Annotated in this window: 52 protein-coding genes and 9 pseudogenes (1 of these 61 only partly in view); 24 read left to right on the top strand and 37 right to left on the bottom strand. The window is 60.9% G+C overall.

Features of this window, described 5'->3' with window-relative positions:
- Positions 1–23: the 3' end of a type II toxin-antitoxin system RelE/ParE family toxin gene (locus tag BN2503_RS13795; protein ID WP_054257236.1), read on the top strand. 367 nt of this gene lie to the left of the window's left edge; the window shows 23 of its 390 coding nt (coding positions 368–390); its start codon lies beyond the left edge, outside the window; the stop codon is at positions 21–23.
- Positions 4–360, top strand: a complete 357-nt coding sequence (locus BN2503_RS13790; protein WP_082366607.1) for a helix-turn-helix domain-containing protein — start codon at positions 4–6, stop codon at positions 358–360. Before BN2503_RS13795 ends, BN2503_RS13790 begins: the two co-directional genes overlap by 20 nt.
- Positions 361–595: 235 nt before the next feature.
- On the opposite strand, the pseudogene BN2503_RS21005 reads toward BN2503_RS13790, so the two are convergent.
- A pseudogene (locus BN2503_RS21005) lies at positions 596–916 on the bottom strand (hypothetical protein); the annotation flags it as partial.
- Between the two features lie 20 nt (positions 917–936).
- Between BN2503_RS21005 and BN2503_RS19495 the strand changes: the two are divergent.
- Positions 937–1,428 carry a DUF6088 family protein gene (locus BN2503_RS19495; RefSeq protein WP_199445258.1) on the top strand — a complete coding sequence of 164 codons (492 nt, stop codon included), beginning with the start codon at positions 937–939 and terminating at the stop codon, positions 1,426–1,428.
- Between the two features lie 41 nt (positions 1,429–1,469).
- Here the strand turns inward: BN2503_RS19495 and BN2503_RS13785 are convergent, their stop codons facing one another.
- Both BN2503_RS13785 and BN2503_RS13780 read right to left on the bottom strand, forming a co-directional pair.
- The gene (locus BN2503_RS13785; RefSeq protein ID WP_054257234.1) at positions 1,470–1,841 is read right to left on the bottom strand and encodes a helix-turn-helix domain-containing protein; all 372 of its coding nucleotides are present in this window, start codon (positions 1,839–1,841) and stop codon (positions 1,470–1,472) included.
- An 18-nt stretch (positions 1,842–1,859) separates the two neighbouring features.
- Positions 1,860–2,162 (bottom strand): type II toxin-antitoxin system HigB family toxin, encoded by a 303-nt coding sequence (locus tag BN2503_RS13780; RefSeq protein ID WP_054257233.1) that lies wholly within the window; start codon positions 2,160–2,162, stop codon positions 1,860–1,862.
- Positions 2,163–2,520: 358 nt separating this feature from the next.
- Here BN2503_RS13780 and BN2503_RS13775 point away from each other — a divergent pair, with 358 nt between their 5' ends.
- The 8 genes from BN2503_RS13775 (at position 2,521) to BN2503_RS13740 (ending at position 8,093) form a co-directional block, all read left to right on the top strand.
- Entirely contained in the window at positions 2,521–2,892 is a 372-nt protein-coding gene (locus tag BN2503_RS13775) for a type II toxin-antitoxin system RelE/ParE family toxin (RefSeq protein WP_054257232.1), read from the top strand.
- Complete coding sequence (locus BN2503_RS13770; RefSeq protein ID WP_054257231.1) at positions 2,889–3,206, top strand: helix-turn-helix domain-containing protein; 318 nt, start codon at positions 2,889–2,891, stop codon at positions 3,204–3,206. The genes BN2503_RS13775 and BN2503_RS13770 overlap by 4 nt, the downstream gene beginning before the upstream one ends.
- Positions 3,207–3,611: 405 nt before the next feature.
- Positions 3,612–3,971, top strand: a complete 360-nt coding sequence (locus BN2503_RS13765; RefSeq protein ID WP_139235442.1) for a hypothetical protein — start codon at positions 3,612–3,614, stop codon at positions 3,969–3,971.
- Between the two features lie 4 nt (positions 3,972–3,975).
- Positions 3,976–4,521 (top strand): hypothetical protein, encoded by a 546-nt coding sequence (locus tag BN2503_RS13760; protein ID WP_054257229.1) that lies wholly within the window; start codon positions 3,976–3,978, stop codon positions 4,519–4,521.
- Positions 4,514–6,877, top strand: a complete 2,364-nt coding sequence (locus tag BN2503_RS13755; RefSeq protein WP_054257228.1) for a TOTE conflict system archaeo-eukaryotic primase domain-containing protein — start codon at positions 4,514–4,516, stop codon at positions 6,875–6,877. The genes BN2503_RS13760 and BN2503_RS13755 overlap by 8 nt, the downstream gene beginning before the upstream one ends.
- A 94-nt stretch (positions 6,878–6,971) precedes the next feature.
- Positions 6,972–7,247, top strand: coding sequence for a type II toxin-antitoxin system Phd/YefM family antitoxin (locus tag BN2503_RS13750; RefSeq protein ID WP_054257227.1), 276 nt, complete (start codon positions 6,972–6,974; stop codon positions 7,245–7,247).
- Positions 7,247–7,588 (top strand): type II toxin-antitoxin system RelE/ParE family toxin, encoded by a 342-nt coding sequence (locus tag BN2503_RS13745; RefSeq protein WP_054257226.1) that lies wholly within the window; start codon positions 7,247–7,249, stop codon positions 7,586–7,588. The genes BN2503_RS13750 and BN2503_RS13745 overlap by 1 nt, the downstream gene beginning before the upstream one ends.
- A gap of 55 nt (positions 7,589–7,643) precedes the next feature.
- Entirely contained in the window at positions 7,644–8,093 is a 450-nt protein-coding gene (locus tag BN2503_RS13740; protein ID WP_054257225.1) for an ATP-binding protein, read from the top strand.
- 3 nt (positions 8,094–8,096) lie between these two features.
- On the opposite strand, the pseudogene tnpC (BN2503_RS13730) reads toward BN2503_RS13740, so the two are convergent.
- Positions 8,097–9,087 (bottom strand): annotated as a pseudogene (gene tnpC / locus BN2503_RS13730) (IS66 family transposase); the annotation flags it as partial.
- 136 nt (positions 9,088–9,223) lie between these two features.
- On the opposite strand from tnpC (BN2503_RS13730), the pseudogene istA (BN2503_RS21450) reads away from it, so the two are divergent.
- The 6 genes and pseudogenes from istA (BN2503_RS21450) to BN2503_RS20540 form a co-directional block, all read left to right on the top strand.
- Positions 9,224–9,925, top strand: a pseudogene (gene istA / locus BN2503_RS21450) (IS21 family transposase); the annotation flags it as partial.
- A 446-nt stretch (positions 9,926–10,371) separates the two neighbouring features.
- Positions 10,372–10,632, top strand: coding sequence for a helix-turn-helix transcriptional regulator (locus BN2503_RS13720; RefSeq protein WP_054257222.1), 261 nt, complete (start codon positions 10,372–10,374; stop codon positions 10,630–10,632).
- A complete protein-coding gene (locus BN2503_RS13715) occupies positions 10,622–11,917 on the top strand; it encodes a type II toxin-antitoxin system HipA family toxin (RefSeq protein WP_054257244.1) in 1,296 nt (431 codons plus the stop codon). Before BN2503_RS13720 ends, BN2503_RS13715 begins: the two co-directional genes overlap by 11 nt.
- Positions 11,918–12,445: 528 nt before the next feature.
- The gene (locus BN2503_RS21000) at positions 12,446–12,664 is read left to right on the top strand and encodes a hypothetical protein (RefSeq protein WP_233495081.1); all 219 of its coding nucleotides are present in this window, start codon (positions 12,446–12,448) and stop codon (positions 12,662–12,664) included.
- 121 nt (positions 12,665–12,785) lie between these two features.
- Positions 12,786–13,106: a helix-turn-helix domain-containing transcriptional regulator gene (locus BN2503_RS13705; protein ID WP_024539477.1), complete on the top strand. Its 321-nt coding sequence runs from the start codon at positions 12,786–12,788 to the stop codon at positions 13,104–13,106.
- Between the two features lie 20 nt (positions 13,107–13,126).
- Complete coding sequence (locus tag BN2503_RS20540; RefSeq protein ID WP_158447364.1) at positions 13,127–13,540, top strand: type II toxin-antitoxin system TacA family antitoxin; 414 nt, start codon at positions 13,127–13,129, stop codon at positions 13,538–13,540.
- A gap of 85 nt (positions 13,541–13,625) precedes the next feature.
- Here the strand turns inward: BN2503_RS20540 and BN2503_RS20125 are convergent, their stop codons facing one another.
- Positions 13,626–13,778, bottom strand: a complete 153-nt coding sequence (locus tag BN2503_RS20125; RefSeq protein ID WP_199445261.1) for a hypothetical protein — start codon at positions 13,776–13,778, stop codon at positions 13,626–13,628.
- Between the two features lie 49 nt (positions 13,779–13,827).
- Between BN2503_RS20125 and BN2503_RS13695 the strand changes: the two genes are divergently transcribed.
- Positions 13,828–14,817, top strand: coding sequence for an IS701 family transposase (locus BN2503_RS13695; protein WP_054257242.1), 990 nt, complete (start codon positions 13,828–13,830; stop codon positions 14,815–14,817).
- A gap of 615 nt (positions 14,818–15,432) precedes the next feature.
- Positions 15,433–15,917: pseudogene (locus tag BN2503_RS13690) on the top strand (transposase); the annotation flags it as partial.
- A gap of 332 nt (positions 15,918–16,249) precedes the next feature.
- On the opposite strand, the gene BN2503_RS13685 reads toward BN2503_RS13690, so the two are convergent.
- From BN2503_RS13685 to BN2503_RS19490, 9 genes and pseudogenes are all read right to left on the bottom strand, one after another.
- Positions 16,250–18,130 (bottom strand): WG repeat-containing protein, encoded by a 1,881-nt coding sequence (locus BN2503_RS13685; protein WP_139235440.1) that lies wholly within the window; start codon positions 18,128–18,130, stop codon positions 16,250–16,252.
- An 11-nt stretch (positions 18,131–18,141) separates the two neighbouring features.
- Positions 18,142–18,450, bottom strand: a complete 309-nt coding sequence (locus BN2503_RS13680) for a hypothetical protein (protein WP_139235439.1) — start codon at positions 18,448–18,450, stop codon at positions 18,142–18,144.
- Between the two features lie 14 nt (positions 18,451–18,464).
- A complete protein-coding gene (locus BN2503_RS13675) occupies positions 18,465–18,941 on the bottom strand; it encodes a hypothetical protein (protein WP_054257219.1) in 477 nt (158 codons plus the stop codon).
- Between the two features lie 69 nt (positions 18,942–19,010).
- Positions 19,011–19,523 carry a YqiA/YcfP family alpha/beta fold hydrolase gene (locus BN2503_RS13670; RefSeq protein WP_054257218.1) on the bottom strand — a complete coding sequence of 171 codons (513 nt, stop codon included), beginning with the start codon at positions 19,521–19,523 and terminating at the stop codon, positions 19,011–19,013.
- A gap of 24 nt (positions 19,524–19,547) precedes the next feature.
- Entirely contained in the window at positions 19,548–20,447 is a 900-nt protein-coding gene (locus BN2503_RS13665) for a hypothetical protein (RefSeq protein WP_158447363.1), read from the bottom strand.
- Between the two features lie 59 nt (positions 20,448–20,506).
- Positions 20,507–20,944, bottom strand: a complete 438-nt coding sequence (locus BN2503_RS13660) for a hypothetical protein (RefSeq protein ID WP_054257216.1) — start codon at positions 20,942–20,944, stop codon at positions 20,507–20,509.
- Positions 20,941–22,485 carry a transglycosylase SLT domain-containing protein gene (locus tag BN2503_RS13655; protein ID WP_074930278.1) on the bottom strand — a complete coding sequence of 515 codons (1,545 nt, stop codon included), beginning with the start codon at positions 22,483–22,485 and terminating at the stop codon, positions 20,941–20,943. Before BN2503_RS13655 ends, BN2503_RS13660 begins: the two co-directional genes overlap by 4 nt.
- A 302-nt stretch (positions 22,486–22,787) precedes the next feature.
- Complete coding sequence (locus BN2503_RS13650; RefSeq protein WP_054257214.1) at positions 22,788–23,579, bottom strand: Lcl C-terminal domain-containing protein; 792 nt, start codon at positions 23,577–23,579, stop codon at positions 22,788–22,790.
- Between the two features lie 829 nt (positions 23,580–24,408).
- Positions 24,409–24,777: pseudogene (locus BN2503_RS19490) on the bottom strand (biotin/lipoyl-containing protein); the annotation flags it as partial.
- A 107-nt stretch (positions 24,778–24,884) separates the two neighbouring features.
- Here BN2503_RS19490 and BN2503_RS20535 point away from each other — a divergent pair.
- On the top strand, positions 24,885–25,052 hold the full coding sequence (locus tag BN2503_RS20535) for a hypothetical protein (RefSeq protein ID WP_158447362.1): 168 nt from the start codon (positions 24,885–24,887) through the stop codon (positions 25,050–25,052).
- Positions 25,053–25,205: 153 nt separating this feature from the next.
- Here BN2503_RS20535 and BN2503_RS19485 read toward each other — a convergent pair whose 3' ends face one another.
- The 17 genes and pseudogenes from BN2503_RS19485 to BN2503_RS21445 all read right to left on the bottom strand — a co-directional run bounded on the left by BN2503_RS19485 (position 25,206) and on the right by BN2503_RS21445 (position 48,023).
- Positions 25,206–26,408: an Lcl C-terminal domain-containing protein gene (locus tag BN2503_RS19485; RefSeq protein WP_158447361.1), complete on the bottom strand. Its 1,203-nt coding sequence runs from the start codon at positions 26,406–26,408 to the stop codon at positions 25,206–25,208.
- Positions 26,401–29,559 (bottom strand): serine-rich family protein, encoded by a 3,159-nt coding sequence (locus tag BN2503_RS13630; protein WP_054257210.1) that lies wholly within the window; start codon positions 29,557–29,559, stop codon positions 26,401–26,403. The genes BN2503_RS19485 and BN2503_RS13630 overlap by 8 nt, the downstream gene beginning before the upstream one ends.
- Positions 29,560–29,649: 90 nt before the next feature.
- Positions 29,650–30,183, bottom strand: coding sequence for a hypothetical protein (locus tag BN2503_RS13625; protein ID WP_054257209.1), 534 nt, complete (start codon positions 30,181–30,183; stop codon positions 29,650–29,652).
- Positions 30,184–30,213: 30 nt separating this feature from the next.
- Complete coding sequence (locus BN2503_RS13620) at positions 30,214–31,038, bottom strand: RNA polymerase sigma factor (protein WP_054257208.1); 825 nt, start codon at positions 31,036–31,038, stop codon at positions 30,214–30,216.
- Positions 31,039–31,161: 123 nt separating this feature from the next.
- Positions 31,162–32,364, bottom strand: a complete 1,203-nt coding sequence (locus BN2503_RS13615; RefSeq protein ID WP_139235437.1) for a hypothetical protein — start codon at positions 32,362–32,364, stop codon at positions 31,162–31,164.
- A gap of 18 nt (positions 32,365–32,382) precedes the next feature.
- Entirely contained in the window at positions 32,383–33,519 is a 1,137-nt protein-coding gene (locus BN2503_RS13610) for a hypothetical protein (RefSeq protein WP_139235436.1), read from the bottom strand.
- 26 nt (positions 33,520–33,545) lie between these two features.
- A complete protein-coding gene (locus BN2503_RS13605) occupies positions 33,546–35,354 on the bottom strand; it encodes an Hsp70 family protein (protein ID WP_054257205.1) in 1,809 nt (602 codons plus the stop codon).
- A gap of 199 nt (positions 35,355–35,553) precedes the next feature.
- Positions 35,554–37,245 (bottom strand): hypothetical protein, encoded by a 1,692-nt coding sequence (locus BN2503_RS19480; RefSeq protein WP_074930277.1) that lies wholly within the window; start codon positions 37,243–37,245, stop codon positions 35,554–35,556.
- A gap of 4 nt (positions 37,246–37,249) precedes the next feature.
- Positions 37,250–39,019, bottom strand: coding sequence for an SUMF1/EgtB/PvdO family nonheme iron enzyme (locus tag BN2503_RS20530; RefSeq protein WP_158447360.1), 1,770 nt, complete (start codon positions 39,017–39,019; stop codon positions 37,250–37,252).
- Between the two features lie 41 nt (positions 39,020–39,060).
- Positions 39,061–39,993: a PP2C family protein-serine/threonine phosphatase gene (locus tag BN2503_RS20120; RefSeq protein WP_074930275.1), complete on the bottom strand. Its 933-nt coding sequence runs from the start codon at positions 39,991–39,993 to the stop codon at positions 39,061–39,063.
- Position 39,994: 1 nt separating this feature from the next.
- The gene (locus BN2503_RS13585; RefSeq protein WP_139235435.1) at positions 39,995–41,224 is read right to left on the bottom strand and encodes an FHA domain-containing protein; all 1,230 of its coding nucleotides are present in this window, start codon (positions 41,222–41,224) and stop codon (positions 39,995–39,997) included.
- A gap of 69 nt (positions 41,225–41,293) precedes the next feature.
- Positions 41,294–41,641, bottom strand: coding sequence for a hypothetical protein (locus tag BN2503_RS13580; protein ID WP_054257200.1), 348 nt, complete (start codon positions 41,639–41,641; stop codon positions 41,294–41,296).
- Positions 41,625–45,533, bottom strand: coding sequence for a putative peptidoglycan glycosyltransferase FtsW/RodA (locus tag BN2503_RS13575; RefSeq protein ID WP_054257199.1), 3,909 nt, complete (start codon positions 45,531–45,533; stop codon positions 41,625–41,627). Before BN2503_RS13575 ends, BN2503_RS13580 begins: the two co-directional genes overlap by 17 nt.
- 172 nt (positions 45,534–45,705) lie before the next feature.
- On the bottom strand, positions 45,706–46,374 hold the full coding sequence (locus BN2503_RS13570; protein WP_233495079.1) for a metallophosphoesterase family protein: 669 nt from the start codon (positions 46,372–46,374) through the stop codon (positions 45,706–45,708).
- Positions 46,269–46,775, bottom strand: coding sequence for a hypothetical protein (locus BN2503_RS20995; RefSeq protein ID WP_233495078.1), 507 nt, complete (start codon positions 46,773–46,775; stop codon positions 46,269–46,271). The genes BN2503_RS13570 and BN2503_RS20995 overlap by 106 nt, the downstream gene beginning before the upstream one ends.
- A 642-nt stretch (positions 46,776–47,417) precedes the next feature.
- Positions 47,418–47,779, bottom strand: a pseudogene (locus BN2503_RS20990) (IS5/IS1182 family transposase); the annotation flags it as partial.
- On the bottom strand, positions 47,772–48,023 hold the full coding sequence (locus tag BN2503_RS21445) for a class I tRNA ligase family protein (RefSeq protein ID WP_054257197.1): 252 nt from the start codon (positions 48,021–48,023) through the stop codon (positions 47,772–47,774). The gene BN2503_RS21445 and the pseudogene BN2503_RS20990, both read right to left, overlap by 8 nt.
- 342 nt (positions 48,024–48,365) lie before the next feature.
- On the opposite strand from BN2503_RS21445, the pseudogene BN2503_RS20980 reads away from it, so the two are divergent.
- Positions 48,366–49,484, top strand: a pseudogene (locus BN2503_RS20980) (ISAs1 family transposase).
- An 89-nt stretch (positions 49,485–49,573) separates the two neighbouring features.
- Here the strand turns inward: BN2503_RS20980 and BN2503_RS20110 are convergent.
- Together BN2503_RS20110 and BN2503_RS19455 are read right to left on the bottom strand one after the other, a co-directional pair.
- Positions 49,574–50,101 (bottom strand): hypothetical protein, encoded by a 528-nt coding sequence (locus tag BN2503_RS20110; RefSeq protein WP_139235433.1) that lies wholly within the window; start codon positions 50,099–50,101, stop codon positions 49,574–49,576.
- Complete coding sequence (locus tag BN2503_RS19455; RefSeq protein WP_074930273.1) at positions 50,050–50,352, bottom strand: FAD-dependent oxidoreductase; 303 nt, start codon at positions 50,350–50,352, stop codon at positions 50,050–50,052. Before BN2503_RS19455 ends, BN2503_RS20110 begins: the two co-directional genes overlap by 52 nt.
- 574 nt (positions 50,353–50,926) lie before the next feature.
- Between BN2503_RS19455 and parA the strand changes: the two genes are divergently transcribed.
- A complete protein-coding gene (gene parA / locus BN2503_RS13540) occupies positions 50,927–51,655 on the top strand; it encodes a ParA family partition ATPase (protein ID WP_233495077.1) in 729 nt (242 codons plus the stop codon).
- Positions 51,656–51,699: 44 nt separating this feature from the next.
- Positions 51,700–52,695, top strand: a complete 996-nt coding sequence (locus BN2503_RS13535; RefSeq protein ID WP_074930284.1) for a ParB/RepB/Spo0J family partition protein — start codon at positions 51,700–51,702, stop codon at positions 52,693–52,695.
- Positions 52,696–52,814: 119 nt separating this feature from the next.
- Here the strand turns inward: BN2503_RS13535 and BN2503_RS13530 are convergent.
- A pseudogene (locus BN2503_RS13530) lies at positions 52,815–52,985 on the bottom strand (IS3 family transposase); the annotation flags it as partial.
- A 118-nt stretch (positions 52,986–53,103) separates the two neighbouring features.
- Between BN2503_RS13530 and BN2503_RS20525 the strand changes: the two are divergent.
- Positions 53,104–53,241, top strand: a complete 138-nt coding sequence (locus tag BN2503_RS20525) for a hypothetical protein (protein ID WP_158447359.1) — start codon at positions 53,104–53,106, stop codon at positions 53,239–53,241.
- A gap of 555 nt (positions 53,242–53,796) precedes the next feature.
- Here BN2503_RS20525 and istA (BN2503_RS19450) read toward each other — a convergent pair.
- From istA (BN2503_RS19450) to tnpC (BN2503_RS13515), 3 genes and pseudogenes are all read right to left on the bottom strand, one after another.
- Positions 53,797–54,462, bottom strand: a pseudogene (gene istA, locus BN2503_RS19450) (IS21 family transposase); the annotation flags it as partial.
- A 57-nt stretch (positions 54,463–54,519) separates the two neighbouring features.
- Positions 54,520–55,041: a hypothetical protein gene (locus BN2503_RS13520; RefSeq protein ID WP_054257191.1), complete on the bottom strand. Its 522-nt coding sequence runs from the start codon at positions 55,039–55,041 to the stop codon at positions 54,520–54,522.
- The coding region (tnpC, locus tag BN2503_RS13515; protein ID WP_148639755.1) for an IS66 family transposase at positions 55,038–55,665 on the bottom strand (628 nt) is incomplete at its 5' end. The genes tnpC (BN2503_RS13515) and BN2503_RS13520, both read right to left, overlap by 4 nt.

Below are 55,665 nucleotides of genomic sequence, written 5' to 3'. Positions count from 1 at the left end.
ATCATGGCAAGAAAACTCGATGACGTCATGGCTGCGCTGCCCAAAGCACGCCAGCAGCGGGTGGAAGCGCGCGCCATGGAACTGGCCACCCTCAAAGATCTGCGCCTGGCAGCTCAGCAAACGCAGGAGCAACTGGCCACCACGCTGGGCGTGGGTCAGGACACCATTTCTCGCCTGGAAAAGCGTAGCGACATGCTGCTGTCTACCCTGCGCCACTACGTGGAAAGCATGGGCGGCAAGCTGGAGCTCGTGGCCCAGTTTCCCAACCGACCGCCAGTGGTGATCGAGCATCTCGGCGTGGATGCAGGCCCAGATCACAAGCCGGCTGGCGCTGGTCGCCGGGCTCGCGCAACGGCTTGAATTTCGGGGCTTGCGGACGGTTTTCGACAAGCGACGGACGGTGATTCATATTCGGAATTGCCTCCGCTATCCAAAAAAAATCAACCGTTCTCGGTTGGTTTTTTTTGCCCGTTCCCCCAGTGTTGGCACGGTTTCCGGCCTTGGTCTCTTGAGCACGCCCTCCCGAAGGGGTATTTCCAGGTGCGCGTTCCGCCGTTTTTCTCTCTCTGTTCTCTGCCGCGCGCATACATACGTACCAGTCGACCATCAATCGGTTGCGCTGGAACCACATCAAGGTCAACCGGCGCGGCTGCCTGCCCGCCATGAATTGCTCGATGATGTCAGGGGTCAATAGGGTTAGGCGCAGCAGTTCGTTGACCACAGAGTGGTGGAGTTTTTCGGCGCGAGCGATGGCGGCGCTGCTTTGCATCGCACCGGTGTCCAGCAGGTGTTGCCAGTAGAAGGCGCGCGCCATGCCTTCCACCAAGGTCGAGTCGTGCGCCTGCCGGTGGTCGGACGCTTTTTTCTCACGAAAGTAATTCGGCTCGGTCTTGCTGCCTTCGCCGGTTTGGCGCACGCCCACCGTCAACCGATGCTGTGATCAAGGCTATTGAGTCAACCAGCAGTGAGGTAATCGTTGCCAACGGTGCCGCCGAGGCCAACGCGCTCGGTTTGACCTCCCAGGTGCCCATTCGTGAAGTGTTTCTGACGTCGGGGCGCTCCCGCGAATTACAGCTCGGCAACCGATCTGTCGAACTCAAGCATGGCCATCGGTGGCAGCTTGTCCTTGGGAAACGTCCGGCCGGAATGGCGATCCGTGCCTTGTACTCGCTGGGCCCTGAGCAGGCAGAGACGGCACTGGAAATATTGAAGACCAAACTGCCGCTGGTGGAATGGGCTGCTATGCGTGCGGCACGAGCCGTTTTACCCGGCTGGATGGCGCGCGCGGTGACGGAGGCCGGTGAATCACTAACCAATGCGGTGGAGACGGCTGCCGCACAGACACCTGCCAGCTGTCATCAGGTCGTGCTTGATGACGTGCAGTCACGGGGTAGTGCATCTTCTTCTCCTCAGCAGATGACCCCATGACAACGCTGTTCACCGTGGAAGCCAAGCACAGTGCTTGATGATCACCCTGCGGCCGTTTCCGCAATCAGCACATCGGCCGGGATGCCCAGGCTCTTGTGCAGTCGTCGGATCATGGCCAGCGTCAGCGGGCGCTTGCGGCTGAGGACTTCGTAGACGCGGTTGCTTTTGCCGATGATCGGCTCAAGATCTTTGACGGACAGACCGCTCTGATCCATCCGGAATTTGATGGCTTCCACCGGATCAGGCGCGGTGATGGGCACGTGCTTGGCCTCGTAGGCTTGCACCAGCGTGGCCAGGATATCCAGGCGATCACCCTCCGGCGTGCCCGGATCAGGGTCGGATTCCATCAAGGCCGAAATCTCTTTGAGCGTGGCCTTGTAGTCTGCTTCGGTGTGGATGGGGCGGATGTCCATGTTTTCCTCCGTGGCCGGTCAGGCCATTTCAACGGTTTCTGCGTCGACGGCCTCGTACTCCTTGTGGGTGCCGACGAACTTCACGTAGACGATCTGCAACTTGTATGCAATCGCCACGATCAGCCGGTAGTCATTGCCTTTGATGTTGAAGACCACGCGACGGTTCTTCAGCACACTGGCGCTGCGGTACTGCGCCTTGATGTCGGCGGGATGGCTCCAACTCGCATTCGTTGCTTCCTCATACCAAGCTTTCAGCGGCTGCTCAGCGTCGGGATGGCGCTCCCAGAAGGCTCGAAGGGTGGACACGGCAATCACTCGCATTGGGTGCAGTTTAGTCCCATTTTGGGACTATGGCAACCCTGCGCCGACCCAACCGTGGGTTTTCACGATGCCAAACGGTCATCTGGTACAGGTGGGCACCCTCAAGAACAATGCTTTGCTAACGGACGTCATATACGGGCGCGGGTTCGGTTCCGTGTTCCGCCACCAAATTGAAGGGCTCGGATAATCTCCGGGCCCTTTTTCTTGCCTGAAATCCCCGCGCCGCGCGGGGTTCCGGCCACCTGTGCTGCGGGTGGCCACGCCGTCTGCAGGAAGTCTCGAAGGGTGATGTCCGCTGGGCAGAGTGCCGGAAGAGGCGGGTAGACATACTATGCCACTAGGTGGCACAATAAACCCAATGACGCGAGTGTTCAAAACCCGCCACTTCCAGCGATGGATGCGCAAGACGGAGCTCACCGATGCCGTCCTGTGCAAGGCCGTTCAGGAGATGGCAGCTGGCCTGATCGACGCTGACCTCGGCGGCAGCGTGGTGAAGAAACGCGTCGGGTTGGCCGGGCGCGGCAAACGTGGCGGCGTGCGCACGCTGGTCGCCACCAACAAGGGCAACTGCTGGTTCTTCGTGTTCGGCTTCGAGAAGAACGAGCGCGCGAACGTCAGCGACGAGGAACTCGAAGGCTTGCAGACCATCGCTGCCGACCTGCTGGCTCGAACAGGCCCGCAACTGGATGAAGCCGTTGCCGACGGCGCTTTGCAGGAGATTTGCAAATGACCACCAAGACCAAGAGCCGCATCCTCGAAGCCGTTCACGAAACGGCCGGCGATCTGCATCGCCTGGGATTCATCGACAAGCGCAAGATGCAGAAATACGACGCGCTGTGCCTGGAGCCGGTGCAGGACTACGACGCCACGAAGGTCAAGGCGCTGCGCGAGCGACTGCATCTGAGTCAGGCCGTGCTGGCCAGCGTGCTGAACACCAGCACGTCCACTGTCCGTAAGTGGGAGGTGGGTGACAAGCGTCCCAGCGGGCCGTCGCAGAAGCTGCTGGACATCCTCGAGCGCAAGGGGCTGGAGGCCGTTCTTTGAGGCAACCCCGCCCATTGCCGCTCACGCCCGCTGTATGGCTATTCAAGTGACAGAGACGGAATTGAACTGGTCAGCCATCCGCCACCCACCATACACAAGGGCTCGGAAAATCTCCGGGCCCTTTTTCTTGCCTGAAATCCCCTCACCACGCGGGGTTCCGGCCACCTGTGCTGCGGGCGGCCTGCTGCCGAAACGCCTGAAATCGGCCACTTTCTCGGCCAGAGCCGTCTCTGTTCTCCGTTGGGCCTGCGGGTAAGCGCAGATGCAGTTTTATATAAATCAACAACTTACGGTCGGCGGTTCATCGTCAACCAAGGCAACCGGTCAAGTATCAAACCCCATCACGACCTCCCACTGGGTGGCCCATTCGGTCGGCTTCGGGCAAGCAGGACCCTTGCAGCGAAAATGTCGACGATGACCAACAGGAAGAAAATCACCGACGATCTGCAGTCTGCGCTGTCTGGACAAAGCCCACTGAGCATCGATCTGTACGTTGAAGTGTTGGCCGACTACGAGGACGAGCTCAAGGCCTCGCTCGACAAGGACGCCGGTGACGCCTTGCTGTGTATGCTGGCCGACGACGGTGACGTGGCGATGATGGTGATCGACTGGGACGGCAGCATCTACCGGAATGAAAACGCGTTGAAGAAGTTGGAGGCGATGTGGCGGCACAGCTTTGACGCCAACGTACAGACCCTCGTGCCCATCCTCAGTGACCACATCAGCCAGAAAAACCTGGGGGTGGCAGGCATCGACGAGGAATAAGCAGATGGCCACGAAGAAATGTGCGCCCACCTGGAGCGACGTTAAAACCAAGCTGGTTGATGTCGATCGCGCCGGTCTGCTGGGTTTGGTGCAAGACCTGTACGCCGCCAGTAAAGACAACCAGGCATTCCTGCACGCCCGCTTCGGACTCGGCGAAGATGTGCTCAAGCCCTACAAGGCCGCCATCGACCGCTGGCTCTGGCCCGACGTGTTCAAGAACCAGGATACCTCGGTAGCCAAGGCGAAAAAGGCTATTTCGGATTACAAGAAAGCTGTCGGGCAACCCGACGGACTTGCGGAACTGATGGTGTTTTACTGTGAGCGTGCAGCCGGGTTCAGCAACGACATTGGCCTGCTGGACGAGGGGTACTTCGACGCACTGGTGCGAATGTTCGAACAGGCCTTGAAGGCGATTGCCGCATTACCCGATGCGGCGCGATCCACGCTCTGGGGACGTCTGTGCGTGGTTCGAAACATCAGCCACAACTTTGGTTACGGCGTAGGCGACGATATGGATGAGTTGCTTTCCGAGTACGGGGTCGATGACTGAGCGGACCGATCTCTCAACTTTGCAGGCCGAAAACGCCCGCCTGATCGCGCTTCTTGAATCCCACGGCATTGAGTGGCGTGCGCCGCAATCAGCTATCGTCGTGGCGAGGGAGCCGGAACCGTCCCGGCGGCTTTCCACTGCCGAAAAGGTGGCGCTGTTCCGCCGTCTGTTTCGAGGCCGCACCGATGTCTATCCAGTTCGATGGGAAGGCAAGACCTCAGGCAAGTCGGGCTACGCACCAGCCTGCGCCAATGAGTGGCGCGCCGGTATCTGCGAAAAGCCGCGCATCAAATGCGGCGATTGCAGCAATCGCCTGCTGATCCCACTGTCCGATGCGGTGATCTACGACCATCTGGCCGGCGAGCACACAGTAGGCGTCTATCCGCTGCTGGAGGATGACACCTGCTATTTTTTGGCTGTCGACTTCGATGAGGCCGACTGGCGCGACGACGCGCTAGCGTTCATGCAGTCCTGCGAAGAGCTGGGTGTTCCGGCTGCGCTGGAAATCTCGCGGTCCGGCAATGGCGCGCATGCATGGGTGTTTTTCGCCAGCCGGGTTTCAGCGCGTGATGCCCGCCGCTTGGGCACGGCGGTCATCAGTCATACCTGTTCGCGCACCAGGCAACTGAAGCTGGAGTCCTACGACAGGCTGTTCCCAAACCAAGACACGATGCCCAAAGGCGGCTTCGGCAACCTGATCGCCTTGCCGCTGCAGAAGTGGCCTCGCGAAAGTGGCTGCAGCGTCTTCGTGGATGCCGATCTGCGACCGTACCCTGATCAATGGGCGTTCCTCGCGTCCATCCAGCCGATGGCCGCGCACGATATCGAGCCGACCCTCCTCCGGGCCACTGGTGGCGTCCATCCGCTGGACGTCACCTTCATCGACGACGAGGACCTGGCCACGCCCTGGAAGCGCGAGAACACATCGGCCAAGAAACTGGCCGGTCCGATGCCGAAGTCACTGACCGTCACGCTGGCCAATTTGATCTATTTCGAGAAGGCCGAGTTGCCGCAGGCTCTGGCCAACCGGCTGATACGGCTGGCGGCGTTCCAGAACCCTGAGTTCTACAAGGCCCAGGCGATGCGGATGTCGGTGTGGGACAAGCCGCGTGTCATTGGATGCGCCGAGAGCTATCCCCAGCACATCGCTCTGCCGCGCGGTTGCCTGGATGCCGCGCTGTCCTTGCTGCGAGAGAACGGCATTGCCTGTGACCTGCGAGACGAACGCTTCGGCGGCCAGCCGCTGGACGTGTCTTTCGTCGGCAGTCTGCGCCTCGATCAGGAAGCCGCTGTTGCAGGACTGCTCACCCACGATGCTGGCGTCCTCTGCGCGCCAACTGCCTTCGGCAAGACGGTCACCGCCGCCGCGATGATCGCCCGGCGGGGCGTCAACACCCTGGTGCTGGTGCATCGCACGGAGTTGCTCAAGCAATGGCAGGAGCGCCTGCAAGCCTTTCTAGGGGTCGCCAAGGGCGTGGTCGGCACCATCGGCGGCGGCAAGGCCAAACCGACTGGAAAGATCGACATCGCCGTGATGCAGTCCCTGTCCCGCCAGGGTGAGGTGAACCCGCTGGTCGAGGGCTATGGGCAGGTGATCGTCGACGAGTGCCACCACGTCGGCGCAGTCTCCTTCGACGCGATCCTCAAGCGGACCAAGGCGAAATACGTGCTGGGCCTGACCGCGACACCGATTCGCCGCGACGGGCAGCAGCCAATCATCTTCATGCAGTGCGGACCGATCCGATACACGGCCGTCAAGCCAGCCGGGGCACCGCGCGATCTGGAAGTGCTGCCTCGTTCACGCTTCGGCCGGATCGACGTGCCGACCGATGCTGGCATTCAGGACGTCTTCCGGTGCCTCGCCAACGATTCGGCCAGAACAGCTGCCATTGCCGCCGAGGTGCGCGATGCCGTCGCGCAGGGACGCAAGGTACTGGTCCTGACAGAACGCACAGAACACCTCGATGCCATCAAGACGGAACTCGACAGCCTGCAACCGGCCCCGTTCGTCTTGCACGGAAGAATGTCCAGGAAGCAACGAGCGACGCTGGTCGCGGACCTGGATGCACTACCGCCCGACGCGCCGCGCGTCCTTTTGTCCACCGGCAAGCTGGTTGGCGAGGGATTCGATCACCCGCCGCTCGACACCCTGGTCCTCGCGATGCCGGTGTCTTGGAAGGGCACGTTGCAGCAGTACGCCGGGCGCCTGCACCGCGAGCACGCCAGCAAGACTGACGTGCGGATCATCGACTTCGTCGACACCGGCCATCCGGCGCTGCTGCGGATGTGGGACAAGCGCCAGCGTGGCTACCGGGCGATGGGGTACAGGGTGGGTTCTGATGTGCCTGAGGAATGAAGACAAATTCTCCCGGGCCTGAGGCCATCTCCACACCTTGCCATCGGACTACAAAAGGACTATATTCAGTCCCATCCAAGTTCGGAGCACCGCCATGCGCTACTCATCACAAGTCAAGCCCATCAGCTATCTCAAAGCCAACGCTGCCGAGGTTTTGACGCACCTCGCGGAGCAGCGTGAACCTATGGTTATCACCCAAAACGGTGAGGCCAAGGCTGTCCTGCAGGACGTCGCCTCGTTCGAGGAGACGCAAGAAACACTGGCCTTGCTAAAAATCCTTGCGCTGGGCAATCAGGATGTGGCCGCTGGTAAGGTCAAACCCGTGGCCGACGTCGTTGCCCGCCTCCGCGCCAAGCGAGCCTCAGTCTGATGACTGGTACGTCTGCCAAGTTCGAAGTCCTGCTCACCGAGGGTGCGGAGCAGGACCTGGAGGCCATCCACGACTACATCTCCGAATTCGACTGTGTGGCCAACGCCAACTATGTGTTGGATAAGTTGATGGACATTGTGGAGAGTCTGTCTAAATTCCCGGAGCGCGGTAGCTATCCGAAGGAACTTGTCGGCCTTGGGATCAGAGAATACCGCCAGACCTTCTTCAAGCCGTATCGCGTGATCTACCGTGTCACAGGCAGCCAAGTCATCATTTACCTGATTGCTGATGGACGCCGTGACATGCAAACCGTGCTCGCTCGCCGCCTGTTGGGCGCTTGACCCGCAGCAACCCGCACAATTGCTCATAAGCTCCTTTGAAGGCCCGCTGGCGCGGATGACGCACGAGACCTTGAGCTACATCCAGCGTAACTACTTACGTGAGACGGTCATCAAGCACCCCGACCGCGCCGAAGCCACGCGGGTTTGGAACTTCCCTTACGCCGCCATCGAGGAGGCCTTGGTCAACGTGGTCTATCACAGGTCCTACGAGGAGCACGAGCCCATCGAGGTACGTATCAGTAACGATGAGCTGGTCATCTTGAGCTTCCCCGGCCCGGATCGGTCGATCCGGTTGGAGGCTTTTCAAGCGGGGCGTGCTGTCAGCCGCCGCTACCGTAACCGGCGTATCGGTGAATTCCTGAAAGAACTTGACCTAACGGAAGGTCGCTCGACGGGTATTCCGAAAATCCTCAAGGTGATGGCCGCCAATGGCTCGCCCGCGCCCCTGTTTGAATCGTATGCGCGCGGCGAACCCATGTTGACAGCTGTCGGCGGCCGTGGCTGACGATCAGATGGCGTCGGGTTGCCAGCGATGCGGCAGCAGTTCCTCGATTTGGTTGGCCTTGTGCGTGGGTAGCCGTGTGAGGACGTCGTTGAGGTAGGCATACGGGTCATGCCCATTCATGCGCGCTGACTGGATCAAGCTCATGACGGCTGCCGCCCTCTGGCCGGCGCGCAGACTGCCGGCAAACAGCCAGTTGTTGCGACCGATGGCAATGGGCCGGATCTGGTTCTCGATCCAGTTGTTGTCGATCGGTAGCTGCCCGTCATCGACGAACCGGGTGAGTGCCACCCAGCGCCGCAGGCTGTAGTCCAGCGCCTTGGCCGTCGTCGATCCCTCGGGCACCTTCTGGCGCTGCAGCAGCATCCAGTGGTGCAGCGCGTCGAGCACCGGCTGGGTGTGCCGCTGGCGCATGGCCTTGCGCTCGTCGGCGCTGAGTGCCTTTGACCTCACGCTCGATGTCGTAGACCTTGGCAAACTGCTGCAGCGCGAACTCGGCGATCTGGCTTTTGTTGGCCGCGTGCAGGTCGAAGAACTTGCGCCGTGCATGCGCCAGGCAGCCGACCTCCGTTACGCCACTGGCGATCAGCGCCTTGTAGCCGCTGAAGTCGTCACAGGTCAGGCTGCCCCGCCAGTCACCCAGGAAGGCCCGCGCATGGTCACCGGCGCGCGACTCGCAGAAGTCGTAGACCACGGCCTTCATGTCCTCAAACGCCCCCGGGGAGTAGGCCCAGAGGTAAGCCCGGTGCGTCTTGCCGTTGCCGGGCTTGAGCATCTGCACCGGCGTCTCGTCGGCGTGCAGCACGCGGTGCTGGAGCAGCTTGGCCTTGAGCGCATCCACCAGCGGCTGCAACCGAACCCCGCAGGTGCCTACCCACTGTGCCAGGGTCGATCTCGGGATGGCCAGACCGGCACGCCCAAAGATCGCTTCCTGGCGGTACAGGGGTTGGTGGCCGGCGTACTTGGCCACCAGCACCCCCCGGCGGCCACCCAAAGTGCCCCACTTATGGCCACCCAAACTGCTCCACCCTGGCCACGGTGATCTGACGCATTGAACACGGTGCGTCGGGCGCCGCGAGGCTCGACAGGCAGGACGTTACTTTCCACCCCCTCTGAGCGAGGGGAGCAACGGAGTGAACGTCTTGAAGCCACATCTGCAAACCACCATCTGGACGCTGCTCAAGGGCGGCGCCACCCAGCGCGAGATCGAACGCATCACCGGCATTTCGCGCCACACCATCCGGGCCTACCAGCAGCGCTTGGCCGCCGATCCGACAAACTGCCCCGGGGTGGCCACCGACCCGCCCAGTCAAACTGCTCCACCCTGGCCACCGACTTCCAGGCCCGCGTCGCTGCCGCTGGTCACCTCCAAGTGCGAACCCCACCACGCCTTCATCGACACCCAGTTGCGCTTGGGCCGCAACGCCACCGCCATCTACCAGGACCTGGTCGACCAGCACGGCTTTGACGGTGCCTACAACTCGGTCAAACGTTTCGTGGCGCGGCTTCGGCATAAGGAGCCCGAACAGTTCGACCGCCTGAGCTTTGCCCCCGGCGAGGAGATGCAGGTCGACTACGGCGAGGGCGCGCCCACCCGGGTGCCCGGCACCGAGCGCTGGCGTAAACCCCGCCTATTCGTGGCCACGCTGCGCTACTCGCGGCGCAGCTTCCGCCGCGTGGTGTGGAAGTCCAGTCAGCAGGTCTGGGCCGAGTTGCACGAGCAGGCCTGGCGCTACTTCGGGGGTTCGTGCCGTTATGTCGTGCTGGACAACCTCAAGGAAGGCGTCCTGAAGCCCGACCTGTACCGCCGCAATCGAAGCGCCGTCCGTTCGGCACTGCGCCAGGACCTGCGCCTTGAGCTCTGGGCTGAGTTTGAAATACTTGGGACCGATTCCTTCATGCCTCCACCGCTCGAAGGTGGCTTGACTGACGCCCCAAAGTTCAGAGAGTTGCTTTTGGTTGAAGTGGGTGAGGTTCACCTTGGATTCCTTCCGTATGAGTTGGCAGGAGTCCATGAAGGCGCTGTTCCGCGCGTGAGCCAAGCGATAGTTGGCGCTGATCCGTTCGCCGCAAAGAAGAGGTCGTGGCGCATTTCTGAAAACCGCGTCACATTCGGTGTAAATGGGTGTCAATTTGGAATCGAGATCGCTACCGTTTCCCGATCGGGAAATAGCAGGCCGAATCACGCCCCAATCACACCTAACATTCCCGATCGGGAAATATCGCTTGCACTTAGTCCGGTTGCGGCTGATAATTTCCCGAACGGGAAACTGAGCAAGCAATGACATCCATTCGATCACCTCAACAACTCGGCGATGCGCTGCGTGCCGCTCGCAAGCAGCTCGGGCTGACGCAGCCCCAGTTGGCGCTGGCGGCTGGGGTGGGTGTGCGCTTCATTGTCGACCTTGAAGCCGGCAAGCCCACGTTGCGGCTGAAAAACGTGCTGCGGGTCATTGATGCCCTAGGCGGTGAGGTTCAGTTGAGTGGATTGCCGTCTGCTGCTTCCGACGATCAACGAGAGGATGACGGCCATGGCGCATGAGCTGGAAGTCTGGCTTTTCGCCGAGCGTGTCGGCACCTTGGCGCTGGTCGATGGCCGACTGAGTTTTTGCTACGCACCCGATTGGCTGTTACATAAAGACGCCGTTTCTTTGTCAGCCTCGCTGCCCCTGCAAGCGGAGCCGTTCGACGATCGTAAAACGCGTCCTTTCTTTGCTGGTCTTCTACCCGAAGGGCAGATGCGCCGCTTGATTGCGCAGCAGTTTCAGGTGTCTGGCCAGAACGACTTTGCGCTGCTGGACCACATCGGCGGCGAATGCGCCGGGGCCGTGACCTTCCTTGAACCCGGGCAGGCTTTGCCTGTGCCGACCCGCAGCGATGACGTTCAATGGCTGAGCGATGAGGAAGTCGTGGCCATCCTGGATGAATTGCCGCGTCGACCTATGCTCGCAGGCAAAGACGGCTTGCGGCTTTCCTTGGCGGGTGCCCAAGACAAGTTGCCAGTGGTTTTCGATGGTGCGCGCATCGGGCTGCCCCTCAACGGCACGCCGAGCTCCCACATCCTGAAACCGGCTATCCACGCCGTCGACGACAGCGTGATCAACGAAGGATTCTGCATGGCACTGGCTGAGGCCATGCAGCTCAAGCCCGCAAAATCGAAAGTACACCAGGTATTGGATCGCTCGTTTCTGCTGGTTGAGCGCTACGACCGACTGATCAATGCACATGGGCATCGACAACGCCTTCATCAAGAGGACTTCTGCCAGGCACTGGGCGTGGTGCCAGAAATGAAGTACCAGAATGAAGGTGGTCCGGATCTGGCGCAGTGTTTTGATCTGGTGCGCAGTGCAACCCGCCCCAGCGCGCCGCAAGTCCTGCGACTACTCGACTACGTGATCTTCAATGCGCTGATCGGCAATCATGATGCGCATGCCAAGAATTTCTCTCTGCTGTACTCGGGCAAGGCCCCCGTTCTGGCTCCGTTTTACGACACGCTCTCGACGGCCGTGTATCCAACACTGACGCAGAAGATGGCGATGAAAATCGGCAGCAAGTACAAGTTCACCGAAGTCCAGGCGCGGCACTGGGAACAGTTCGCCGAAGGCGTCGGCTTTACCAAGGCGCAGGCCAAACGGCGCATTCTGGAGTTGGCAAAGTTACTGCCTGCGACGGCGCGCAAGCTCCAGTCAGACCCCGGCCACAGCTTTGCTGGCAATGCCGTGGTTGAGCAAATCAATACCTTGATTGAGCAACGCTGTGCCCTGACGATTCGGCGGCTTACCGATCCCGCAGCCGATAATGACGCAGCCGCCGAACCCTCGATCTGAACCACCATGCGGACGCGAGTTCGATTCCGGTTTGGGAACTGAACTGGCCTTGGAATGCAGACGAGGTTGAACGCGATTTCCGGTGACCAATCAGGCCGAAAAACCTGCTTGATTGTTCGCAAATTCGCCTGTCAACCCCCGCTTTTCGCACTGGTACGCAGGGCTTCGCAACTTGCCAGAACGCCGGTATCGCGTACTTTCAATAGTCGTTTGGTGCGGGGTGCTGCCCCACCACCATACACAAGGGCTCGGATGATCTCCGGGCCCTTTTTTTCGCCTGCGATCCCCGCGCCACGCGGGGTTCCGGCCAACTGTGCTGCGGGTGACCATCACTCGAAACGCCCGAAATCGGCCACTTTCTCGGCCAGAGCCGTCCCTGTTCTCCGTTTGGCCTGCGGGTAAGCGCAGATGCAGGTTTATCTAAATCAACAACTTACGGTCGGCGGTTCATCGTCAACCAAGGCGACCGGTCAACCGTCAAACCTGCCACACTGGCGCAATGGGAACCTATACGTTACCATTCGGCTCATGAGCTACCAGATCAAAGAACTCCTGCTGGACGATGGCGACAGCCCCTTCGCGGAGTGGTTCGGGTCGCTGGAGGCCGTCGCCGCCGCCAAGGTGCGCGTAGCCGTCAACCGGATGGAACAAGGCAACCTGTCCAACGTCGAGTGGTTCCGTAGCATCGGCGAATACAAGATCGACTGGGCCCGGGGCTGCGAATCTACCTGGCCAAGGACGGACTGAAGATCATCATCCTGATCGGCGGTGGCACCAAGAAGCGTCAACAGCAGGACATCGACCAAGCGGTGGCGCTGTGGGAAGACTACAAGCGCCGTAAGGCATCAACCCAGCAAGGAAAGTGAACATGGCACTGACCCGTGATTTCAAAGAGACCGTGGCCGCGCGCGTGCAGAACGATCCGGCCTTTGCGCAGGCGCTTCTGGACGAGGCCATCACCCTGTTTGTCAATGGTGAACCAGAATCGGCCAAGCTGATCCTGCGCGATCTCGTCAACGCCACTGTGGGCTTCGAGGCGCTGGCCGAGGAAATTCACAAGCCTGCCAAGAGCCTGCACCGGATGCTGTCGCAATCGGGCAACCCGACCATGAGCAACATCTCGGCAGTCTTTGCTGCTATCAAGCGTGCGCTCAAGGTCGAGGTGCACACTCAGATCGTGATGGCCTGAATAAGGGCTAAGGGATTCCGATGCAGGAGAAAAACGAGGCTCGCCGCGACGGCATTCGCATCACGTTGCGGATGACGCCCCAGCAGCGGAACTTGCTGCGCCGCGCGGCAGAGGTTGCAGGGGTGCCTGTGTCGACTTTCGTTCTCCGCAGTGCCTGCCAGGCGGCAGACCTGCTTGTTATCGAACAGCAGTCCGGTGTATCGTTACCGACAGTCGAATCCTTGCCGGTCTTTACCAACCCCGCCCGCCTGCGCTGGGAGTCCATCCCTGCCGACATCCGCCAGCGGCTGCTGTCCAACGTCTGGTGCGGCCAGTGCCGTCACGAAACCACGATCACCAATTTCAGCGGCACCATCAAGGGTGGCGACTTGCTGCTGGTGGGCAAGTGCGCCGAATGCCGCAGTGATGTGGCACGGGTGATCGAGGGCTCGTAACCCGGTCAGGCGTCGAACCCCGCCACTACTTCCCGCTGCGTCAACCAGTCGGTCGGCAGCGGATTCCGCTGGAACCACAGAAGGCTCATACACCGGGGCTGCTGCCCGGCCAGGATGCTCTGGATGATGGTGGGTGCCGCGCGATCACCTGCAGCGGATCGCCCACCTCGTCTCTCTTGTGCTGGCGCGAGGCCTCGGCGAACAGATCGAACTTCAGCGCGCTGCGGGGTGTGATCATGGCAAGGGGCGGGTCAGGCTTCTCGGGTCAGGAAGAGAGCGGATGGGTTTTGAGAAGTTCCCTGTCGTCTCACACCAACTTTACGATGACCCACTTCGCCGATCATTCCCAGGGTTTGAGCCACGATGCAGTCAATCGTTTGCTGCGCCGCGACAAGCTCACAGGGCGCATCCTCTGGGAACATGTGCAGGGCGATATTGTCCTGTCTCCACGCGGCTGCCTGGTGTTCGATGACTCCGTCTTGAACAAGGAGCATTCCCACGCCATCGAGCTGGTTCGCCTGCAATACAGCGGCAACGAGCATGGCTTGGTCAAGGGCATTGGCATGGTCAACTGCCTGTACGTCAATCCCGATACGGGACAGTATTGGATCGTCGATTACCGCATCTTCAACCCTGAGGGCGATGGCAAGACCAAGCTCGATCATGTGCAAGAGATGTTGACGCTCGCCATTGCCGACAAGGCCTTGTCCTTCACACACGTGCTGTTTGACAGCTGGTACGCCACCAAGGACATGATGCTGTTCGTCGAGTCGATGGGCCGGTTCTACTACTGTCCCCTGAAGTCCAACCGCCAGGTCGACGACAGTGCTGGCGTGCTGAGCTATCGCCGTGTGGATGCACTGCGCTGGGACGCAGTTGAACAAGAGCGTGGCAAGACCATCAAGATTCGAGGCTTTCCCAGGGATCACAAGGTGAAATTATTCCGGGTCGTGGTTTCAACCAACCGCACGGATTGGATCGTTACGAACGATCTTGCCCAAGATTGCATGCAGGGTACGCAACAAGCGTGTGCCTTGCGCTGGAAGATTGAGCAGTTTCACCGTGAACTCAAGCAAGTGACGGGCGTTGAGAAATGCCAATGCCGCAAGGCCAGAATACAGAGAAATCATATTGCCTGCGCTGTGCTGGTTTGGGTGAGGCTCACAGCCATTGCCAGAAAAGCAGGAACCACCATCTACGCGATCAAACAAGGCTTGCTATCGGACTACTTGCGCCGGGAACTGCGCAGTCCGTCTGTTTCCATGGCGTTTGCGTAAGTCCTAGTAATATCAATTTGACACAATCAATTGCGCTAATTTATCCTGGGTTTGGCGCGGACTAAGGCCTCAGGCAGCGAAAATAAAGATCGCAATGATGCAAATGTGGAAAATTAAAAAACATGCACTGCCTTTAGATGGTTTGTAAACGCATTAACTCCAGGGGCGAAACGTAAAGCGTGGCACCTGTCGAAGCCTGGCTCGCCAAGTCAACTAATAAAATGCTCGATGCATCTACACAAGCCTGATAGATCGACATCCTTCGATGCGGATGCCAATTGATAAACCCGCCGCATCGAAAATCCAACACTTCTTAAAATATCCTCACACCGGTGGATTCTTGCAAAGGCTGCGATAACGAATTAATATTGACAACCATTTTGTTTTGGGATACATTAAAAAGATGCTAGATGTACTACAAGATCCATACGCCGTAGGCCTTATCATCATTGCCGTCGTCATCAATCTAGCCGCGCTTGGCCTGAAGATGCAGCGCGTTTATGAGCAGCGTCCGGCCACTCGGTAGTTATTGGCGCAAAAAACTAATTACCGAATTGGAGTCGACGGGACGCACTGAAAAGTCTGTAAATCACGTCCGAACGGATTGCTCGTATCAAGCTCAGCGTGAGCGTGGATCTCAAGCACGCTTCATCCGTCGCATCGCCACGGGCACGGCCTGCGAGCACGACGGACACCACTTCGATGAGGTGCTGGACATGCACAACACCGGGCGCAGCGTGCACACGGACAAGGCCTACGCGAGCCGGCAGCGTCGGCAGATGCTGCAAGTGCTGGGCTTCGTGGACGCGATGCAACGCCGGGCCCAGCCGGGCAAGCCCCTGAGCGAGTGCCAAAAACGGCGCAACCAGCGCATTGCCAGCAAGCGTGCCCGGGTCGAACATGCGTTTGCCGGCATCCGGCACATGGGCGGCAAGTTCGTGCGCACGATCGGGCAGGCGCGCGCCACGGTGGCGATGACGATGATGGCTGCCTGCTACAACATGAAGCGCCTGGCCTCGTTCCTTGAGCGAGGCGTGGATGCGTTCTTCAAACCGGCAACCACCAAGGCACAGGTGCGCCTGCAAACGGCGAAAGCCTGAGCCATCGGGGCTGCAAGGCCCCTCAATGCACGAGGCGCAGACCGCCGTAAGGCCTCATCGCGCATTCAAAACGGCTGGCGTCCAATCGTGCCTATTCGGATCCGTCAATCATGGGGTTGTGAGAGGTTCCCATTCTTGCGTCCAAGGCGACGCCTTCATTTGCGGCCACTTGCCGCGTTGCCGCCACTCGCGGTCTTGGAGCCTGAAGCAATGGCGTTTCCTTAGTGCCCGCCACCCCATGCGGAATTACGAATCCTTTAACCGCCGCAGCCGCACCCAACCACGCCACCGGCACGCAGGCCAGCGCCAGCAGCACGGCCAGGGTGCGGTTTTCAGGCTCGCTCATCATCTGCATGCAGGCTGCGCGGCGTCACAGTCAGGTCGCGCCAAGAGATGCCTATCGACGCCTCGGGATGGCTGGGCAGGCCCGACACCGGCGCTTCCACCGCCAGCCCGAATGTAGAAAGCCCCACGGGGTAATAACAGGCAATGCGCCCGCTTTCCCCCACGCCGCGCAGCAGGGTCACGGGCAGGCCCCATACGCCGCATGCACGCAGGTCGCGCTCGCTGGTGTCGCCGTCAAACAGCCCTTGCAGCCCTGCCAGGCTGCCGCCAGCGCCCAGGGCGGCCTGCACGGCAGTGCGGATTCGTTCGCGCCAGCCCATCTTCCAGAGCGCGGCAATGGTTTCGATCACCGTGCGCCGCTGCTGCTCCTGCGGGTCTGTGATCCATTGGCTGCCCGCGTAGCCCGCCAGCCGCTGGCGTGCCTGCGGGTGCTCCAGCCACGCCGCTGCGGGCTGAAACGGCATGGTGGCCGCGCCCTGCCCGTCCAGCGCGCCCCACTGGCCCTGGGCGTCCTGGGCCACGATCACGCGGCGGCTTTCGCGCACCAGCGCGCGCCACACGGGCGGCAGCAGCCATTGCCCGGCCTTGTCGATCAGGCCCACGCACGCTGCCTCGCCCACGGGCTGCACCACTGCCGCGCCATGCCCAAAGCCCCAGGCATCGGCGTACTGCGGCGCAATGGCCAGCGCACCCCGGTCATCCACATAGCCCCACAGGCCGGTGCCGGGGTCGCGCACGGCGATCATGCGCTCGCGCTTTTCACCCATCTCCAGCCAGCGCAGGTCTTGCAGCCCCCAGGGCACGTCTTGCAGCATGCCGTCATCCGTCACGGCCTGCCCGCACAGCAGCATGCCCTGGCGCGTGACCCGGCCCAACACCCGCGTGTGGGCGCCCTGCCCGGCTTCGTTCACCATCAGGCTGCCGTCATAGTTGGTGCCGCTGTAGTGGCTGGTGCCCAGCAGCGCCTTCACCCCCTGCGGGTTCACGCGCCGCCCGCTCAAGGGGTCGATCAGGTCGCCCACCAGCTCGCCCCGCGCATCCGGCTCCACCGTGCGAGCTGCCTCGATGGCGCTGCCGCCGCTGGACTCTGCCTCGGCCAGCCAGGCCCATTCGCAGGGCTGGAGCCACTGGCCCGCTACACGCGCCACGGGCGCCACGGGCGGTGGCTCGTCACTGACCTGGCGCAGGCCCATCAGGCCGTATTGCCCGCTGGCGTCGCACACCACCAGCACCTGCCCGTGGTGCAGATGCAGCTCGCCATACCAGTTGCCGTGCTGGTGCAGCTTGCCCCAGGCCGCAGGCAGGCACAGCGACAGCGCACCAGCCAGGCCGCCGTCCACGCCCGCCATGGGGGCGCACAGCAAGGCCGTGGGGTGAATCCAGCCGTTGTCCCAGCTCCAGACCAGATGGCCCCGCGCCGCATCCACGCCCGCAAAATCCGCCGCCGTGTAGGGGGCCACGCACCGCTCATCCAGGCGGCTGCACAGCGCAGCCCGCCCCGCCGCAAGCGCCAGCAGCGCCCCCAGGGTGCTGCGCTCGCCGCCGCCCACGGCCTGCCACGCAGGCGCAGGCACCAGCACATGGGCCGCGCCCTCGCGCCGGGGCTTATGCATGCGCCGCATGGCGCACAGCATTTCGCCTTCGCTGAGAAAGACCGTGCAGCGGTCTTGCCCCTGCCGGTGCTCCACCCACACCGGCACGGCGTGCCAGGGGGCCAACTGCTGGGCGTACAGCGCCTGCTGCGCCGCCGGGTCGTCGCCCAGGTTGTTGTGGCGGATGTCCGCAGCGCACTGCGCGACGGTGCGGGCCAGCTCGGCAATGCCCCAGGCGGACAGGGAGCCCTGGTGCAGGTAGGCGGATGGCAGCATGGCGGGCTCCTTCATGGGTTGTATAGCAAGCCCTTGGCCGCCAGCTCTCGCTCCAAGGCTTCGTATCCCTCGTCAAACGGCCCCGGCACAGGCTCATGGCTGCCATCGTGCCGGATGCGGTAATCCTCGTCGCCCCAGCGGCTGCGTTTGTAGCAATCCAGGTATTCACCGCGCTCGTCTTCACCCCAGCAAAACAAGGCATCGGGGTAATAGTCATCGCCCCCCCTGCCCGGCGCTCTGCTGGCGATCTGGACATCGGTCAAATCCTCATCCATAAGACGGCGGAAGGTGGCCTTCAGCAGGCGGTAAGAGTCACCCATGCCAGCCATGCCCTCTACTGCCAGCGCTGCGCCATGCGCAGCAACATCCACACCAGCGCCAGCACGGCGCACACCGCGTAAAGCACGATCACCCATTGCGCCTGCGGCTTGTCAAACAGCGCAACCGTGCCTATCCACGCCAGCAAGGCCAGCCAGCCGCCCCCATGCAAACGGCTGCTGTGCTTGAGCGCCTGCCCCAGCGCCCCGGCGGCGGCCTGGGTGCCGCCCTGCGCCAGAAGGACGGCCAGCACCAGCAACACCAGCGCCAGATACGCCATGCACAGCACGCCCGGCAAGGCATGCGCCCACACGGGATAGCCGCCCAGCCGCAGAAAGACATGCAGAAAAATGCCCACCAGCAGCAAGCGGTACAGCAGGATAAACAGACCCGCCAGCCCCAGGCCACCCTGCGCCAGGGCGCGAAACCCGCGCCGCAGCGTGATGTGCCAGGGCTGGGGCGCGTGGGTCAGTAGTGGGGTTCTTTCATCCATGGTGAAAATATAAGCCCAATCAGCCTTCGGCCCTTTCTAGACAATCACTGGCAGCTATCAAAACAGAAGTTACTGCGGCAAGGCCATCACCCGGCGCAAGAAGCCCTCGAACAGCGCGCCCACCTCGGGCAGCACCGCATTCAGCCGGTGGTCGCCATCCAGCACATGCAGCCGGGCACGGTGGGCCTGCGCAAAGCGGATGCCATGCGCGACGGGGATCACCTCGTCATGCCAGCCAAAGACCACGCAAGTCTCGGGCGTGCCGGGCGCGGGCTCCTGCACCGCATAGCCGGGCATGTAGAAGGCGGGAGCCATCAAAAACAGCCCCTGCGCCCCCATGCCCTGCGAGGCCACGGTGGACACATAGCCGCCCATACTGGAGCCCACCAGCACCAGCCGCTCATGCGCGGGCAGCGGCATGGCGCGCAGGCGGGCCACGCGGGCATCGGGGTCAGGCAGGTCGCCGTAGTCCGGGCTTACCACCTGCGCGCCCAGGCGCTGGGCGATGGTGGCCAAGTGCTGAATCTTGGAGCCCCAGGGGCCGGATTCCTTGCCGTGGGCGAACAGGACGAGGGTTTGCATGGTGGTTTTGGCGATAGGTACGTTTCAGAAACCCGTGCCGCGCATCGCATGGCGTCCCGAGCAACCAGGGCCAGATGCCACTGCCGCCAGCAGGGCGGCCACAGCAAGACTCTCTCCGCCAGGGGTAAAGAACGGCAGCCCGTAAACGCCGCTGGAGACATTCCAATGCAGCATGCCAGCCAGCAAGGGGTAGCCCGCCACCACCAGCAGAACCCAAACGCCCGCCATGGCGAACTGCCGTTGCAATGGCGTGACTGCATCATCCCTGCGCACCCACACAAGCCAAACCAGAAGCACCGCAAAACCCACGGCCATGGCAGCCATCCACCAACCACCGGGGGTTGTACCCACCAGCTCCTGGCTGCTCGCCGAAAAAAACGTATTCAAGAACCTTTCCCGGCGAAATGGCGACAGAAAAACCCACGCCAAGAAAGCCGCCCCTCCCGCACCAACGGCCATGGGCAGCCCCAGACGGATGCCATTGCGCGCTGAAAGGCTGACCGCAACAGCAGCTACGCCAAACAATTGCAGGCTGTAGAAATCCGGCTGCGCCAAAAGGCATGCCGCCAATGCCATGCACCCCAGGCCCAGCCCCGCATATGCAGCCATGCCGGGCGCACGGCGCTGCGAGAACAAAGCCAGCGAAACAACAAACGCCACCAAGCCCCACAACCCCGAACGCAGGGACGCCACAGGGTAGTAGCGCCGGGCACCGTTTTCTTCAGCCCCTAGCCATAAAACCATGGAGCACAAGCCGATCGAAAGCACAAGCCACGGCCAAGGGCTGGCCAGACGGCCGCGCAAGAAACAGCCCACGGCTGCATGGGCCTGGGCATGCAGCGGGAGCAGCATGACGGCCAGTGCCAGCACGCCCCATACCAGGGCAGAAACAGACATTCCGTGCCAAGCCAGGCCCAGCAGCATCAAGAACAGCCCCGCCAAAACAGGGATCGAATACATGTGACAAGTGGCTTTTTGCATGCTCAAGCACCTTTTCCTTTTCTGAACGCTTCAATCCTGCTGCCAACATCCTCTGCAAAACCAATCGGGTTACCGTGAACGGTTACCTCAAAAGAATCATCGAACGGGCCATACCCCATGGACAGGGGAAGAAGCCCGCATCCGGCCTCTTCAAGAAACTGAAGGAAACGCACTATGCCCACCTCTTGCGCTCCCGCAGGAAACCAATCCCGGCGGGCGCCGTGCCAAAGAAAAATGGATGAATGCAGCTCCGGGTAAATAATCGCGTCGCACCCATGCCTGCTCAGCGCCACAGCGTATTTTTGTGCTGGCTCCATGGGGCATGCCGAAAACTCCCGGAACATGTAATCGATCTCCTTTTCAAGAAGCGCATCCAGAAAACCATCCTCCCACAGCCTGTGCCCCACAGACCGGGGCAAGAGAAACATCACCTTCTTCATTTCTGCTCTCCCAACACAGGAACCTGCAAACGCACCCAGCCTGCTCGCAGCCGCACACCAGGATTGGCCGCATGCAATGCGTGCGGCGCCATTGCCCCGCCGTTGCGGCTCAGCACACGGGCCACCTCGGCCCAGCCCCAGCCTTTCTTCACCTGCACCCTTTGCTGGCGAAAGGGCGGTGACGTTCTGATCGTGGCCTGCTCGACCAGATGCCGCGCAACATCGCCGCCGCTCGGCGGGCGGGGCACCAGCACCGTGCTCCCGGCCATCACCACATGCCCAGGTGCAATGGCGTTCACCGCCCGGATGCTGGCCGCATCCGAGCCATGCACGCGGGCCAGGTGTTCGACCGATGCATGCTTGCCAACACGGGCGGCAGACCAGGAAGCCAAAGGCGCCCGGTGCGCGGCCAGCGCCTGCTCAAACCGGCCCACCCTGTCCAGGGGCAACACAAGGCCCTGGCCCGCAGCCGCGATGAGCAAAGGTTTCTTGTGCTGGGGGTTCAGCGCCTCCAACTCCGCCTCGCTCAACCCGGCCATGCGCGCCGCCAGCGCCTTGTCGATATCGCGGTGCAGCACCAGCGTATGCACCGCCGGGGCATCGGGCAGCACGGGCAGGCTCGCCAGCGCCAGGTTCTGCCCATCCACCGCGCGGGCCACCAGGGCGCCCAGCGCCATCAGCCGCGGCACGTAGTAGGCCGTCTCGGGGTTCAGCCGCAAGTCCTCCAACCGCCCCGCCAGGCCTTGGGCCTGCGCCTTGCGGCGGTGCGCGTCGATACACCCCTCGCCGCAGTTGTAGGCGGCAAGCGCCAATTGCATGTCGCCACCATAGCGCTCGCGCAACAGGGCCAGGTAGCGCATGGCCGCCTGCGCGGCAGCGCGCGGGCTGCGCCGCTCGTCCAGAAACATGTTTTGCCGCAATTGAAAACGCTGCGCCGTATGCGCCATGAACTGCCACAGCCCATCAGCGCGCGCAGTGGAAACCGCCTGGGGCAAAAAGGCCGACTCCACCGCAGGCAGCAGCGCCACCTCCAGGGGCAGGCCCGCCGCCTCCGCCTCGCTCACGATGTCGAACAGATAGGGCCGTGCCCGCTCGAATACCCGTTGCAGGTAAGCGGGCCGCTCCTGGTACCACTGCTCCATCTGCCGCATGCGCAGCAGCGCATCGCCGCGCAGCGGCTCCACCGCCATGCCTTGGCGCAGGCGCAGCCACAAGCCGCCCTCCCAGCGGGGGGAACCGTCCCGCACATCGGTGCCAAGGGGGCTGGGAGGCGCATCATCACGCACTGGCTCGCCTGCTTGCACCATACCCGGCGCCGGGGTGCTGGCCTGGAGCGCAGGCGCGTGCACCATACCGGGCGCCATGCCGCCGGGCAGCGACTGGCAGGCAGACAAAAGCAGCGCCCAGGCCCACCACGCGGCCCTGCGCAGCCAGCGCCACGCAGGAAGCATGGGCAGGCGCTGCCATGGCGGCAGGCAAAACGGCGTGCGGGCGATGGCCCATCCCGTAACTGGCAGGGGCGGCAAAGTGTTGGCAGGCATGGTGCGGACTCCGTTGCTGGCAGGACTGAGAGAACAAGGCTCCCTTTCCAGACGGCGGCACCGCCTGCAACAACTCACCGCAGCAGAAAAAGTTGGAGAAAGAAGCTTCTAGCCCTTGTGCAGCGAGCGATGGCAGCTATGTTTTTTGAGAAATTGAGGGGCCTGCCCCTACAAAGAGCCGCCACGCACCACCAGGCCCATGCAGCGGGATGGATGCGCTGGAGAACACCTGCACCTTGTCCTGGCGCGGCGATACCCCTGCCTTTTCGGCAAGGCTTGTGCGAAAACTGCAAAGAACAAAATCACTGTCCGCCGCGCACAAGCCGAACGCGGTAGCCGAAGCCGCGGCCGCCGCTGACGTCGGCGTCGCCATTGCCGAAATACACGACCCACGCGTAGTTCGAAAAGTCGGCATTGGGCGAGCCCGACCAGACGTACGAAGACGGCGTATTTGGGAAGGCGGAGCTAAAAATCGTTGGCCTGTGATAATCCCCCAGGCACTTCCCATTAACGTCGTAGCTGCCAGCCTTAAATTTCCACCTGAGCCCGGAACTGCAATACACCAGCGTGCTCAATTCCTCAATATCAGGCAAACGCCAATCGCCATAGCCCGCATAGCGATAATTCTGGGCGGCTTTTCGAGCCTCGTCCCATGTGTATTTCCGTGCTTCTCCGGCACAGCGGCTGCCATCCCAACTCTGCCCCAGGCTGCAACGCATCCACATCAATCCAGTTTCCTTGTCGGTCACTGTCTGGCCGTCGGTGCTGATGACGTACCGGCGTTCTGCTCTCTGGAGCGCCTCAGCAGGCAAATACCACCGCGTCCACCCGAACCACCCCATGCTCAGAACAATCATCAGCAAGGTGAACTTTATCCAGGGGTATTTTTCTTTCTTTTTTTCTGCCCCATTTGCCTTGCCATCGGAACCCAGGGGTTCAGTAGTCTTCACGTTTTCGGTATTGCCTATATCCGGTACCTGGCTTCCGGCCTGGGCTTGAATGGCGTGTTGCATGGCCGCCGCATAGCGCCCCCGGGCGGCGTCCTGGGCGGCCTCCCTGTCCTCAATAGTGGGAAAAAAGACTGCTGGATCCATCCCGCATTTCGGGCAAGCGCCATTCGCAGGGCGGGCGCAGGCGGATTCTCCAATAAGGCAAGGGGGGTTGATGCTATTCATAGTTTTCACCTTTGATGGTAACTCGGCTGGACGAGGACTCAAAGGCAACAAAGCGAGTCGCATTTTTTCATTTTTTACCGCGAAGTAATTTAATAGCGAGCGCAATTACAATCACCAAGGCCATTGCAATGAAAATCAACAATCCAAGCACCAAAAGGTCATAATCCGATGAAAGGTAGAATTGCTTCCAATTACCTTTCAACCCTTCGTAGGCCATTGTCCATTGAGTTCTTGGCACTGTAAATAAGGCCAAAATAATTCCTGCCACCATCAAAAATGCCTCGACAGGGCCTGGCTTTCTACGCGATCTCCTCAGCAGCCGCTCGGCTTCTTTTGCATGATCCGATTCTGGGTATTGAAGGAGGAAAGCTTCTAATAGCTTCACCCCTCCATCTTTTGCAAGCTGCCATGCGGACTCTTCCGCTTGTTTCTTTTGCAATTTATCCAGATGCTGTGCGGCCTTCCCTGCGTTCTCCGAACCGGGGGGCTGTACCGAGAATTCGCCAGTCTGGGCAAGCTGCCCTGTTTTATTCCCCTCCGGACGTTGGCGCTCTTTTTCTGCCTGCTTGCGTGCTTCTTCATCACGCTGCGCTGCCGCATAGCGTACCCGTGCTGCTTCGAGGGCCGCATCCCTATCCTCAATAGTGGGAAATGCAATCTCTACATCCAGCCCGCATTTCGGGCAAGTGCCCCTCTGCGGGCGGGCGCATGCGGATTCCCCAATAAGGCAGGGTGGATTGGCACTATTGGCCACGTCCTTGAAGTCGCCGATTGGAAATGGCCAACCTGCTGGGCGGGCGGTAGGCGCTTCTGTTTTAGGAGCTTCTGGCGCTTGTGCAGCGGGCGCTGGAGCCTGTTTTGGCTCTAAACTACCAGCGCCCACCGTCTCCAGCACGGCGATGACCGAGCCTTCGCTCACCTTGTCGCCCAGGGCAATGCACAGCTCTTTGATGACGCCCGCGTGGCAGGAGGGAATCTCCATCGACGCCTTGTCCGATTCGACGGTGATGAGCGATTGCTCGGCCTTGACCGTGTCGCCGGGCTTGACCAGTAGCTCGATCACGCCCACTTCGTCGAGACCCCCAATGTCCGGGATCTTGATGTCAACCAATGCCATGCCATGCCTCCTGCCGAGCGGTCTCAAAGGAGGCATGCGCCCCCTTGGAGGGCAGCGAATGAATATGAGCGTGGGGGTTCACAGTTCGTCTCCCGTTCTGGTCAAGCGTGCAGCGGGTTGATCTTGTCGGCATCGATGCCGTACTTCTCGATGGCCTTGGCCAGACACCTTCTCCAGACGGCGGCACCGCCTGCAACAACTCACCGCAGCAGAAAAAAGTGGAGAAAAAAGCCTCTGACGTTTGCGCAGCACGCGCTGGCAGCTATGTTTTTTGAGGAATTGAGGGGGCTGCCACTGCAAAGAGCCGCCATGTGCCACCCGGCCCATGCAGCGGGATGGAGGCGCTGGAGAACACCTGCACCTTGCCCTGGCGCGGCGATACCCCTGCCTTTTCGGCAAGGCTTGTGCGAAAACTGCAAAGAACAAAATCACTGTCCGCCGCGCACGAGCCGAACGTGGTAGCCGTCGCTGCGGTAGCCGTAGTTGGCGTAGCCATTGTAGAAATTCACGCCCCACGCGAGGCTCGAATCGTTGGCATTGGGCGAGCCCGACCAGACGAACGAAGACGACGCATTTGGGAAGGCGGAGCTAAAAATCGTTGGCCTGTGATAATCCCCCAGGCACTCCCCATCATCGTCGTAGCTGCCAGCCTTAAATTTCTTCCTGCGCCCGGAACTGCAATACACCAGCGAGCTCAATTCCTCAATGTCAGGCAAACGCCAATCGCTATAGCCCGCATAGCGATAATTCTGGGCGGCTTTTCGAGCATCGTCCCACGTGTATTCCCGTGCTTCTCCGGCACAGCGGCTGCCATCCCAACTCTGCCCCAGGCTGCAACGCATCCACATCAATCCAGTTTCCTTGTCGGTCACTGTCTGGCCGTCGGTGCTGATGGCGTACCGGCGTTCTGCTCTCTGGAGCACCTCAGCAGGCGAATACCCCCACTTCAACCTGAACCACTCCATGGCACGCTGCCACCATGCAGTCTTGACGGTCTCTCGCTGTTGACGCTCCTTTTCCGCCTGCTTGCGTGCTTCTTCATCGCGCTGCGCTGCCGCACGTTCTTTCCCTGCCTGCTCTTCGCGCAGTTCTTGCAGACGCCGTCGCGCTTCACCGCTGTATGTGGAATCCGGGTTCTGCACCAGGAACGCTTCCAAAGCCGCAGTTCCGCCGGTCCGGGCACGCTGCCATGCAGCCTTGACGGCCTCTCGCTGTTGACGCTCCTTTTCCGCCTGCTTGCGTGCTTCTTCATTGCGCTGTATTGCAGCGCGTGCTACCTCTTCCCGTGCTTTGCGCAGCGCTTGCAAGCGCCGCAGGGCCTCACTGCTGTGTATAGAGTTCGGATGTTCCGCCAGGAAAGATTCCAACGGCTCTATTCCCCCGTCTTTGGCACTTTGCCATGCTGTTTGGGCTGCTTTTCGCTCCTGGCCTTTCTTTTCTGCCAGCCCAAGTGCCTCCTCGTTACTCTGACCTGCTGTGTAACGTGCCCGCGCTGCTTCGAGGGCTTCATCCCGATCCTGGATGCTGGGAAAAAATAAGTTGGCATCCATCCCGCATTTCGGGCAAGCGCCATTCGCAGGGCGGGCGCAGGCGCTTTCGCCGATCAGGCAGGGCAAGTGGGTGTTATTCATTTTCCTGGCCATCGGGGGTAGAGATTTCCATCAGGATGCCGTGCGCAGGGGCATAGTTTTGCGCGGCGGCCTGCTCCAGCCAGCGGCGGGCTTGCAGGGGCTGTTTGGCTAGCAGTTCCAGCGCCAGGTCCACCTGGGCCGCGGGCAAGCCCAGTTCCGCCGCTTGGCGCAGGTGGTGCAGGTTGCGCTGCTTGTGCGTTTGCCGGGCCGATTTGCGGGCCTGCGCACGGGTGGAGAGCTGCCACAGGCCTTGGTGCGCGCGGGCAAGGGCCAAGGTTTCTTCGCGGGCCAAAGGGCGGCTGGCGGCTGCCTGCCGGGCCAGGGCCAGGCTGCGCTGATACCACCAGCGGGCCTGGGTGGCCGAGGGGCCGAGGTGCGGCGATGGGGCCTTGCCAGGGGCGAAGGTGCGGCCCAGTTCGCAGGCCAGCAAACAGGGGCTGGCGGCAAACCGGCTGGCGGCTTGTTGCAGGGCGGCCAGATCGTGGTTGCTGGCGTGTATTTTGTCTTGGAGACGCAGGCATGCGTCTTGGGTGCCGTCTTGTATTTGCAGCCAGAGTTGCAGGCGCGCAGCGCAGCGCACGGTGGCGGCCAGCCAGTACTGCATCAGTTCGGCCAGCAGCAGGTGGCTGGCGTGCAGGCTGGCGGGGTCTTCAAAGGCTGCAAGTACCTCTGCGGGGGTGATGCCCTGCCAGGGGCTGTGTTGGAGCTGTTCCCAGCGCAGCACGAGCATGAGCAGCGCGTTCGCGGCAAAGCGTTCGTCGATGGCCTGCCAGCCGGGCGCGGCACGGGCAATGGCGGTCAGCAGCGCCTGGTCGCTGATGGCGGCGTTGTGCCGGGCCTGGGCGCCGTCTGCGGCCAGCATGGCGATGGCAAAGGGTTTTCGCACGCCCTCAAAGCTGGCCAGTGCGTGGCCGCTGGTCTGGCTGGCCATGTATTCGAGTTGCAGCGCGCTGGCGTTCATGCTTTGCTGCATCTGGGCGCGGTCGTCGGGCGCGGTCAGGCGGTGGCAGATGCGGATGCTGGTGTTTTTCAGCACTTCGGGGGCCAGCGCGGAGGGTAGCTGGTCGCCAATGACGATGCCCAGGCCCAGGGCGCGCACTTCGGCCAGCATCTTGACCACCCAGGCTGTGGCGGCGGCCTTGGGGTCGGCCTGACCTTCGGCGCCTTGCTGGCGTGCGGCATGGGGGCCGATGAGGTTGTGCGCTTCTTCCAGGAACAGCACGTGGCGAAGCTTGTGCCCCGCTTCACGCACAGTGCCTGTCTGGCGCTCTTCTTCCTGCTGCACGGTGAGGGCTTCGCGCAGATAGGTTTGCAGCAGCAGGCTGAGCATGTTGGCGTTGGCTTCGCCCAGGCTTTCGAGCTCCACCACGATGGGGCGGGCCAGCCATTCCTCGGGGCGCAGGGTGGAGGCGGCGGCGCCAAACACGTCGGCCAGGGGGCCGTCCACCAGGCGGCCAAAGCGGTATTCCAGCCCGGCCTGGACGGTGGCGGCGTTTTCTCCCACGTAGTCGGTGGCGTCGGCCAGTTCGCGCAACAGTTCCACCAGTCTGGGCATGGCCGGAAAACCCCGCTGTGCCACGGCCTGCGCGGTGGCAATGTCTTCGCGGCGCCAGCCGCGTTCGACGTAGGCGGTTTCCAGTGCGCTTTCGAGCATGGCGGGCAAGGGATTGAACAAGCCGAAGGCCGCATCGAAGATGGCTGCCAGTTGGGTGCAGTGTTCACCAATGGCAAAGCCCAGGGGCATTTCCAGGGGGTTGATGCGCAAGGCCAAGGGGTTCAGCTCACCTTCGGTCAGCCATTCGCTGGCGGCAGCGCGTGCCGGGGCGAACAGCAGCACCTGTCCGCTGCAACCCGGCAGGTTGAGCAGGCCCCTGTATTCCCGTTTGGCGGGTTCTAGCACCAGAAAGGGGCGCTGATAGTCGCACCACAGTTGGCGTGCCAGGCTCATCAAGGTGTTGGTCTTGCCGCTGCCGGGCACACCCACCACCAGGGTGTGTTTGACCAAGGCATCGAGTGGCAGGTAGATGGGGTCTGCCGCTTCTTGGCCGGGGGTGTGCGCGTGGCCCAGCAGCAGTTGCGCCTGCCCTTGGGCGGTCAGCACGGGCCAGGTTTCCTTGCGCAGGTCGAGTTGCTCGCCTTCATGCAATACAGGCAGGCGAAATAGCGCCGCCACTTCCGACAGGGCAAAGACCTGGGGCAGGCGTTGCAGCGCCGGGGGAGGCTGCACGCCCTGGGGGGGCGCCGTGCTGACCAGGTGGAGTGGAGCGGGCTCGAAAAAATCCAGGTTCGCAGGCAATGGCCAACTGCTGTGCGGGCCTTCGCTGAGGGCTTCGGCCATGATTGTGTCGGCCAGCAGGCGGGCCAGGTCGCGCGTGGGCGCGTAGCAGCGCAACTGCATGGTGAAGCAGGGTTCGCAGCGCAGCTTGTCGAGCAAGTCTTGCCGCAGGCTGCGCAATTGCTCGGCCACTGGACCGGGTTTGACGTATTCGCTGCGTCCGAGCGCATCTTTGTAGCTGCCACCCGCCAGCCGTGCCAGGGAATGAGCGTATGCGGCGTGCAGGGCCTCGTATTCGGATTCGCCTTCGCTGGGCTCCAGTGCCAGCGTCAACACGCAAGGCACCTCCAGCGATTGCATCAATTGCAGCACGGACAGCAGGCGGCAGCTTGCGTTGCCCTCCCAGGGGTAGGCCGCATGCAGCCAGGGCGGCAGTTCGCTATAGCGTGCAAATGCGTCGTCGCCCAGTTCTGCCAGGGGCCAGTAGCGCTCCAGGCGTGCCACTTCACAGCCCTGCAAAGCCATGCCGCCGGGAGTTTTGTCCTCCAGAGGGTCGGTGCTGGGGGCCATCAGCGCTGCAAAGTACGGAGCCAAGGGGGTGGCCAGCCAGGTGGACCATACAGGGGCGTTCTGCAAGGCCTGCTCACTGCCTGCAAAGCCCAACGCCATGCGCAGGCGCTGCCCTGGGGGCGGCGCAGGGTCGGCCTGGATGCACAGGCGCAATTGCAAGCCGTAGGAGTTGCCAAGGCGGTGGAGCATGCGCAGGCTGGGTTCAAACAAGGCCAGCACGGCCTGTGGCTCGCCATGGGGCAAGGCCGCGTAGCGGGGCTGGGTCAGATCAGGGGTCTGGCGGAGGTTGAACCACAGGGCTGGCATGTTGCGGGCACGTGAGTGAAAAAAAGCGAAGCGCTCGCACCGGGCTGGCACGCGGGCTGACGAGAAAAGAGCAGGTCTAGGCCTGTTGGCTCACAACAGGCCCGTGAGCCGGTTGAGCGTTTGGTTCACCGCGCTTTTGACGGTTTCCGTGGTGCGCTGCAGCTTCTGCTGGTCTTGCCGCGAATTGGCGTCGATGTCGTCCTGAAAGCGTGCTTCTTCTTCAAAGGCGATCTTGATGGCCTCGTGCTGCTGGCCGCCAATGACGTCCACCACGGCCTGGCTGACGTTGCTTTCCAGCCTCTTGTTGGTCAGTGCTGCCTGGCTGTCGTTTTGGGCGGTAAGCGCTGCGTCCAACTGGCGGTTCTGCACCTGCTCCGATTGGGCCTGTTGCCCTTCGAGGACGTGGTGTACGTTCTGTTTGACCTCTTCCCGCACGCGCTGAATGCTGCGGTCCAGGTCAGTGGTGCCGTTGTGCGCCATGCCGGCATGCGTGGCGGTGTATTGCTCTGCCTGGCTGCGCATGAGTTCGAGTTCGCGCTCGGTCTTGATGCCGAGGGCTTGGTTTTTTTCGTAGTCGCGCTTCACCTCGTCGCGAGACTTGTCGGCCTTGTTGAGCTTGTTCATTGCTTGTTTCCTTCAAAAATACGGTGTCTGTCAGTCCCAAGACGGCACGACGGGCTCAGACCGTTCATCCTCGGTGTCCGGCTCCAGTGCATGGCGCTCGGCAAGGTTGATGTGCACGGCGGGTATGCGGTAGAGAGACCGCAAGGCCTGCGCCTGGGCAGAGTTGTCGGTCATGAAGGCCCGCACCGCTTCGGACCACCAGCGCTTGACGGTGCCTACGGGCCGCTGCATCTCCAGGGCAATCTCATTCCACTGCTCCAGCCCTTCGCCGCTCATCCATACGCGCAGCAGTTTTGCGTGGTTCTCGGTGAGGGTGACCCGTTTGCTGCCCGGTCCAGCCGTCTTGTTGCGAACCTGCGTGGGCACTTCGACGATGGCGCCGGGCATCTGGTCAAGGTAGTCGTACAAATGGTTCTGCGTTTGCCGCAGCAAGAGATAGCCCGTGACTGTGCGCCGCTGACTTGGAAGGAACTCCTCGCCGTTTTCGTCTTGTACATCCATCCAGATCCTGGGTACGCGCCCATGCAATCTGCGCTGGTCGTCGAGCAACAGGTTCGTCAGCACCATGTGAATGTAGGTGGCCAGTTCGCCCTCCGAATGCCCATTGAAGCGAAGGATTTGGGGCGCCTCCCACCGCAGCAGCAACTTTTCCAGCCCGGCTGCCGCCAGGTCGTATGGCTCACTGATGTTGAGTCCGCCAGGGGTCTGACGGCCCATGATGTGGCGGGCTTTTGCCTCCAGCAAAGGCCATAACTGCAGCGAAAGCGTCTGCCGATGCTCTTCCATCAGGTGCGGCACCTCCTGCGCGCGGGCCGCCAGGACAATCCTCAAGGGTTCTGCCAGCGATTTGATCATCGTGTCGTCCTTTCTATGGCAAGTGCGAGTAACAACAAAATGGGCTTAGACCCTTACCCCAAAAGCGGCTCCAGCTATCAAAACAAGAGTTCCCATTCCTGTCGCGTGGTGAACGAAGTGGTTCTACGGCGGATACACCCGTGAAAACAGCGGTTCAAGCAGTTTCTGGTGCCGTGTCAGTTCCGCCTGCAACTGTGGGGTCAGTTCCAGGCTGGCCATCGACAGGCCAGAGGTGTCGGTGTTTTGCAGGTCAACCAGTTGCCTGATGTGCCGGTCGGTAGCGTTTTGAACGCCATCCAGCGCCAGCCTCAGCAGTTGCATGGTGCCAAGTGTTTCGACCAGATCGTCGGTCAGTACCGTGATGCCGGGCAGGTACAGGCGCTTGACGGACAGTGCGGCCAGCGCCTGCAGGTTCGGCAAAGAAAGGCTGGTAATGGCTGGCAGCGCCAGGCTTTGGAAGCGGGCGCCTGCGAGCGCCTGCCACTGCTCGGGCGCACCCTCGGCCGCAGGTACCCAGGCCCCCAGGGACAAGGGGCCGCCATAGGAAGCCAGTGCCTGCAGGGCCTCGGCGCTGGGGTTGCGCCATCCATCCAGGTGCAGTGTGCCCAAGGGCTTGCCAGGGTCGCCCTTGCGCTGGGCCAGAAGCGTGGCCTGCCTGGCATCCAGTGTGCTGAGGCCGTTGAGCATCAAGGGCCCCTGCACCCGCGACAGCAGGTCTCCATCCTCCTCGGTGATGTTTTTCAGACTGCACAGACTCAATCCCGGCTGGGCTTTGCCGCGCTCGGCGGCACGCCGCTCCACCAGGGGTGCGATGATGCCGCCCAGGCTCCCGTCTTCACGCGGTGCAAGCCCATCCAGCAGCAGCAGGCCGCCGTGCTCGGCAAGGGCGCTGGAGGCATCGAAAGACAGCGCGCGCACGCCTGACAAATTCAGCGGGCCAGGATGCCGGGCCAGCACTTGGGCGGTAGGGCCATCCAATTCGGTCAGACCGGTCAGGTTGATCTGCGCGCCTGCAGGGCTGGCGTCGAGCAGGCTGGTGGCGCCATCTGCATATAGCCAGCGCAGCATGTTGGTACCCTGAGGCGGCTGGCCAGGCAAGCCCGCCTCCGGCCAGACCCAGGGTGCGTTGCGCCATGTTTGCACGTCGCCCTGGAGTCCTTGCATGACAAAGGGGTGCACAACGGCCATTGCATGCTGCAAGGCCGAGGCATCGTGCCAGTGCTGTTGCACCCATGCCAAAAACTCGGCAAAACCGCGAAATTGCTGCCCCTGGTGCATAGGGCTGGGCTGCGGAGAGACATTGGTTAAAAAGGTTTCATGTGTCATGGCCAAGGCCCTTCCGTTCTAGCCCACCAAGCCACCCGGCGCTTTGCGCTGGCCGGCCTGTTGCAGTGATTCAAGCGTTTTGTTCACCGCCTCCAAGATATTGCTTCTGGCGTTAGTTTCCGCGGCTTGCTTGCCTTCGGCCTGCACGGTCTGCACGCGCTGGATGTAGTCGTCAATGGTCTGCCCGGGATCTGCCAGCACCAGCGTGGAAAGGTAGATGGCGGCAGCGCCATTCGCCACGTCCACGGTTAGCAACAGGGTCAGGCGGCTCGCGCGTGAACGAAAAATGGCCGCCGTGCAATCCTGGCTGCCATGGGCCCCAGCCAGGGTGACAGGCTCTATGGTCAGTTGGTACGCATCTCCAACCGAAGCCCTGCTGGCGGCGTGCCCGCTCAATACGGTAAAAAATTCTTCAGCAGTCCAGTGCTGTCTCTGCAGCGCCCCCCCGAGGTTGCTGGCGGGTTCGCCACGCACGGCCAGCAGGGTGCGAGCCGCCTCGGGGCTTTCCCTGAATTCCCGCTCCAGGCTGTAGGCATCGGCGCGGTCGCGCAGGGCAATGCGCAACCGCTGCCCTGGCTGCTCCGGCGCTTGCATGCAGCGGCTCTTCCACAGTGCCTTCTCAAGCTGCTGCCGACGGCTCTGGTCTTCAGGGCTCAACAGGGAAACGGCATGCAGGGCCGTGAGCAGCTCCAATTCTTCTTCGTCCCTGCTGCCCCATTGGCGAAACCAGTGGGCCAGCGCAAATCCTTGCTGAATGCACCTTTCAGCAGCTTGGCGTTGCGAACCAGGATGTGGGTGCATGAGGGCTCGAGCCCAGTCGCGCGTGGCACGCAGCAGGCCCGGCGCCTGCGCATAGCCCATGAGCAGCAGCGCCGCGCTGTTCACGGGAATACTCGCCTGTTCTGGCAGGCCGTAAGACCACAGGCGCAGCAGCTCTTTGATTTGCTCCCTGCTCAAAGGAAACTCTCCTGGCTGGGCTGCCACACCCTGAATGTCAAACAGCGGCGCCAGCGTTTCATCCCACAGTCTGAGCCAAGCATGGCGTTCGGTGAGCCTGAGGTAGAAACTGGCTGCATCCTGAGTGACCGCCAGGGATTGATGATCCTGCGCCTTGAGTTCAAGCTGCGCAATCTTGCCGTTGTCGATAACTGGCATAGCGGGTGCCATGATCATTCCCCGATTCATCGCGCCGCCTTGCTGCCAGAGGCAACATACGCTCGATAGGCCTCAACATAGGGGTCAGAGGGCGATTCATCGCTGATCACAACCTGTTCCAGCAACTGCATCAGTTCGTTGATGGGGTAGGCCTGCTGGCGGTTGTTGTCGAGGTTGATGAAATGAATGAGCACGCGGGCTTCTCCGCTGATGCCCTCCTCGTCGGGCTGCACGGAGAACCCGAACGACCAGCGGGTCTGGCTGTTTTCCCAGCCAGGAACCAGTTTCTTCAATTTGGACTCGGCTCCGCTGAGCCGGGTCTGGTCTAACGGAATGCGCCTGGGGGCGTACTGGGTGTTCCCCGTGTCGGAAAAGCCCAGGATCAACCCACCGCCACCGCCCGTCAGCGTGATCGTGTTGCCGCCCATATCCCTGGCCCAGCGGGGTTGAGCTAAGTCTTTGTAGGGGACATGGCGATCGATGATCTGGAAGTACTTCCAACCCCATTGCCCGTTGGGCAGCATGGCCTGCGCCCAGAAACCGATCTGATACTCGGTCTTGCTGTCGTCGATATGCAGCAACTGCGCGGCCACCAGAGCCGCCCCCATGGCGATGGAGAAATGGCGATCCTGCGATCGGTTGTGCGCCAGGCGGGGATCCGTCCTGTCCTCTACATTCAGGGGAATGCCCATGCGCTCACGTATGGCGTGTTCGACAAATGCCAGGTTGCTAAACCCCCCTGCCAACACCACTTTGAGGTCTGTGGACTTGGCAAGATCAGGAAAGCCCGAAAACACCTCGTCCAATGCCGCTTGCAGATGCGGGTCATTGACTGCCTTGTATGCGGCCAGGCAGTCCTTCGGCAGAACCTTGAGGCGGTTGACGTTGAAAGCCTGCTCTTGATCTTCGTCTTCGGGGTAGTTCTGGACCACCCACTCGTTGAGCGTGTTACGCACATTGTCGTGGCGTTTTTTTGTCTCCAGGGTATTCAAATGATCAGAAGTATCCTCTGCGCTGAGCGATCTTCCATTCAATATGGTATTAAGCAAGGCTTTATCATACGCCACGCCTGCGGCACCCAAGGCAAAATCCAGTGACTTGCCCCGGCCGCTGGTTTCGAGAACAGACAATTCGATAAGATTTTGTTTGCTCCACCCCACTTCTGCCAGCGTCAAGTCCAGCGTGCCGCCACCATAATCCACGACCAAGAGCTTCCCAGTCAGTGGCTCTTTGTTTTTACTCCTTTTCTTGTATTCGTGCGCGAAATAGCCTGCCGCAGCCTCTGGTTCGCTCTTGATGGTGATCTTGGGAGGAGGCCCCTTGAGTTCCAACGCTTGGCACGCAGCGCGCAAGGCACCGAGCAATTTGTGCTGGGCGCTGCCAGTATTGCCATTCAACTGCTGCCCCAGGGCACGCCAGACCAGTGGGATGGTAATGACCACCGTCTCCAGTCGCTCGATATTCTGATCGCGCTTGAAGGCCTTGAGCAAATCCGTCAGAAAGTCCCGGGTGACATCGCTAGGTTTTTTATTCTTATAAGGCTCATATTCTGGATTATTTGATATATAGGCATCCAGCTCCGAGGTCCCCTCCATTGCCAACAGCATCTTGAAATGCTGGAATACCTGGTAGCTATCATCAGCAATCAATCCCCTGGCCGCAGAGCCAAAATTGCGGACGCCCTTCTTTTTGTGATATGCCATCGCGCTGGGTACCGACCCATGGTCCTCTGCCCGGAAAACCTCAATGTAATTCTCGTCATCCGACCGTCTACTCTCATTGACGTAGCACAAGGTGGTGTAGGTCGTCCCGAAGTCTATGCCTATCTTGCTCATGGTCGTACTTCTTAAAAATTTAATGACGGCGAAAGCGTGAATTATCAGAGATATTTTCGCACCGCTCTGGCACAACGAATACTATCCCAATTCTGTCCTAGGTTACAGAGCATTCACATCAGCCCGGTTTTGTCGATCACTGTCTGGCCATCGGCGCTGATCACATGGCTTGTTCCACCTACGCCCGAGGGAGAGCGGCCTAGCTTTCACAGGCGGCTTTGCTAGAGCATTGGCGGATGTGTTTGTTGCTCTCAAACAGCCCTTGCTCAATGTAAAAATCACCTTTCCATTCGCCCTTACCAGATTTATAGGTAGCTGAATAAACGGCGCGCGGAATAGTGCGCACTCCGAAACCGTGCATCTCGCCATCATGAAAATCACCTTGATAGCGAATTCCTTTAGCAGAAGTGTAGATGCCCTTTCCGTGTGGCATTCTATTGCGGTATTCTCCCTCGTAGCGCGCCCCATCAGGCCAGGTAAGAATTGCTTGCGGCTCTTTGGCTTCTCGCTGTACTTGCTGCCGCTCCTTGGCTTGCTTTTCTTGCTCAGCTTTCTGGCGTTGCAGCTCTTTTTCTTCTTCTATCTGCCTATCACAAGCAGGCTTGCTCGGGCATGAATGAATGAGTTTTCCTTTCTCGAAAACTCCTTGCTCGATGTAAAAATTACCCTTCCAGATACCTTTACTGGAGGTTTTTTCTTTATCGTAAAATTCCCGAGGAATGGAAAATATGGCAAATCCTTGGAATAAGCCATCTTGGAAATTTCCTTCATAGCGCATCCCATCGCTCGTTTCCATGATGCCCTTCGTCGGCTCCCCGTCCTGGAAATCTCCTTCGAAGCGTAATTTAGCAGGTCTTATCAGGACGCCTTTTCCATGAAAATAGCCATTGCTCAGCTCCCCTTCGTAGCGCAGCAATATGTGCTTCCCCCGGGATGCTTGAACAATGCCATGACCTTGGGCAAATCCACCACTATTGCATTCGCCTGACCATTTTACATTATCAGCATCTTGAAATCTCTGCTGTAATTTACATTCTTTGGCCTGACCAGATTTCTCTCTCTGAGATGGTGCTGGTGCCAGAGGTGAAGGTGGGGGTGACTTGTTAGAGCATCCACTTCTAAATATCAAAATTATGAAAATAATTGCCAAGGCTGATGCAGCCGCTCTTATTTTCTTTTTTCTACGGATTTTTTTCGGCCGCAATCTGGCTTCCTTGGTATGCCCCGATTCCGGATGCTGGAGAAGAAAGGTTTCTAACTGGTTTGCGCTTGCGTCTTTTGCCGAGAGCCATGAGGCCTCTTCTTCTTGCTTCTTCTGCAATTCCTGCAAGTTTTCTACCTCCTGCAGTTCCTGTATGCGTTGACGAGCTTCGCTGACATATTCGGAATCCGGGTGCTGTGCAAGGAATGACTCCATGGCCACGATGCCGCCAGCCTGAGCAAGTTGCCATGCGGTTTTGGCGGCTTCTCGCTGCTGGCGCTCCTGCTGCGCCTGCCTACGTGCTTCTTCATTGCGCTGTGCCTCTGCACGTTCTTTCTCTGCTTGCTCTTTGCGCAGCTCCTGCAAGCGCCGCCGCGCTTCATCGCTGTATGTGGAATCCGGGTACTGTGACAGGAACGCCTCCAAAGCCGCGGCTCCGCCGGTCCGGGCAAGTTGCCATGCAGCTTTCGCGGTCTCTCTCTGCTGACGCTCCTTTTCCGCCTGCTTGCGTACTTCTTCATTGCGCTGCGCTGCCGAGTAGCGCACCCGTGCGGCTTCAAGCGCCTCGTCTCGATCCTGGATGCTGGGAAAGACACCGTTCGAGTCCAGCCCGCATTTCGGGCAAATGCCATTCGCCAGGCGACTGCAGGCGCTTTCACCGATCAGGCAGGGGATTGTTTTGTCCGTCATGGCGTTACTGCTGGCCAGGGGGGGATGGACGGTATGGCAGATGGCAGGCCAGCCGCAATGTGATGCGGGGGCTGCGCCAATGGGTGGGATAGTGGTCCATGGCGGGCATGGGGCTGCCCCCCTGAGTGCCGCCCCGCACCTGAGCCCAATTGCGATGGGGCTGGGTGCCAGTCCATTGCCATAACGGGCCATGCAAGCCCGCCAGGCCGTGGCTGTTGACGGGCCATTGAGTGACGGGTTGCGCAGGGAGCACTGCGGGGGCACGCGCCGCGTCGTCCGTAGCGACCGCTAGGGCCCATTCCTCGGCAGTGAGCAGACGCAGCCGGTGCTCTGTGCCGTGCTGCGTGACAATGTGGTTAACAGTTTCGATGTAGGCCAGACAGTCGAGGTAGCTGACGTGGGTGATGGGCGCGTCCAGCAGGCTGGGGGAGAGCTCGGCATCGTGCACCAGGGGTGGGCAGTGCAGTTCCGGGTTGTGCTGGCAAGCCGCCAGCCATTGCCGCCAAGTGATGGGGGTGCCAGAGATGGCCAGGGGGCCTTCAGTGGTGGCCGCTGACCGTAGGGGCACCATGGCAGGAAAGAACGGAGTGGTAGGAGGTGGCGGCTGGTGTGTGCGGGTGGGAGGGACGGTTTCCACTCTGGCGGGGGATGACGGGACCGCTATGGCGGCCTGGCGAGGCTGGCTGTCGAAATCGCGAGCGTTTAGCCTGAATTCCTTGGGACAGGCGCGGCCTTGGCGCCGTGCGTCGTCCAGAGCGGCCTGGATGTTATGTATGTAGCGGGTGTGGGGGCGTTCTCGCGGGCACGCATGACTGCCCCAGTGTGTCAATTGCCCCGGGAGGGCCTCAACCAGTTGCTGAACGGCAGATACCTGGGAGGTCCGGATGGTACGGCCTTCCAGATGGTCGGCTACGCCAGTGCCGTCGCGGATGTCTGCGAGCATGCAGCCAAGCTGGTAGAGGTCTTCGCGCCAGTCGAGTTGGCGGAACGCCTCCAGCGGCGAGGGCGCGTCCAGGCACTGCCACCACGCCGGGGTAAGCCAAACGTTTTCCCAGCGTTCGCCGGGTTTAAGCCGTGCCTGAGCGTCTTTTTCGACAGCGGCAAGTATGGCTTGCAGGTGGGGGGACAACCGCACACCGTCACCTTGGTGCTGCATGGGCAGCGTGGTGCTGGGCAAGCTGCGGGTGTTCAGTGCATAGCCGAAGTCAATCAGGGTAATGTCGTCCCAACGGACGTACATATCCATGCAGCCGGGCTGCGGTTGGGGGGCGAGATGTACCGGCAGCGTAATGTTGCCGGGGTGGATGTCACAGTGCACAAGATGGAATTTGTGCACGCAGTCGAGTGCTGTGAGTATGCCCAGGGCTAGTTGGAGAAAGGCCTCGGGCTGGACCAGACAGTGTGCATGCAAGGCGGCCCCGGTGTGGACGGGGGTATGAAGCCAGTCGTCGAGCGTGGGACCGCAGTCTACTGTTTTGATCGTGGTGCGCGAAGGTTCTGCCAGCAGCGTGCCCTGGCGCTCGATCAGCGCAGCGCGGTATGTATAGGGCACTTTGTGATTGGCCAGCCGCGTGAGCCATTCGGCTTCAGTGTCGTTGAATGCATCCAGATTGATGCCGTTGTGGCTGAGGTAGCGCTTGACCCAGATGGCCCTCCTATGCTCATCATCCCATTCGCGCCAAAATTCAATGGCCCCTTGCGATTTGCTCATTTTGGGCACGGCCCGGTGAGGATTGAACAACTGTTCTATTTGTTCCCAGGTTTTGGTCGTCATGCCTTACCTCCTTGGCGTGCTCAGTTGTATTTTTTTGTATCTTAACTAATGGGATTGGGGGCTCTGAGTAGCAGGACGGAGATATCGTCGTCGCTCCCTGTTTCCCTGGCATGCATCGCCAACGCTTGTGCGAAGTCGGCCAGTCTGGTACCTGAAACTCCTTGGCGCGGGAGTGTGTCGGCGCTGCTCAGCCACTGATGCAACCCATCGGAGCTGAGCATCAGGATTTCTTGGGCAGCCAGCGAGAGTGGATGCACCTCGGGGGCACCCATGAGTCCGGCTCCGACCATGCGGGCTGGTGCAGACCAATGGCTGGGGTGTGGTGGGAGTTCCCCCAAGTTGGCGTAGCTTTGATCGGCGAGCAGCGGCAGCAGTTGACCTGTGTGGATGTTCCAGATACTCAAGCGTGCATCGCCAACGCGGCTGATCCAGCCCTGTGCGCGACTGTCGAGCCAGGCTGCAGCCAGAGTGGCGGCACCGGGCAGGGGTGTTCGCGCAGCCAGTGACCTATTGACGGCGCTATCTGCGGTGGATAGGCCTTCGAGAAGCAGGCCAGGATGAGTGGCGTTTGCGTTGGCATGCAGGCTACCCATTGCCAGGCAGTGCCTCACGAGGGCGTGGCTAGCAATGTCTCCCCGCGCACCGCCGCCCACGCCATCGGCCAGCACGAGGCTGACGCCATGCGGGGCGTGTTTGTCCGGGCCGGGGGCATCGTAGCGGCAATGCATGGCGTAGCCCAGGGAGTCTTCGCTGATGCGATGGCTGGGGCCCACTATCTGGGCCCAGGCGATTTCCCAGCCTCCGCAGGCGTGTTCTCCGTAAGTGAGCGCCGGGGCGCCGTTGTTGCTTGCGGGTGGTTTGTCGAGTCCAGGGAATATCTGATGCTGGATACGCTGCAGATCGGCCCTGAAAGGGTCGTATGCGGCTGGCGTAGCGCTACGGCCAGGAAAGCTGTAGGGGGTTTCGAACGCCATATCAGACCGCTTCGATGATGATGCGCACAGTGCCCACACCACCACAGCCCCCCAGATGAATCACATTGCCCGGTGCCATGGCCTTGAGCATGAAGCGCTCGGACAGGGCGCTGCCCTGATGGAAAGAGCCGTTGCGGGGGTGGCCATGGTTGACCAGGTAGAAGGTGCTGGTCTCCGGGTCGAATCGGCTGAGTTCGAGGTGCTCGCGGGACACGAGAAGGCCCAAATTGGCGTCTCTGGGGTTGCCCAGGCTGAGCCCGTGTTGGAACCGTCCGGTGCTGGTGTGCTCTCGGCCAATGACAAAAGGTAGCATGTCCTGGGTTATGGCGATGGTGGCCTCCTGATCCTGCCCGGCGTACTGAACCCGCACGAACGCGATCTGGCGTGACGTTGGCTTGGCCAAGGGCGTGTCGGTGCCATGGACCATAGTCTGGTGCGGCAGGCTGAGAGGAGTTTCGTTGCCCACGCGACGGGGCGTGACCGGGGTGGTCATAACCGGCTCGACCGATGCCGCCGCAGAATTCGGCTTCGCTTCGCTGCAACTGGCGCTGGACTCGACATCTACCACTGTCTGAGCGATTGCTGGATCCGAAGTGCAGGGTTCCTTCTGTGGCACGACCTCAACCACCGACTGTGTCGGTTTGGGCACAACAGAAATGTATTGGCCCGAAAACAAAAACTTTATTTCGGCGCTGTCGATACTCCAGGAAGCAATCAGGCGGATAGTTTGGCCGTCGATGACGGTTGGCTCGACATCCAGGCTGATACCGAAAAATCCGTCGTCAATGACGAGCTGCTCCTGGGCGCCAGGGGCCGCCATGACAAGAATCCGCGCCATGCGGTTGCGAACCTCAATGGGCAGTTTCTCCAGAGGCTGGAGGAAAGACGACTTCTCGCGAGGGACGAACACCTGGATGCCGGTCACGCGGTATTTGGTGCTCTGGTCAAGCATGTACAACGGGTGCACATGCTGTTCGCAGAACAGGCGGGTGCCGTCGGTAATGGCGTCCTTGAAGGCTTCCAGCGCAGAGCGGGCCTTCTGCTCGACCCAGACAGGAACGGTGTCGGGTTCGGGCGGTGGCAAGATTTCGTGTGCACTGTCACGACCCATGCCACCGGGTTTACCGCGCAGTACGTCGTCGCTAGGTCGGTTCAACGGCTGGGGGGCACCAAAAGTCCAGTCCATGAAGCGCTGAGGCCAGGTTTTTGCGGGGGTGTGAGCGAAGTTCATCATCCAATCTCCTTGCAGTTGGGGTCGAGGCACTGGGTAGACGGACGCACCGCACCAAAAAACTCACCGTCAATCACTGAAAATTTTCACGGTCATGATGTGCCCACCCTGACATCCGAAGTAAGCGCTTGTCTGGGGCGTGTAGCCAACCGTGTATTCGACGCCGAGGCCCTGCATCCATGTGCACAGGTCTTTGATCTGCTGGCTGGCTTCTCCTGCCTGCATGTGCTTGAGCAGGGCCGGGTCCATGGCAAGGCTGACGCGGGTTCTCACCCCAGGCTGGGCCGTGAGGGATTGCAGGGCACGGGGGGAGTGCCAGGCTTTCACCACCAGATCCTTGACCTCAGAAATAAGAGCGTCGATGCGGCTGGCGCCACTGCTGCGGCCCAGCCGCAGAATTTCAAGGGGCTGCGCCATGGATGGTCTCCGTCAGGTTTTGGTGTTCGGCGGCCTCCGCCAGTTGGCGGGCTAGGCGGAGGCCGATTTCGGCGGCAACGTTTCCACCGCGATCAAAGGGGGAGTCGATAAGGCCTGTGCGTGCACTCCAGTTACGCTCGGTCAGAACAACCACGATCTTGGTCCAGACAATGCCTTGCCCATCGCTTTTTCCCAACACGTATGCGTACCACTTGGTCGGGGGCACCACGCAGCGCGCCCATTCATGCCGACGCACGATGCCGTCGGACAGGGCTTTCACCTTGTCGCAGGCTTGCTGACGCCGCTGGTAGTTCATTGCGTCATGCGGAAACAGCGGTGTGCCTGTCTTGCTGGCCACCACCCAGCGACCGGTGTTATTGCAGTTCATGAGGCTGTCGCCCGCCATGGCCTTGACGCATGAGCTGTGGGCCGTGCCACTGGGTTTGACGGGTTCCAGCAGCGCCTCCAAGAGGCGGCGGGCGTGCTGAGGAGCCACGGCAGGCACCCCGATCCCAGCGCCTGTTTCTGCTCGTTTGATGATCGACACCGCGCCATGGGGCGCACCTTGAGCTGCGGCGGTCAGGGTGAACAGCAATTCCGCAACGCCGACTGGTGACACATGGGCATTGCCCTGGCCAAAGAGCTCCGCTACGCTAGCAACGAGGCCAATGCCCTGGCAGTCACGCCACCGCTTGGGGTGCCCGTTGGCATAACAGTTCCGGACCGCCTCTAGCGTGAAATTTTTTGACCCTGGTTTGTAGTCGTCAGCGTCCACAAGCGAAGCCGCAGGCGCCGCCGGGTTGGACAACAAGCGCAGCCGCGAAACATTGAAAACGCCCTGCTCCTCCCCGCTCATCAGGTTCAGCGCCTGGCACTTCGAATCACCCTTGGCGCATGCGCTGTAGCCGCCGAGATCATGAGTCGCCTGCACGAGGGCGTTCAATCGGTTCTGGTTGCATTGTGGGCTGAAGCCCCGGTCTACGCACATAAACTCGTCTATGAAGCGCTCGGTCTGGCTTTGCCGAATGGCTTCGGAGAAGTCGGCTGTACTCTGCGTGAGCGGACTCGACACGCGCAGCAAGGCCAAGGCTTGACCGATTTTGCAGAGCGAGCCGCACATGGCCTCGCCGTGTAAAGCCTGATTGGTAACTTTCCATGGCCGGTTCTCAGCGGCCTGGGGCAAGGGCAAACAACCCTTGCGCTGCGCCCCCTGATGGTGCGCTTGGTAGCAGGGTGTATGGGCCGAAGCAGCCGCCTCGATTTCGCCGGAAGCGACGTCCACTACGAGGACGGCAGCCATGCGTGCCCGGGCCGACTCCAACATGTGATCGCCTCTCGTTTCTGCACCGGACAAGGATGTACATGGCCCGACGAAGCACTCCACCAGATTTTGGGCCTGCATTTGCTGGGACGCCTTGACGGACAAGGTCACGCTACGGCCCTGTCCAATGGACGACGCTACGGGTGGGCGCAAACCAACAACCCATTTCACGAGTCTGTCTGCACGCAGCATGACGGCCCAATCGGGTGCGCCAAGATTCTCGACGGGTCTGTTGTGGAGTCGATGCTGATGAACAACACCAGATGCGCTGACGTCGCGCCGAACCGAGGTCGTCACGACGCTCAGGGCCTGTTCCAATTGGGGCGATGACTTCAACAACTGCTGAGCAAGCGCCGATGCTGATGGGCAAGGAGCTTGGCCTGTGGCTGGATCTGGCTGGTTGGGCAGGCGCACGCAGCCACGGAGCCGGTACGGGTTGCTGACACCAACCTGGAGTCCGTTCGGGCGCTCTAATTGGCGAGCCGCCTCGTTCCCCGATCTGCCCAAGGCCCAAACTGCTGCAGCCGCCACCGACCGGGCTTGCATACACGACAGCAGTGCCCCTGCCTGTGCTCCTATGATAGGGAGGCCGACGTGGCGGGAAAGACGCTCAACCAGATCGGTGATCTGTTCCGTTCCCACCGGACAATCAGATGCGACAACACTGAGGCTACCCCCGACATTAGGCGCGCCCGATGCTGGTGTCGACACCGCCAAGCGGAGCAACTGCAGGCCGTCGACCACGATGTGGGGAACCAATCGATCTTTGACTGGTTGCGTGGCAAACGGGCGCCAGGCCACTGCAGCGAGCATGAACAGGCACATGCCGACCACCGCACTGGCAAAGTATCGGTTGAGTGCACTCGACAGCCAGCCAACGCTGTGGGCTCGTTCTGCAAACCCGAGCCCTCCCAGCGCCAGCCCGATCCAGATAGCACTGGCGGCAATTGCCACGTTGCCCAGCCCCAGAAAAGGCTGTGTCACGCCAGACAACGGAATCAGGCCGAGATTGCCCGCGACACTTATGAGCAACTGACCCATCAGCATGGCGGCGTAAATGACAACGATCCAGGCGCTCAAACGGGATGTAATCAGGGCAATGCCCTTCGCACTCACTTGCCTCGACACTGTCCAGACAACCAATGCGATAAGGATCAGTGTCAACAGGAGCAGCAGAACAGCTCCAGCGTTCCCCCAGACAGCACCAATGGCGGTGTAAACATAGTCGCTGCCAAACTGAACCGGAACGCCGCTGCTCTTGGTGCACACGGCCTGCCCAATAAAGGCCCTGGCGCCACACCATGGGACGGCCCCGAGACCAAAACCAGTCGGCCCAGCGGCATCCAGAAGCCATGCGATCTGGCTGGCATAGTCCAGCCTTGCGGAAAAGGGATCCCGCATGGCTTCTTCCCTCAACACCAGCCGCTCAGGCGCCCAACTCGTTGACGGCAACCAATCAACCAGTGCATAGCGTATCGACAAAGCCACCAGCACCCATGCCAAAATAACGCACGTCATCTTCAGAATGCGCCCAGTGCTCCACTGAGACGGTGCCGAGATAACCAACGCAAAGGGAATCAGCGCAACCGCCATCACGAGCACAGGACCAAAGTCCCTGGTCAAGACAAGTACGGCCAAGCCCCCAAGGGGCACAATCATGACCAACCCGCTAGACTTCAGCAATTGCCTGGGACTACGGCTCCATTCGAAGTGCCTCGCCATGAACCAGGCCAAGGACACCGCGCAGAACAAACGAACCAATTCGGCGCTAACATGGGGAAGCCCCGCGCTGCGCCCCCACCGTGCCGCCCCACCGATCCATGTTAGAGATAGCAGAGACAAGGTAAGTGCCACAAAGAGGATCAACGGACCTCGCGGCCTGTCCCACAGGGCTGACACCTGCACCACCAGCGAGAGAAAGCGCCATGAACCCAGGATACTGAATGGCAACAGCACGAACGCTGAAACCCATACGGCATCCAACTGGCGCAGCCCAATGAAACGCAGGGTGGTCGGACCGCGTGCGGCGAGATCAGACAGCCAGATCACGCTGATACCAACCAGCAGAAACCAGAGTCCCCAGATCGAGATAGAGTGCACCCACCCCACCCGTCGAATCGGCCCTGTGGGCCGGACTGTCTCCTGCCGGAGCGCGCTACGGATCACTCCCACCAGAGAGACGATGGCCGCAAGAACCAGCCAGGTAGTGTCACTGAAACCATAGGCATTGGACGCCGCAGCGGCCAAAAAACCGATGGCCGCCACTGCGTAAGGCGCCCACCTCGAAGAGCGAAAGCCGAGCGAAACACCCAGCGTAGAAACCCCGAGCACTGCCCATATCAAAAAGACATAGGGCAGCGAATCGAACTGTCTGGCTGCACGCCAAGCGTCTGGCGCCAGCCATCGCCCACCCGAAACCACCAAATCGACCGCATATCGAGCATGGCTGGACGCGTTGTCTAGACCCAGGAGGGTAGCGGGCGCGATGAGGTACACCAGCCCCCCCGCCACCAAAGCGACCAAAATCACCAGGAACAAGGCAGTGGAAGTCCTAGGGTATTTCTTGAGCATCGGGTTCGTCCTTTAAGCCAATGCGCTTGGGACGGACAAGATGAAAGAAAAGACTCATGGGTGCGCGCCAGCCAGGGACGGCTGTAGGCAAAGGCCATCCTGCCATCTTCGTCCTCGCACAAATGGCCGATCAGCTCGCCGGTCATGAAAGCAGCCGGCTGCTTCATTTCACCTACCGATTGCGCCCTGCCCGCGCATAGTCAAACTTCCCCGGCCGAATGCACCCTCCATCCATGTCGGTTACCCCGCAAAACCCCACGCCAAAGGTCGCAAACCCCAGCCGCACCCGATCACGACTGTAGTCCAGGCAATCATGGTGGAGCCCATGGAATGCCTTGCCCACACGCAGACTGCGCGCCAGTTCATCAATCGCCTCAAAGCCATGCGGGTGGGCGCTGGGCGCCTCGTGCGCTACCAGAATATCGGCGCGTTGGGACACCAGGCGAAAGTAGTCCTCCGGAAATACGGAACTGCGGTGCTTGCGCGGCAAGCCATCGCGCCAGCGATTCCCCCTGCCGCAGCACGCAGTGAACTCCTTGGAGCTCTCGTACAGCCAGTCCACTGGCGGCGTCCACACCTGCCCCCGGAACACACCGCCCAGCCCGGCAATGCGCACACCATCGACCAGAGCGACGCGGCCATGCAGATTCCTGTCCGCCAGTGCCGAGCCGAACAGGTGATCGTAGTCGGCATCGGAATCCGTGTCGTGGTTGCCGTGGATGAACCAGACCTCGGTCATCCCCAGAATGGATTCGAGTTCCACTTCCAACGGGCACTGCGCCTGCAGGTCGCCCAAAAAGACAATGGCTTCCGGTCGATCCCTGGAGACGATCTCCAGCACATGCCGGGCGCGTTGGCCGGCAGCGCCTTGATGAGATTGTCCTCCAATGGTTTGAAGAAGAAGTCCGTCGCCTGCTCGACCGTGGGCCCGGCCAGGCTCGTGACGTCCTTCGCCGCCTCGACCCCGATGTCCCCGATGTCCCCGATGTCCCCGATGCCCAGAATGCCAGCGCGCTTGACGCCGTGCATCATCCAATCGCCCAGGTCGTAGTTCTTCATGTATCCCGGCAACTCGCCGGCACCCAGCATCAGCCCCTTGGTCACGTCTGCTGCAATCATCGCTGGCACGTACCAGGCAAACACGCCCAGGGGCGCGTAGTTGCCGTGCCCTGCCTCACCGATTGCGCGCTTCATGATCGTCTCGTGGAAGCTGTAGGCGAACTGCTTCAGGTGCCAGAACATGCCGAAGTGCGGGTCAGAACCCCAGGCCGGGCGCTGCGCCGCGTTGGGCGACAGGAGAGGGTGTGCAGAATTTTGTGTAAACGGACAATCCACCGCCGGCGCAAGCCGGCCTGTCCGTAAGCACCATGAGTACCAAGAAACACGACGTACCCGAACTGAGCTTGATGCAGAGCGATGAATGCGTACTTCAGCCGGACTGCCGCGCGAAGTACGCCGCCGCTTCTTTAGGATGTCGCGCTCCTCGGTGTTCGGTGGTAACGTTGACTGCTCATACTGGCTCCTATTGGACAGAAAATAGGCAGCTCTTGACTGCCTACAAAAACCCCGGGCAATTCACTGACGCTGTGCAACGGCGCCAATGTGCAGCGCTACTAGATGAAGCTGGAGCATTGATAATCGGACACCCAAGCGTTGTTACCCACCACTGTTCACGCTCAGCTGGGAGAGCAAAAAACCTCGCCCTTGTGGAAACTTCGTACAGGCGCATAAACCACCAAGGGTAGCCACATCTCCCGACAAGGTGCTTCACTTTCAGCGCTGAAATTAATCCAGTGATCGACAAGCACAACCAAAACAGTATCTAAGGCCTATTAAGCGCCTGTTCATACTCTTTTGAGTAATCCGCCCCGAACAATCCAGTTCTCAGCCGCAGGCTGGTCGGCGCCGAACAGGGGCGGTGATCAGCGCTGCAATGACCGCCTGCGTCGACAGCCCGAAGCGGGCGCATAGAAGCCGTAGCGCGTCCAGGAAAGGTGCAGGTTGCGCCCGGCGCCGCACATCACCGCGTGCAGCGCATCGCCCAGCGCGCCCTTGAGCGAGTTGCGTCCCAGCCGCCCGTCCATCTTCATATATCCAATGGTGGGCTTGATGGCGCTGCGCCGCTGCCTCGAGCGCAGGATGCGAACGCCTTCGATCTCCACACCCCGAAAACCCTTGTCCACGATGGCCGTGGCGGGCGGCTTGTCTGTGCGGGTGTATTCGCGACTCCAGTCCAAGCTATCGCCCAAACCGCGCATTTTCGTGGTGATGATGTTGCCCGATTTTTCCTTCCACTCCCACACTTTTGACGAAATCGGGACGGCCCAGGTCGTGGCCGCTCACGCCTTGCTCTTGCAACTGGCGCTCGACGACAATTTGCGTGGCAATGCCCGCGTGGTCGGAGCCAGGAACCCAGATGGTGTTGTGCCCCAACATGCGGTGGTAGCGCGTGAGGCTATTCACGACGGTCTGGTTGAACGCGTGCCCCATGTGCCGCGTGCCCTTGACGTTAGGCGACGGCAGCTGGATGCTGGAGGAGGGCTGGCCTGCAGCGGGTGCGCCCGTGCCACGGACACCCACAGCCCCGTAGCCGCGCCTCTCCCATTCGGGGGCCCAGCGAGCTTCCAGCGCAGCGGGTTCGAACGATTGGAAGAAGGATTGCAGGCCGGGTTGTTCGGGCGTGGTGTTGCCTTGGAGGTCATGGGCAGGTTAGTTCCATCAGAGCGAGGGCTTTTGCCGGCCCACTGGCGCGGGCCGCAGGGCGATCGCATCTAAATTTTTGAGCCAATCTTGATGCAAAGTGCAGGCTCCTGAAGCCAACCGGATGCGACCTTGAGCCTGCTGCAACTGCTCCAACAAATTCCCGATCCCCGTGTGCAGCGCACCCGCCGCCATGAGCTCATCGACTTGCTGGCTATCGCCATGTGCGCTACTGTCGCCGGTGCAGACAACTGGATCGAGACGGTGGAGTTTGCCCAGGCCCACCAGGCCTGGCTGCAACGCTTTTTGCGCCTGCCCTGCGGCATTGCCTCACACGACACCTTCGCGCGGGTCTTTCGCCGCCTGGATCCGCAGGCACTCGAACAGGTCTTGCAGCAATGGCTCAAGGGTATGTCTGCGAGCGCCTCGGGCCATGTGGCCATCGATGGCAAGAGCGTGCGCAGCGCCCACCGCAAGGGCAAGGGTGCGCACCACAGTTTGCACTTGGTCAGCGCCTGGGCATCTGAGCAGCGCCTGCTGCTGGGCCAGCGCAAGGTCGATGGCAAGAGCAACGAGATCACGGCTATTCCTGAGTTGCTCAAGTTGTTGGACATTGGTGGGTGCACCATCACCATCGATGCCATGGGCTGCCAAAAAGCCATTGCCAAGCAAATCGCCGACCAAGGTGCCCACTACGTGCTCAGCCTCAAGGGCAATCAGCGGCACATGTTCAACGTGTGCAAGAAACACTTTGAAAGCGCTGAAGCTGACAAGGGCCAGTAAACGTTCAGTGACTCAGACAAAGGCCACGGTCGCATCGAGACGCGCAAGTACCAGGTGTCGGCACTGCCGCCGGCGCTGCAGCGTGCGGCCCAGCACTGGCCCCAGCTGCAAAGTGTGGTGCGCGTGGTGCGCACGCGCCAACTGCTAGGCCAAGAGCGAGTCAGCGAACAAACGAGCTACTACCTCAGTAGCCTGAGCGCACACACCAGCGCCCAGCAAATGGCGCAATACATCCGGGGGCACTGGAGCGTGGAAAACCAGCTGCACTGGAGCCTGGATGTGGGCATGGGCGACGACAGCGGTCTGAGTCAGAAAGACCACGCCGCGCACAACCAGGCGCTGCTCAGGCGCATGGCCCAGCAGATGCTGCAGGCCGACACCAGCGTGAAGGCCGGACTCAAGGCCAAGCGCAAACGCGCGGGCTGGGACTTGACCTACTTGGAGCGGGTCATGGGGCTAGGCATTTAGATGCGATCGCCCTGGCGCGGGCCGTGGGCTGCTAGGTGATTGATAGCTTGCTGCGCGCGTAGCTTGGGCGCAGAAGGCGGTTTGAATGCCTATTCTTTGCGGCGGCTCAGGGGTTGGACGCGCGTTGGCGGTGCGCCAGCAGTGCCTGCACTGCCCGCTCGGCCGACGCCAGCGCCCACTCTTGCCAGCCGTTGAGCGGCTACAGCGCATCGCCGGCGAAGAAGACGGGTGCCATGCCCTGCTGCAAGGCCCGCGCCGTGGCCGGTGGCGTGGCGGGCGATCCAGTCAGCATTGCTGACCATGCTGGCGATGCGCTGTACCACCGCCACGCGGCCGCACGGGGCCAGCACCTGGTGCGCACCGCTGGCGGCACTACCATCGACCCAGGAGCCGTCGGTTTCTAGCGCCATCTTAATGGCATCGGCCGTGTGCACGGCCTGCAGGCCCTGGCGCACCAGGCGGGGCCATTCCAGCGCGAGACCACCAAGCAGAGGCAAGGTAAGAGCGAGCACGGCGTAGTCGGCCTCCAGCCGCTCTGCACCCTGTGGGCTGCGGGCCCACACGGCTACGCCGGTATGGGCGCGCTCCACGCCCAGCACCTGCATGCTGGTGCGCACGGGGGTGCCAGGGCAGGATGCGCCAGGCCCCCCGCGTTCAGGCACTGACCGTTGGAGAAAGTGCAGCGCTGCGACGGCCCCGCCGTGCCGGGTACGGTGTCACCAGGGCGCACGGCCCAGTTGCGCCCGCTGATGCGGGGACCAGCTTCCAGCACGGTGACCTGCAGCTCGGCCTGCTCCAGCGCCCAGGCCGCCCACATCCCCGCCATGCCGGCACCGGCAACGATAGCGCGCTCGACGACGCCGGCCACGCGCTCCTGCGAGCCCTGTCACGTGCGTCACACCCCACCCCACTGTGCGCAGCCAACGCAGGGTGCCCGCAGCAGTGAAGAGCCTGGGTAGCCCGTCCTGAACAACGCGCAAGCCGTTGATCTGAATCGTGGTTTTGCTGATGTCGTGCAGGGTATCGAGAAAGGACGCGACGTTCCATGGATAGAGGACAGCCCCAGACCCATATGACACACCCAACCGAGCATTCATTCAATGACGTCCCGAACGCTTGATGCATCAACACAAGGCAGCGCACGGCTGCTTTGGAATGCCGAATCTCTATGCATTACCGACTCAGAACATCTTCAGTAGAGACCCCATCCAGAGCCGCTCGGGCTGCTCAGCTTGCAGAGGGACTTTCCCTGACCGAATCCGCCTCACAGGCCGACCATGACGCCAAAGACCACACACAACATCCACACAGCCCTGACTTTCAGCGCTGAAAGTGCCCACACAGCAACACCCCACCAGCTGCCATCCCCAATTAACAAGCCACATCTGCTTAAGTTATCAAAAAAATTTATTGTTTGCTTGGTACAAATTATTCGATAATCAATGGATGGCGCACTTTCAGCGCTGAAAGTCAAGGGTTCTATGAGCGCAAAAATCATCACGGTGTTTAACCAAAAGGGCGGTTGCGGCAAGACAACTTTGTGCATGCAACTCGCGGGGGCATTTGCCTACTCGGGCTTGCGCACACTGGTCATAGACATGGATCCTCAAGGCACAGCCCTGCGCTGGGCAAGTGCAGCTCCTGACGATCAACCCTTTGCAGCTACGGTTATTAGCCTGTCTGCGATGGGCGGCAAGATGCATCGCGAGGTAAAAAACCACGTAGAAACTTTTGACGTGATCTTGATCGACTGCCCTCCGGCGATGGACTCCGCAGCCCCGACCAGTGCCATGTTGGTCTCGGATTTGGCACTCATCCCAGTGGTGCCCGCCCCTGCGGACATCTGGGCAGCAGAGAGCGCTGTGCAACTTGCTGCGAGTGCTACTCAGATTAACGATGCGCTACAAACATACATCGTCCCCAACATGGTCCAGCAACAGACGGGGTTGGCAAGGGACATGCTCGAAGCACTACGCAATATGGAAAAACTCAACGTGCTCAGTAGTTCATTGGGGCTGCGTACTACATTCCGGGATTGTCAGTTGTACGGCTCATCCGTCCACAAAGTTTCAAGGTCATCTGCAGCTTTTGCTGAGGTGGAATCCATGAAAAAGGAAATCTTGAAATTGTTAGGCCTGAATGTCGCCCGGCGCAAAGAGGCTGTTAAGTAATCGCGGATCGTGCGTGACCTGCGATGCACCAGAAGGATATTTTCATGAGCTTTAAAAAATTTGATCGACAAGCGGCGCTATCTAAAACACTGGGGCAAGAACGTAAGGCTGTGCAGGACAGATTTGCTGCAGCGGAGGCTGTAGTAAGTGCGCGTCCCGGAGGACTTGCCAATCCTGCCGTCCAGCCGAGCACTTTCAGCGCTGAAAGTGCGGCCCAGGCGCTGGTTGAGACTGGTGGAAAGACGATTAGGGTTGCCTTGTCTCTAGTTCATGACAATCCCTACAACGCCCGGACGATTTACCAAGAGGGATTAATTCAAGAGCTAGTCGGGTCGCTCAAGGCCCAGGGGCAACTGGTGCCTGCCTTAGCAGTAGAGCACCCCAGCTTGCCTGGACACTACCAGCTGATAGATGGGCACTACCGTAAAAAGGCCCTCATGCATGCGGGGCAGGAGCAGATCGACGTTACTCTGGTTCCCAGCGGTTCTTCATCTCACTACTACCAACTGAGCTACGTTGCCAATGAGAAGCGCTCGGCACAAAGTACGCTGGATAACGCGTACGCATGGAAGAAACTGCTTGATGATGGTGTGGTTAAAGAACATCAGGACATCGCTGTGCTAACTGGCACAACCGCCCCTGAGGTGAGCAAAACATTGCGCCTGCTCGAGCTCCCCGCCAGCGCACTTGAAAAGATGCGCACTGCCCCCGAGCGTTTTGGCATTAGCAACAGCTACGAAGTCACTCAGCTGTCGAAGTTCGTCACCGAAGCAGAGCTTCTTGAGGTAATGGACCGAGTTATTGAAGAAGATATTTCTACCCGCGCACTTGCCAAGATGAGAGCCAGTGCTCAAGAGGGAAAGGGCCGCAAACCAAAAGAATTACCGCGTGCATACAAAATTACGCACGCAGGTAGCTCTATCGGCGCGCTGAAAGAGTGGGACTCAGGCAAAGTGGTTTTGGAGGTGATCCTTTCGGACCCTAAAGAGCGCGCACACCTGTTAGCGACCCTAAAAGAACATTTTGGGTTGCACGAGTAAGGTTGACGAAGCCCCCTTCAAAGGACGTCCTCAAGCATCTGAACGTTCTACACGCTGAAGCGCGCAGGGTGCCGCGGAGGCCCGTTGGTTTAAGGCAGGCGGTCGCGATCTGCCCAGCTGCCCAGTGGCCCCCTCAAGCGATGGAGGTTGAACCAAGAGACCCACTCCAGCGTTGCGCGCTCGACCGCCTGCTTGGTCTTCCATGGGCCACCTCGGCCTTGTGTCTCAGCCAAGGCGTTGTCATAGCTGTTGCCCTTGGAGCCCACTGAGGGCTCGATGCCGGTCTCGGCCTGTATCCGCAAGTCATTTGAGACCTGCAACAAGCTGCTCAAGAACGTCGAAGCCTGGTGGAAAGACATTGTTCTGGACCGAAAACTGTAGGAGCTCTATCCGGCGCATTAGTACCAGATGAAGCGGCAGGAAGAAAAGGAGCAGGCCAGGCAAGCACGGGAAGACCAGCGTGAACAGGAAAAGATGGAGAAGGAAATTCGTGAGGCGCGCGCCAAGATTGAAAAGGGACGCCGCCACTTCGCCAGCACCCTGTGAAAGGCGCCGAGGTGACACTCGGAAGGCGAGGGGAGTGCTGGGCGAAAACGCTCGAACACATCGCGATCGCCCGAATGCGCATGAGCCCGGTCGTAGGGCCGACCAGTCTCAGCTTGATAGAACGCTTCAAAGTTGGCTTGCTCGGCAATGACCGGCGAAGCCGATGCCGCATCGGTAAGCCGATTCGCAAGGTCTAGCGCTTGCTTGCACCCGATCTGCAAAATCTGACTGGATAGAGCGGCTATTGCAGCGGCGACATTGCAACGTCGTCGTGGTAGCGTTGGCCAACAAGATGGCTCGCATGGGCGGTCCTGGCCAAGGGGATGGTCTTCGATCGCCAGCGATGGAATCCGCTTGAAGCTGTGAGCACCTGAGCCGTCGGTACGGCAAAGGCGTCGACCGAACAAGGCCGATTTGAAGGAGTGAACCGCCCCGGGTATCGAGGAGGCCGGTTGGTTTAAGTTGACACCTTTGTCGAGGTGTCGCTGGCGGCGAGTTGCCTCCAGTAGTTTGCTTCAGCTTCTGCCGGAGGGATGCCCCCAATCGGCGTGAGGGGCCGGTCATGGCATGGAATCGGGCGTTGACGTTGCGCGATTTGCCTTTGCCGACTTTGTCCACGGCTGTTCGCATGTTGTCGTAGATGCCACGCCGGGGGACGCCACCAAACACAGCAAAGGCTCGGGCGTGAGCGTCGAAGAGCATTTCGTGGGCCTGGGCATAGTAGGCGACCAATACATACGCTCGGCTGGATGCGAGTTTGATGTGCGCGACTTCGAGTCGTCTGTGCAGGCCGCCAATGAGTAAATATTCCGTGCTCCAGTCAAATTGGAACGCCTCGCCTGGCTCGAAGCTCAGAGGAATGAAGCCCACTGCCTTGGGGCTTTGACCTTGCTCGTCTTTCCATTGGCGGCAGAAGGCATAAACCATGGTTTTGCCTCCGCTGTAGCCCAATGCCCGGATGGCTTGGTAGTGGGCGTCGATGGTGCGTCGGTCTCGCCGGGTCCTGTGTGAATCGGCTTTGAGCCATAGGCTTAACTGCGCTTTGTAGGGTTCAAGCAGTCCCGGTGGGCTTTGTCGTTTGGCGTACTGGGGTTCGACCATGTCTGGCTGGTCGAGATACTTCTTCGCCGTGTTTCGAGAGATGTTGAGCCGTCTGGCGGCCTCCCGCACAGAAACGTTTTCGCGCAGCACCAGGCGGCGCAATTTGCTGAGGGTTCCCACGTTGATCACTCGTAAGCGTCGCCTCAACACCCTCTTGACGAGGATGACAGCGGATAGTCAAACGTCCAGGACGTGGCGCAGCAGGGCGAAGCCGACGCGCCAATGGGTGCCATCGCCGGGGTCGATGGTGGCGGTGCGGCTGTTGATGCGCACGATGATGCCCACCACGGTCTGCAGGTACTTGTCCTCAAAGGCCACCTTTTCGCCACAGCGGAAGTCGTTGCGTGTCGGTCGCGTTGGGGCGGGCGGCTCTGGCTCCACCGCTTGAGGAGGTGCCGCAGGATCGGGCGGAGGCGGTTCGATTGCGGCGTAGGGCAGCTTCCACTCCTTGCGCTCTCGCAAGTCCTGCAAGGTGACCTGGGCCTCGCGCATGGCCACGACCTTGCCTTCACGCAGGCTGCCATCGCGCCAGTCCACAAAGCGCACCGTCTGGCCCAGGTGCATGTCCTTGCGCACGGCAATGATGCGCCGCGGATCGGCCAGCAGCCGCTCGATCAGCGTGCTCAGCTGGAACAGCTCCAGGCTGCTGGCGCTCTGCAGGGCGTCCAGCACCCGAGGGTCGATGCCGGGTGCACTCATGCTGCCCGGCGCTGCTGTGTTGGGCTGACCCCTGTGTGCATCAGGTTCCAAGGCAACAGCTCATCGATGCGGTTGATGGGGTGCTCGGCAATGCGGCCGAGCACCTCACGCAGGTAGGCCTCGGGGTCCAGCCCATTGAGCTTGGCGGTCTGCACCAGGCTGTAGATTGCGGCCGCGCGCTCGCCGCCCGCGTCCGAGCCCATGAACAGGTAGTTGCCCCGCCCCAAGGCCACCCCACGCAGCGCCCGCTCGGCGGCGTTGTTGTCCATCTCGATACGGCCGTCATCGCAATAGCGCGTCAGGGCCTGCCAGCGCGCAAGGCTGTAGCCGATGGCCTGTGCCAATTCCGATTTGGCCGACACCCGCCCCAGCAGTTGGCTCAGCCAGGCGTGCATCTCCTGCAGCAGCGGGCCAGCCCGCGCCTGGCGTTGGGCCTGCCGAACATCGGGAGGTTGTCCCCGAATGTCGCGTTCGATCGCATACAGCTCGGCGATGCGTCCGAGCGCCTGTGCGGCGATGGAAGTCTCGTCTTTGCCGCTGCTGAGGTACAGATCCCACCAAGGTCGGCGCGCGTGCGCCCAGCAAGCGGCCTCGGTGATCTGGCCTGATCCGTAGAGCTTGCCC

The organism is Paenacidovorax caeni, assembly GCF_001298675.1.
Classification (GTDB): domain Bacteria; phylum Pseudomonadota; class Gammaproteobacteria; order Burkholderiales; family Burkholderiaceae_C; genus Paenacidovorax; species Paenacidovorax caeni.
This window is presented reverse-complemented; position numbering and strand designations above follow the sequence as displayed.

Excerpts from the sequence above, each read along its gene's own strand:
- BN2503_RS13630 (WP_054257210.1), bottom strand. The coding sequence starts at position 29,559 with ATGCCAGCCCTGTGGTTCAACCTCCGCCAGACCCCTGATCTGACCCAG.
- BN2503_RS13740 (WP_054257225.1), top strand. The coding sequence starts at position 7,644 with ATGACGCACGAGACCTTGAGCTACATCCAGCGTAACTACTTACGTGAG.
- BN2503_RS13775 (WP_054257232.1), top strand. The coding sequence starts at position 2,521 with ATGACGCGAGTGTTCAAAACCCGCCACTTCCAGCGATGGATGCGCAAG.
- BN2503_RS19485 (WP_158447361.1), bottom strand. The coding sequence starts at position 26,408 with ATGAATAACACCCACTTGCCCTGCCTGATCGGCGAAAGCGCCTGCGCC.
- BN2503_RS13610 (WP_139235436.1), bottom strand. The coding sequence starts at position 33,519 with ATGCCAGTTATCGACAACGGCAAGATTGCGCAGCTTGAACTCAAGGCG.
- BN2503_RS13665 (WP_158447363.1), bottom strand. The coding sequence starts at position 20,447 with ATGCTGCTGGGCCTGGCTTGGCACGGAATGTCTGTTTCTGCCCTGGTA.
- BN2503_RS13580 (WP_054257200.1), bottom strand. The coding sequence starts at position 41,641 with ATGGCGCAGCCCCTTGAAATTCTGCGGCTGGGCCGCAGCAGTGGCGCC.
- BN2503_RS13750 (WP_054257227.1), top strand. The coding sequence starts at position 6,972 with ATGCGCTACTCATCACAAGTCAAGCCCATCAGCTATCTCAAAGCCAAC.
- BN2503_RS13520 (WP_054257191.1), bottom strand. The coding sequence starts at position 55,041 with ATGAGTGCACCCGGCATCGACCCTCGGGTGCTGGACGCCCTGCAGAGC.
- BN2503_RS13715 (WP_054257244.1), top strand. The coding sequence starts at position 10,622 with ATGGCGCATGAGCTGGAAGTCTGGCTTTTCGCCGAGCGTGTCGGCACC.
- BN2503_RS13650 (WP_054257214.1), bottom strand. The coding sequence starts at position 23,579 with ATGGATCCAGCAGTCTTTTTTCCCACTATTGAGGACAGGGAGGCCGCC.
- BN2503_RS20125 (WP_199445261.1), bottom strand. The coding sequence starts at position 13,778 with ATGATCACACCCCGCAGCGCGCTGAAGTTCGATCTGTTCGCCGAGGCC.
- BN2503_RS13765 (WP_139235442.1), top strand. The coding sequence starts at position 3,612 with ATGTCGACGATGACCAACAGGAAGAAAATCACCGACGATCTGCAGTCT.
- BN2503_RS13535 (WP_074930284.1), top strand. The coding sequence starts at position 51,700 with ATGAGCTTTAAAAAATTTGATCGACAAGCGGCGCTATCTAAAACACTG.
- BN2503_RS20995 (WP_233495078.1), bottom strand. The coding sequence starts at position 46,775 with ATGTTCTGGCACCTGAAGCAGTTCGCCTACAGCTTCCACGAGACGATC.
- BN2503_RS13675 (WP_054257219.1), bottom strand. The coding sequence starts at position 18,941 with ATGGATGAAAGAACCCCACTACTGACCCACGCGCCCCAGCCCTGGCAC.
- BN2503_RS13745 (WP_054257226.1), top strand. The coding sequence starts at position 7,247 with ATGACTGGTACGTCTGCCAAGTTCGAAGTCCTGCTCACCGAGGGTGCG.
- parA (WP_233495077.1), top strand. The coding sequence starts at position 50,927 with ATGGATGGCGCACTTTCAGCGCTGAAAGTCAAGGGTTCTATGAGCGCA.
- BN2503_RS13755 (WP_054257228.1), top strand. The coding sequence starts at position 4,514 with ATGACTGAGCGGACCGATCTCTCAACTTTGCAGGCCGAAAACGCCCGC.
- BN2503_RS19480 (WP_074930277.1), bottom strand. The coding sequence starts at position 37,245 with ATGACGGACAAAACAATCCCCTGCCTGATCGGTGAAAGCGCCTGCAGT.
- BN2503_RS13780 (WP_054257233.1), bottom strand. The coding sequence starts at position 2,162 with ATGCGAGTGATTGCCGTGTCCACCCTTCGAGCCTTCTGGGAGCGCCAT.
- BN2503_RS13660 (WP_054257216.1), bottom strand. The coding sequence starts at position 20,944 with ATGAAGAAGGTGATGTTTCTCTTGCCCCGGTCTGTGGGGCACAGGCTG.
- BN2503_RS13585 (WP_139235435.1), bottom strand. The coding sequence starts at position 41,224 with ATGAACTTCGCTCACACCCCCGCAAAAACCTGGCCTCAGCGCTTCATG.
- BN2503_RS13620 (WP_054257208.1), bottom strand. The coding sequence starts at position 31,038 with ATGATCAAATCGCTGGCAGAACCCTTGAGGATTGTCCTGGCGGCCCGC.
- BN2503_RS21445 (WP_054257197.1), bottom strand. The coding sequence starts at position 48,023 with ATGGGGCACGCGTTCAACCAGACCGTCGTGAATAGCCTCACGCGCTAC.
- BN2503_RS13680 (WP_139235439.1), bottom strand. The coding sequence starts at position 18,450 with ATGGGTGACTCTTACCGCCTGCTGAAGGCCACCTTCCGCCGTCTTATG.
- BN2503_RS13785 (WP_054257234.1), bottom strand. The coding sequence starts at position 1,841 with ATGGACATCCGCCCCATCCACACCGAAGCAGACTACAAGGCCACGCTC.
- BN2503_RS20540 (WP_158447364.1), top strand. The coding sequence starts at position 13,127 with ATGCAGGAGAAAAACGAGGCTCGCCGCGACGGCATTCGCATCACGTTG.
- BN2503_RS13670 (WP_054257218.1), bottom strand. The coding sequence starts at position 19,523 with ATGCAAACCCTCGTCCTGTTCGCCCACGGCAAGGAATCCGGCCCCTGG.
- BN2503_RS20525 (WP_158447359.1), top strand. The coding sequence starts at position 53,104 with ATGAAGCGGCAGGAAGAAAAGGAGCAGGCCAGGCAAGCACGGGAAGAC.
- BN2503_RS20120 (WP_074930275.1), bottom strand. The coding sequence starts at position 39,993 with ATGGCGTTCGAAACCCCCTACAGCTTTCCTGGCCGTAGCGCTACGCCA.
- BN2503_RS13575 (WP_054257199.1), bottom strand. The coding sequence starts at position 45,533 with ATGCTCAAGAAATACCCTAGGACTTCCACTGCCTTGTTCCTGGTGATT.
- BN2503_RS20530 (WP_158447360.1), bottom strand. The coding sequence starts at position 39,019 with ATGACGACCAAAACCTGGGAACAAATAGAACAGTTGTTCAATCCTCAC.
- BN2503_RS13655 (WP_074930278.1), bottom strand. The coding sequence starts at position 22,485 with ATGCCTGCCAACACTTTGCCGCCCCTGCCAGTTACGGGATGGGCCATC.
- BN2503_RS13685 (WP_139235440.1), bottom strand. The coding sequence starts at position 18,130 with ATGCTGCCATCCGCCTACCTGCACCAGGGCTCCCTGTCCGCCTGGGGC.
- BN2503_RS21000 (WP_233495081.1), top strand. The coding sequence starts at position 12,446 with ATGAGCTACCAGATCAAAGAACTCCTGCTGGACGATGGCGACAGCCCC.
- BN2503_RS13615 (WP_139235437.1), bottom strand. The coding sequence starts at position 32,364 with ATGACACATGAAACCTTTTTAACCAATGTCTCTCCGCAGCCCAGCCCT.
- BN2503_RS13760 (WP_054257229.1), top strand. The coding sequence starts at position 3,976 with ATGGCCACGAAGAAATGTGCGCCCACCTGGAGCGACGTTAAAACCAAG.
- BN2503_RS13605 (WP_054257205.1), bottom strand. The coding sequence starts at position 35,354 with ATGAGCAAGATAGGCATAGACTTCGGGACGACCTACACCACCTTGTGC.
- BN2503_RS13770 (WP_054257231.1), top strand. The coding sequence starts at position 2,889 with ATGACCACCAAGACCAAGAGCCGCATCCTCGAAGCCGTTCACGAAACG.
- BN2503_RS13705 (WP_024539477.1), top strand. The coding sequence starts at position 12,786 with ATGGCACTGACCCGTGATTTCAAAGAGACCGTGGCCGCGCGCGTGCAG.
- BN2503_RS13720 (WP_054257222.1), top strand. The coding sequence starts at position 10,372 with ATGACATCCATTCGATCACCTCAACAACTCGGCGATGCGCTGCGTGCC.
- BN2503_RS13625 (WP_054257209.1), bottom strand. The coding sequence starts at position 30,183 with ATGAACAAGCTCAACAAGGCCGACAAGTCTCGCGACGAGGTGAAGCGC.
- BN2503_RS13790 (WP_082366607.1), top strand. The coding sequence starts at position 4 with ATGGCAAGAAAACTCGATGACGTCATGGCTGCGCTGCCCAAAGCACGC.